This is a genomic window from Streptomyces odonnellii, from assembly GCF_000981895.1.
Classification (GTDB): domain Bacteria; phylum Actinomycetota; class Actinomycetes; order Streptomycetales; family Streptomycetaceae; genus Streptomyces; species Streptomyces odonnellii.
In genome coordinates, this window is sequence record NZ_LATD01000308.1 from 1 (window position 1) to 57,671 (window position 57,671).

Annotated in this window: 48 protein-coding genes, 3 pseudogenes and 1 riboswitch (1 of these 52 running past the window's edge); of the genes and pseudogenes, 33 read left to right on the forward strand and 18 right to left on the reverse strand. The window is 70.2% G+C overall.

Going from position 1 to position 57,671, the window contains the following annotated elements; genetic code table 11:
* Positions 1-227 precede the first annotated feature (227 nt).
* The 5 genes and pseudogenes from WH07_RS26460 (at position 228) to WH07_RS26470 (ending at position 4,679) form a co-directional block, all read left to right on the forward strand.
* Positions 228-1,484, forward strand: a complete 1,257-nt coding sequence (locus WH07_RS26460) for an alginate lyase family protein (protein ID WP_046505076.1) — start codon at positions 228-230, stop codon at positions 1,482-1,484.
* Between the two features lie 125 nt (positions 1,485-1,609).
* Positions 1,610-1,726: pseudogene (locus tag WH07_RS42235) on the forward strand (hypothetical protein); the annotation flags it as partial.
* Between the two features lie 977 nt (positions 1,727-2,703).
* Complete coding sequence (locus WH07_RS39960; protein WP_157877435.1) at positions 2,704-3,120, forward strand: immunity protein Imm33 domain-containing protein; 417 nt, start codon at positions 2,704-2,706, stop codon at positions 3,118-3,120.
* A 65-nt stretch (positions 3,121-3,185) separates the two neighbouring features.
* Positions 3,186-3,638 carry a hypothetical protein gene (locus WH07_RS36395; protein WP_052744565.1) on the forward strand — a complete coding sequence of 151 codons (453 nt, stop codon included), beginning with the start codon at positions 3,186-3,188 and terminating at the stop codon, positions 3,636-3,638.
* A 165-nt stretch (positions 3,639-3,803) separates the two neighbouring features.
* The gene (locus WH07_RS26470; RefSeq protein ID WP_046505078.1) at positions 3,804-4,679 is read left to right on the forward strand and encodes an LLM class flavin-dependent oxidoreductase; all 876 of its coding nucleotides are present in this window, start codon (positions 3,804-3,806) and stop codon (positions 4,677-4,679) included.
* A 23-nt stretch (positions 4,680-4,702) separates the two neighbouring features.
* Here WH07_RS26470 and WH07_RS26475 read toward each other — a convergent pair whose 3' ends face one another.
* From WH07_RS26475 to WH07_RS26505, 7 genes and pseudogenes are all read right to left on the reverse strand, one after another.
* A complete protein-coding gene (locus WH07_RS26475) occupies positions 4,703-5,695 on the reverse strand; it encodes a serine/threonine dehydratase (RefSeq protein WP_046505081.1) in 993 nt (330 codons plus the stop codon).
* 211 nt (positions 5,696-5,906) lie between these two features.
* Complete coding sequence (locus WH07_RS26480; protein WP_046505084.1) at positions 5,907-7,913, reverse strand: M4 family metallopeptidase; 2,007 nt, start codon at positions 7,911-7,913, stop codon at positions 5,907-5,909.
* 410 nt (positions 7,914-8,323) lie between these two features.
* On the reverse strand, positions 8,324-9,352 hold the full coding sequence (locus WH07_RS26485; protein WP_046505205.1) for a bile acid:sodium symporter family protein: 1,029 nt from the start codon (positions 9,350-9,352) through the stop codon (positions 8,324-8,326).
* A 10-nt stretch (positions 9,353-9,362) separates the two neighbouring features.
* Positions 9,363-9,917 carry a hypothetical protein gene (locus WH07_RS39055; RefSeq protein ID WP_157877436.1) on the reverse strand — a complete coding sequence of 185 codons (555 nt, stop codon included), beginning with the start codon at positions 9,915-9,917 and terminating at the stop codon, positions 9,363-9,365.
* Between the two features lie 14 nt (positions 9,918-9,931).
* A complete protein-coding gene (locus WH07_RS26495; protein WP_046505087.1) occupies positions 9,932-10,795 on the reverse strand; it encodes an isocitrate lyase/PEP mutase family protein in 864 nt (287 codons plus the stop codon).
* A 187-nt stretch (positions 10,796-10,982) separates the two neighbouring features.
* Positions 10,983-12,891: pseudogene (locus WH07_RS26500) on the reverse strand (ABC transporter ATP-binding protein).
* A complete protein-coding gene (locus WH07_RS26505) occupies positions 12,888-14,747 on the reverse strand; it encodes an ABC transporter ATP-binding protein (RefSeq protein WP_046505090.1) in 1,860 nt (619 codons plus the stop codon). The pseudogene WH07_RS26500 and the gene WH07_RS26505 overlap by 4 nt, the downstream one beginning before the upstream one ends.
* A 161-nt stretch (positions 14,748-14,908) precedes the next feature.
* Here WH07_RS26505 and WH07_RS26510 point away from each other — a divergent pair.
* The 4 genes and pseudogenes from WH07_RS26510 to WH07_RS26525 all read left to right on the forward strand — a co-directional run.
* Positions 14,909-15,808: pseudogene (locus WH07_RS26510) on the forward strand (ABC transporter ATP-binding protein); the annotation flags it as partial.
* Positions 15,809-16,007: 199 nt separating this feature from the next.
* A complete protein-coding gene (locus tag WH07_RS26515) occupies positions 16,008-16,754 on the forward strand; it encodes an ABC transporter permease (protein ID WP_046505094.1) in 747 nt (248 codons plus the stop codon).
* A gap of 52 nt (positions 16,755-16,806) precedes the next feature.
* On the forward strand, positions 16,807-18,114 hold the full coding sequence (locus WH07_RS26520; RefSeq protein WP_408645942.1) for a sensor histidine kinase: 1,308 nt from the start codon (positions 16,807-16,809) through the stop codon (positions 18,112-18,114).
* Positions 18,107-18,751 (forward strand): response regulator, encoded by a 645-nt coding sequence (locus WH07_RS26525; RefSeq protein WP_046505096.1) that lies wholly within the window; start codon positions 18,107-18,109, stop codon positions 18,749-18,751. The genes WH07_RS26520 and WH07_RS26525 overlap by 8 nt, the downstream gene beginning before the upstream one ends.
* A gap of 23 nt (positions 18,752-18,774) precedes the next feature.
* On the opposite strand, the gene glgX is transcribed toward WH07_RS26525, so the two are convergent.
* Positions 18,775-21,486: a glycogen debranching protein GlgX gene (gene glgX / locus WH07_RS26530; RefSeq protein ID WP_408645943.1), complete on the reverse strand. Its 2,712-nt coding sequence runs from the start codon at positions 21,484-21,486 to the stop codon at positions 18,775-18,777.
* Between the two features lie 321 nt (positions 21,487-21,807).
* On the opposite strand from glgX, the gene WH07_RS26535 reads away from it, so the two are divergent.
* From WH07_RS26535 to WH07_RS26580, 10 genes are all read left to right on the forward strand, one after another.
* Entirely contained in the window at positions 21,808-23,040 is a 1,233-nt protein-coding gene (locus WH07_RS26535) for a L,D-transpeptidase (RefSeq protein ID WP_046505099.1), read from the forward strand.
* A 374-nt stretch (positions 23,041-23,414) separates the two neighbouring features.
* Complete coding sequence (locus WH07_RS26540; protein WP_408645940.1) at positions 23,415-24,653, forward strand: L,D-transpeptidase; 1,239 nt, start codon at positions 23,415-23,417, stop codon at positions 24,651-24,653.
* Between the two features lie 99 nt (positions 24,654-24,752).
* Positions 24,753-25,523, forward strand: coding sequence for an enoyl-CoA hydratase/isomerase family protein (locus tag WH07_RS26545; protein WP_046505101.1), 771 nt, complete (start codon positions 24,753-24,755; stop codon positions 25,521-25,523).
* A 324-nt stretch (positions 25,524-25,847) separates the two neighbouring features.
* Positions 25,848-26,372: an ATP-binding protein gene (locus WH07_RS26550; RefSeq protein WP_198533898.1), complete on the forward strand. Its 525-nt coding sequence runs from the start codon at positions 25,848-25,850 to the stop codon at positions 26,370-26,372.
* A 198-nt stretch (positions 26,373-26,570) separates the two neighbouring features.
* Positions 26,571-27,386, forward strand: a complete 816-nt coding sequence (locus WH07_RS26555) for a polysaccharide deacetylase family protein (RefSeq protein ID WP_046505106.1) — start codon at positions 26,571-26,573, stop codon at positions 27,384-27,386.
* Entirely contained in the window at positions 27,386-28,570 is a 1,185-nt protein-coding gene (locus WH07_RS26560; RefSeq protein WP_046505109.1) for a YncE family protein, read from the forward strand. Before WH07_RS26555 ends, WH07_RS26560 begins: the two co-directional genes overlap by 1 nt.
* A 230-nt stretch (positions 28,571-28,800) precedes the next feature.
* Positions 28,801-29,505 (forward strand): ADP-ribosyltransferase, encoded by a 705-nt coding sequence (locus WH07_RS26565; protein WP_046505111.1) that lies wholly within the window; start codon positions 28,801-28,803, stop codon positions 29,503-29,505.
* Positions 29,506-29,562: 57 nt separating this feature from the next.
* Entirely contained in the window at positions 29,563-29,778 is a 216-nt protein-coding gene (locus tag WH07_RS26570) for an EF-hand domain-containing protein (protein WP_046505115.1), read from the forward strand.
* A 133-nt stretch (positions 29,779-29,911) separates the two neighbouring features.
* Entirely contained in the window at positions 29,912-30,946 is a 1,035-nt protein-coding gene (locus WH07_RS26575; RefSeq protein ID WP_408645941.1) for a CopD family protein, read from the forward strand.
* A gap of 148 nt (positions 30,947-31,094) precedes the next feature.
* Positions 31,095-31,328 carry a DUF6296 family protein gene (locus tag WH07_RS26580; RefSeq protein WP_046505122.1) on the forward strand — a complete coding sequence of 78 codons (234 nt, stop codon included), beginning with the start codon at positions 31,095-31,097 and terminating at the stop codon, positions 31,326-31,328.
* Between the two features lie 114 nt (positions 31,329-31,442).
* Here the strand turns inward: WH07_RS26580 and WH07_RS26585 are convergent, their stop codons facing one another.
* Both WH07_RS26585 and WH07_RS39965 read right to left on the reverse strand, forming a co-directional pair.
* Positions 31,443-33,011 (reverse strand): amidase family protein, encoded by a 1,569-nt coding sequence (locus WH07_RS26585; protein WP_232789068.1) that lies wholly within the window; start codon positions 33,009-33,011, stop codon positions 31,443-31,445.
* 376 nt (positions 33,012-33,387) lie between these two features.
* A complete protein-coding gene (locus tag WH07_RS39965) occupies positions 33,388-33,579 on the reverse strand; it encodes a hypothetical protein (protein ID WP_157877437.1) in 192 nt (63 codons plus the stop codon).
* Positions 33,580-33,764: 185 nt separating this feature from the next.
* Between WH07_RS39965 and WH07_RS26595 the strand changes: the two genes are divergently transcribed.
* Positions 33,765-34,628 (forward strand): helix-turn-helix domain-containing protein, encoded by an 864-nt coding sequence (locus tag WH07_RS26595; protein ID WP_046505129.1) that lies wholly within the window; start codon positions 33,765-33,767, stop codon positions 34,626-34,628.
* Between the two features lie 49 nt (positions 34,629-34,677).
* On the opposite strand, the gene WH07_RS26600 is transcribed toward WH07_RS26595, so the two are convergent.
* From WH07_RS26600 to gcvT, 4 genes are all read right to left on the reverse strand, one after another.
* Entirely contained in the window at positions 34,678-36,060 is a 1,383-nt protein-coding gene (locus WH07_RS26600; protein ID WP_046505131.1) for an L-serine ammonia-lyase, read from the reverse strand.
* Positions 36,061-36,369: 309 nt separating this feature from the next.
* Positions 36,370-37,641, reverse strand: coding sequence for a serine hydroxymethyltransferase (gene glyA / locus WH07_RS26605; RefSeq protein WP_046505135.1), 1,272 nt, complete (start codon positions 37,639-37,641; stop codon positions 36,370-36,372).
* Positions 37,642-37,674: 33 nt separating this feature from the next.
* Positions 37,675-38,052 carry a glycine cleavage system protein GcvH gene (gcvH, locus tag WH07_RS26610; protein WP_046505137.1) on the reverse strand — a complete coding sequence of 126 codons (378 nt, stop codon included), beginning with the start codon at positions 38,050-38,052 and terminating at the stop codon, positions 37,675-37,677.
* Positions 38,053-38,216: 164 nt separating this feature from the next.
* Positions 38,217-39,356 (reverse strand): glycine cleavage system aminomethyltransferase GcvT, encoded by a 1,140-nt coding sequence (gcvT, locus tag WH07_RS26615; protein ID WP_046505140.1) that lies wholly within the window; start codon positions 39,354-39,356, stop codon positions 38,217-38,219.
* Between the two features lie 147 nt (positions 39,357-39,503).
* A riboswitch (glycine riboswitch) is annotated at positions 39,504-39,601 on the reverse strand.
* A 187-nt stretch (positions 39,602-39,788) separates the two neighbouring features.
* Here gcvT and WH07_RS26620 point away from each other — a divergent pair.
* The 10 genes from WH07_RS26620 to WH07_RS26665 all read left to right on the forward strand — a co-directional run bounded on the left by WH07_RS26620 (position 39,789) and on the right by WH07_RS26665 (position 51,309).
* Positions 39,789-40,478, forward strand: a complete 690-nt coding sequence (locus tag WH07_RS26620; protein ID WP_046505142.1) for an AAA family ATPase — start codon at positions 39,789-39,791, stop codon at positions 40,476-40,478.
* Positions 40,479-40,555: 77 nt separating this feature from the next.
* Positions 40,556-41,290 (forward strand): enhanced serine sensitivity protein SseB, encoded by a 735-nt coding sequence (locus WH07_RS26625; RefSeq protein WP_046505144.1) that lies wholly within the window; start codon positions 40,556-40,558, stop codon positions 41,288-41,290.
* Between the two features lie 233 nt (positions 41,291-41,523).
* Positions 41,524-42,315 (forward strand): enhanced serine sensitivity protein SseB C-terminal domain-containing protein, encoded by a 792-nt coding sequence (locus WH07_RS26630; RefSeq protein WP_046505146.1) that lies wholly within the window; start codon positions 41,524-41,526, stop codon positions 42,313-42,315.
* A gap of 444 nt (positions 42,316-42,759) precedes the next feature.
* Positions 42,760-43,758, forward strand: coding sequence for an ABC transporter permease (locus tag WH07_RS26635; RefSeq protein ID WP_046505149.1), 999 nt, complete (start codon positions 42,760-42,762; stop codon positions 43,756-43,758).
* 45 nt (positions 43,759-43,803) lie between these two features.
* A complete protein-coding gene (locus WH07_RS26640) occupies positions 43,804-45,567 on the forward strand; it encodes an ABC transporter substrate-binding protein (protein WP_046505152.1) in 1,764 nt (587 codons plus the stop codon).
* Between the two features lie 143 nt (positions 45,568-45,710).
* Positions 45,711-46,721 carry an ABC transporter permease gene (locus WH07_RS26645; protein WP_046505154.1) on the forward strand — a complete coding sequence of 337 codons (1,011 nt, stop codon included), beginning with the start codon at positions 45,711-45,713 and terminating at the stop codon, positions 46,719-46,721.
* The gene (locus WH07_RS26650; RefSeq protein ID WP_046505156.1) at positions 46,718-47,815 is read left to right on the forward strand and encodes an ABC transporter ATP-binding protein; all 1,098 of its coding nucleotides are present in this window, start codon (positions 46,718-46,720) and stop codon (positions 47,813-47,815) included. The genes WH07_RS26645 and WH07_RS26650 overlap by 4 nt, the downstream gene beginning before the upstream one ends.
* A complete protein-coding gene (locus WH07_RS26655) occupies positions 47,812-48,927 on the forward strand; it encodes an ABC transporter ATP-binding protein (RefSeq protein WP_046505159.1) in 1,116 nt (371 codons plus the stop codon). Before WH07_RS26650 ends, WH07_RS26655 begins: the two co-directional genes overlap by 4 nt.
* Positions 48,928-49,059: 132 nt before the next feature.
* Positions 49,060-49,902 (forward strand): thioesterase family protein, encoded by an 843-nt coding sequence (locus WH07_RS26660; protein ID WP_046505162.1) that lies wholly within the window; start codon positions 49,060-49,062, stop codon positions 49,900-49,902.
* 243 nt (positions 49,903-50,145) lie between these two features.
* Positions 50,146-51,309: a cysteine desulfurase family protein gene (locus tag WH07_RS26665; protein ID WP_046505227.1), complete on the forward strand. Its 1,164-nt coding sequence runs from the start codon at positions 50,146-50,148 to the stop codon at positions 51,307-51,309.
* Positions 51,310-51,593: 284 nt separating this feature from the next.
* On the opposite strand, the gene WH07_RS26670 is transcribed toward WH07_RS26665, so the two are convergent.
* Positions 51,594-52,307 (reverse strand): N-acetylmuramoyl-L-alanine amidase, encoded by a 714-nt coding sequence (locus WH07_RS26670; protein ID WP_046505164.1) that lies wholly within the window; start codon positions 52,305-52,307, stop codon positions 51,594-51,596.
* 61 nt (positions 52,308-52,368) lie between these two features.
* Between WH07_RS26670 and mnmA the strand changes: the two genes are divergently transcribed.
* Complete coding sequence (gene mnmA / locus WH07_RS26675) at positions 52,369-53,511, forward strand: tRNA 2-thiouridine(34) synthase MnmA (RefSeq protein ID WP_079023577.1); 1,143 nt, start codon at positions 52,369-52,371, stop codon at positions 53,509-53,511.
* Positions 53,512-53,610: 99 nt separating this feature from the next.
* On the opposite strand, the gene WH07_RS26680 is transcribed toward mnmA, so the two are convergent.
* From WH07_RS26680 to WH07_RS26690, 3 genes are all read right to left on the reverse strand, one after another.
* The gene (locus tag WH07_RS26680) at positions 53,611-55,203 is read right to left on the reverse strand and encodes a peptidoglycan recognition protein family protein (protein ID WP_046505171.1); all 1,593 of its coding nucleotides are present in this window, start codon (positions 55,201-55,203) and stop codon (positions 53,611-53,613) included.
* A 221-nt stretch (positions 55,204-55,424) separates the two neighbouring features.
* Positions 55,425-56,201, reverse strand: coding sequence for an alpha/beta fold hydrolase (locus WH07_RS26685; protein ID WP_046505229.1), 777 nt, complete (start codon positions 56,199-56,201; stop codon positions 55,425-55,427).
* A 98-nt stretch (positions 56,202-56,299) separates the two neighbouring features.
* Entirely contained in the window at positions 56,300-56,635 is a 336-nt protein-coding gene (locus tag WH07_RS26690; protein WP_046505174.1) for a DUF427 domain-containing protein, read from the reverse strand.
* A gap of 105 nt (positions 56,636-56,740) precedes the next feature.
* On the opposite strand from WH07_RS26690, the gene WH07_RS26695 reads away from it, so the two are divergent.
* Together WH07_RS26695 and WH07_RS26700 are read left to right on the forward strand one after the other, a co-directional pair.
* Complete coding sequence (locus WH07_RS26695) at positions 56,741-57,280, forward strand: LOG family protein (protein ID WP_046505177.1); 540 nt, start codon at positions 56,741-56,743, stop codon at positions 57,278-57,280.
* 29 nt (positions 57,281-57,309) lie between these two features.
* Positions 57,310-57,671, forward strand: the 5' portion of a protein-coding gene (locus WH07_RS26700; RefSeq protein WP_046505179.1) for an SDR family oxidoreductase. The gene runs 328 nt beyond the window's last position; 362 of the gene's 690 nt are visible here — the first part of the coding sequence; its start codon is at positions 57,310-57,312; the stop codon falls past the right edge of the window.

Sequence of the window (57,671 nt, forward strand, 5' to 3'; positions counted from 1 at the left end):
GGGGTGCCCGGCGTGGGGAGCGGGGGGCCCGGCGAGGCGGTGTCGGCTCCTCGTGCCTTTGCCGGCGGACCTCTGTCGCCGGGTATCCATGGCCATTGGTCCAGACCTTGACGTGTCCATGGGATGGTTCTACCTTCCTGACTCAATGACCGGTTCACAGCTCCACTCAACGTTCATATGAGTGAATCGAGTTGAGGGCCGCCCCCTTGACCGGAAGGCACCCCCACATGCGCCCCGGATCCATCCCCGGACTGCCCAGAATCCTCGGGCTCTCCGCCGCACTCGCCGGTGTCCTGGCCACGGCCTTCATGGCGCCCGCCTCCGCCTCCGCGGAGAAGGCGCCGAAGCCGGCCGCCGCTCCCGCTGCCGCCGCCGCGCCCGCCGTCGCCGCCGCTCCGGCGAGCTTCACCCACCCCGGTGTGAACCTCAGCACCGCCCAGCTCAACTTCGTACGGAGCAAGGTGCAGGCCGGGGCGCAGCCCTGGAAGGCCGCGTACGACCAGATGCTGGCGAGCAAGTACGCCTCGCTCTCCCGTACGCCCAAGCCCCGCGCGGTCGTCGAGTGCGGCTCGTACTCGAACCCCAACAACGGCTGCACGGACGAGCGCGAGGACGCCATCGCCGCGTACACCACCGCGCTGGCCTGGTACATCAACCGCGACGACCGCTACGCGCAGAAGTCCATCCAGCTCATGGACGCGTGGTCCAACTCCATCCAGGACCACACCAACAGCAACGCGCCGCTCCAGACCGGCTGGGCGGGCTCCTCCTGGCCCAAGGCCGCGGAGATCATCAAGCATGTCTACGGCAACTGGCCCAACTCCGGGCGTTTCAGCACCATGCTGCGCAACGTCTATCTGCCCGAGATCATCAACGGCTCCAACTCCAACGGCAACTGGGAGCTGACGATGATGGAGGCGGCGGTCAGCATCTCCGTCTTCCTCGACGACAAGGCGAGCTGGGACAAGGCGATCGGCAAGTATCTGGTCCGGGTGCCCGCGTACATCTATCTGGCGTCCGACGGCGATCTGCCCAGGACCGTACCGAGCCAGAACCTGAACACCCGTGACAAGATCGTCAGTTACTGGCAGGGCCAGGGCACCTTTATGACCGGCCTCACCCAGGAGACCTGCCGCGACTTCGTCCACACCGGCTACGGCATCTCGTCCGTCTCACATGTCTACGAGACCGCCCGGATCCAGGGTCAGGACCTCTTCCCCCAGGTCGGCGAACGGCTGCGGCAGGCGCTGGGCTTCCAGTCCAAGTACGAGGTGCAGGCCGAGCCCGTACCGTCGAACCTCTGCGGCGGCAGTGTGCAGCGCGGTCTCGGCCCGATCACCGAGGTCGGCTTCAACGCCCTCAACACCCGTCTGGGCTACGCGATGACGAACACGCAGCGCCTCACCGAACAGCAGCGCCCGTCGGGCACGAACAACCTGTTCGTGGCCTGGGAGACACTGACGAACGCGAGCAACCCGAACTAGCGGGGTCACACGGCGTCCTCACTGGGGGACGCCGAAGTCAACAGCCGGACACGGGCCGGCGGCCCGGCGGCACACCGCCTCTCCGGTCCGTCGGCCCGTTGGTTTTCCTTTGCGCTGTAGTCCAGATAGCCGCGGTTACCCACTACACCAAGCGTCAGCGCACCCACGACCTCACGATCGAGGGCGTCCATACGTACTATGTGCTGGCGGGCGAGACGCCGGTACTCGTTCACAATTGCAATACACCTCGGGGCTTTCCCGACCGAGAGCTTCCGAGGGACCCCCGGACTGGTGAGCCAGCTCCTGATCCGGCTGGCGCCGGTTATCCGCACACGCAACTTTGGGTGAAGGGAAGCAGGCGCAATCCCCCGTACGCTCAGGCCCGAGAGTTCGATGCAGACGGAAAACCCGTCCGGGATGTCGACTTTACTGATCACGGGAGGCCGCAGAACCATGACAATCCGCATCAGCATCCCTGGAATGAAAACGCGACCGGCGGCACCCGAAGCCGCAGTGGCGCGGAACCATTGGATTGGGGTGACCGATGAGTGAACTTCTGGAATTCCGGATGCATGACGCTGAAGGCGGAATAGTCGGTCTCGACAGGCTGCTTTCCCTGGTCCCGGACAACAACTGGGTATGGTCTGTGCTCGAATTCGACGGGATTGTGCAGGGGGTGACCGGCCTGGAATATGCGGAATTCCGCCAGAAGATAGCTTCCTCGCCGCAGGGTATGTCATGTCGTGGGCTCAGGTTCGGGAATTCGCGACCGGTGTCCGCCAGTGCTTCGATCTGCTGCTCGTAGCAGCAGGAGAGCATCGCCTGCTTGATCCGGAACGATTCGCTGCGGGCGATTTCGCAGGATTCCCCTTGGTTCTAACTGCGAGCGACAGCACTTGGTGGACGGTGGAGATCGACGCCGGCACCGAAGGGGCATCTGTTCTCGCGGCAAGACTCCGAGCGCGCTATAGAGTCGAGACGGGATAGAAGGCGGCGAGCATCAGTAGTCGCTGAGGCAAACTTGAAGCCCCGCCAGATGTGTCCTGGCGGGCTTCTGCGTGGGGTGACGGCAGTAGTTGACGGCAACGTCAGCGGACGAGCCCGGTGCAAGGCGGCGGTTCATCGCCGTGACGCGGGCGAGGTCGGTTGACGCCGTTCAACCTCAGTGCAGTGAATGTTCCGGAGCGCAAGGTGGCAGATTTTCACATCTCGCGAGGCGATGGACGAGGGCATGGGGATTCGAAGATTGATCGGATTGGGGCAGCGTCCGGACGACGCTGGGTGCGCCATGATTGATAGGCAGCGAAAGCTGTGCATGCGAGTCAAGGCGTCATACTTGAGCGTCGAAGGTCTGGAAAAAATTGGTGTTTCCAAAGGGGTGCTAGAAAATCCCCAATGGCCCATCCATGGAGTCAGAGTAAAACCCGAACGAGGAACTTGCGGGTGGTATATCTGGACTGGTAACCACGACGCGGGCGACCCCGACTTTTTTGCGCCGGTGCACACCAAGCATCTATTTGAGTCACGTCCGGATCTGTGTGACTATCTCGGAATGTCACCCGGGTGGCGCTTCTTGATCGCGCCGAACCATGAGGACATCTGGTTTGATCAAGATGCACTGAAGCCCGAGCATTAGACGTCGTTTTTTATGGCGTGGTCAGTCGTTGAACGGTGCATGGCGGATTTGGTGGAGCGGGCCGGATGAGGCAGGTGGAATCGGCGGAGGACATCGCGCACCAGCTCGTCGAGGAGATGGGTGGCTTTGACCCGTCACTGTCGGGGCTGATTCGGCTGGTGAGGCGATTTTCGGCGATCGAGTTTGAAGTGCCGGAACTCCCGAACGCGGACGGGTATCTCTTCCAGTACGGCAAGGCCAACTGGTTCCCTGAGCCCACCTTCGCGCTCGGTATTGTCCGACAGCTTGAAGTCGTTGACGCAGCTGGCGAACATGAGTCTTATATTCAGGTGCAATTTGAATTCAGGTACCCCTTGGATGGCGACCTTGATTCTATGGGCAGTCATTCGGCATGGTGGTTTCCTGGCGGTGAGGTCTCGTTCGACAGTTGGTTGGATTCCGTGGATCGAGCTGAAAATTCGAATCGTCTCGCAGTGAAAAGTCCCCGTGATTTCTCGATCTGGCAAGAGATGGTTTAGCTGGATCGTTGCGTCTCTCGAAAGCAGGAGGCCCCACCGCACCGTTGTCGCGTCGACTCGTCGGTGGCGGGCCCGTCGAGGCACTGAGCCTGTCGATGGCGGCGTGTCCGGCGGCGGGGTCAGTGATCGGTTGCCGGGGGCCGTGCTGTGGAGCAGGATGCTGGGATGCGCTTCTCGGTCAACATTCCGAACTTCGGTGACTTCGCCGATCCCAGAACCGTGGCGAAGGTGGCCGTGGCGGCGGAACGGGCAGGGTGGGACGGGCTGTTCGTCTGGGATCATGTGCTGCATCGCAGGCACTCGGGCAGGCCGTTCGGGGATCCCTGGATGCTGCTGACCGCCGCCGCGCTGGCGACCTCTCGGATCAGGCTGGGCACGCTGGTCACCCCGGTCGCGCGGCGGCGCCCGCAGCAGCTCGCTCGGCAGGTGGCGACCCTGGACGCCGTGAGCGGCGGCCGGGTTGTCTTCGGCGCGGGGCTGGGCGGGCCCGTCGAGGACGAGTACGCGAGTTTCGGCGCCACTACGGACCCGAAGGTGCTGGCCGAGCGGCTGGACGAGGGTCTGGACCTGCTGCGGCGTTACTGGTCGGGCGAGCCGGTGAACCATGACGGACAGCACTACCGGGTACGGGACGTGACATTGCTGCCCGCCACGGTGCAACGACCCCGGCCACCCGTCTGGGTCGCCGGCTTCTGGCCGAACCGGCCGCCCATGCACCGGGCCGCCCGCTGGGACGGCGCGGTCCCCCTGTTCACCGACGCCAGACATGGCCACGTGCCGCCCGTCGGTCAGGTCCGCGATCTGGTCGCGTACCTGCGAGAGCAGCGCGAGCAGTACGAGGACCGGTCCGGCACTCCCTTCGAGATCGTCCTCGGCGGTGCCACCCCGGGCGGCGACGCCGCCAGGACCCGCGATCTCGTCGCCCCGCTGGCCGAGGCGGGAGCCACCTGGTGGGACGAGCGGCAGATCCAGGGCAGTGAGGCACTCGACCGGCTCACACCCGTGCTCCGCCGGATCGAACAGGGCCCGCCGGTCCTGTAGCGCCTCGTCCGATGCGCCACGGGTCAGTGGAGTTCGGCCCCCAGAGTGCCGGTGTCCGTGTTGGCGCCGCAGAGGATGACGCAGACCCGCTCGCCCGGCGACGGGCGGTAGGCGCTCGAGGTGAGGGCCGCCAGGGCGGTGGCGGCGCCGTGTTCCACCGGGATGCGGTGGGTGTCCCAGAGGGTGTGGCGGGCGCGGGAGATCTCCGGGTCGGGGACCAGGACCGAGCGGACATCGGCCTGTTGGGCGGCGGCGAGGGCGAGCGGGGTGGCCCGGGAGGCGCCCAGGGAGTCCGAGGCGATCGAATCGACCAGGACCTCGACGACCGTACCGGCCTCGATCGCGGCGTTCAGGGCGCGGCAGTTCTCCGGTTCCGCCGCCACGGCCCGTACACCATGGTGCCCGGCCGCCGTGGCGACGCCCGCGAACAGGCCTCCGCCGCCGACCGCGACCACCACCGTGTCGAGGCCGGGGAGCTGCCGGTGGATCTCCTCCAGCAGGGTGCCCGCCCCGGCGGCGATCAGCGGGTGGTCGTACGCGTGCGAGGCGAGCGCTCCGCTCCGAGCGGCGTACTCCTCGCAGGCGGCGAGGGCCTCGGCGTACCGGGTGCCGACGAGCCGTACCTCCGCGCCGTACGACCTGAGCCTGGCGATCTTCACCGGTGGGGCGTTCTCGGGCAGGAACACCGTGGCGGGTATCCCCTGGGCACGGGCGGCCCAGGCGCAGGCGAGGCCCGCGTTGCCGCCCGAGGCGATGGTCACACCGGTGTCGGGGAGGGTGCCGGCGGCGCGGTGGGCCTGGAGGAAGTTCTGGGCGCCCCGGGCCTTGAAACTCCCGGTGTGCTGGAGGAACTCCAGCGCCAGCCAGACCTCCGCGGAGCCGACTGCCGGACCGCCGGCCGGACCGCCTGTCGGACCGGTGGCGCCGGGATCGGCCGGCGCGAGGACCACCGGGCGTACGCGGCCCGCGATACGGTCCCCGGCCTGCTTGACGTCGTCGTACGTGAGCCGGTTCACGCGTCCTCCTCCGCTGTGCCGTGTGACATTCCCGCAGCCTATCGCCGCATTCCGCCCGCCGGACTTGCCGTACCCGGCCGCACCTGCCGTACCCGCCGGTTCGTTCCGTGGACCCGCCGCACAGCAGAACCGCCCGGGGTGTCGGAACACCCCGGGCGGTTCCCGGATCAGCCACGCTCAGGCGGCGGTCTCACCGCCCGGCCCCGGAAGCTCAGAAGGTGAGCTTCCAGCTGTTGATACGGCCGACGTCCGCCGACGCGACATCCTGGACCTGGAGGCGCCAGGAGCCGTTGGCCACCTCGGACGAGGCGTTCACGTAGTACGTCTCCACGACGTTGTCGGCCGAGTCGCTGCCGACCGCGTCCTTGAGGCGGTACGAAGTGCCGTCCGGGGCGAGCAGGTTGATGACCAGGTCACCGCGCCAGGTGTGCGTGATGTTCACGTCGACCTGGAGGGACGTCGGGGCGTTGCCCGTGACACCGGTGACGTTGAGCGCGGAGGTCACCGCGGCGCCGTTGTCCGGGATGGCCACCTGCGTGGTGCTCTCGAACGACTGGCCGGTGCCGCCGCCACCGGGGCGCGGGCCGACCGCGATGCCGGCCCAGGCGTTCTGGACGGCCGTGTACTCGGCGCTGGTGGCGCCGTACAGCTCGGCCGTGGCCGCGAGGGTGCCGGTGCGGGCGGCCGCGTAGTTGGTCGAGGTGGTGAACTTGGTGGCGAGCGCCCGGAACCAGATCTTCTCGGCCTTGGCGATGCCGATGCCGGTCACCGGCAGACCGTCCGAGGTCGGGGAGTTGTACGAGACACCGTTGACGACCTTGGCGCCGCTGCCCTCGGAGAGCAGGTAGAAGAAGTGGTTCGCCGGGCCCGAGGAGTAGTGGACGTCGATGCCGCCGATGCCGGAGTACCAGTAGTCCTTGGACGCGCCGTCCTTGCTCGGCCGGTCCATGTACCGCAGCGGGGTGCCGTTGCCGTTGATGTCGATCTTCTCGCCGACCAGGTAGTCACCCGGGTCCTGCGGGCTGTTGGCGTAGAACTCGACCGCCGCGGCGAAGATGTCGGAGGTGGCCTCGTTCAGACCGCCGGACTCACCGCTGTAGATCAGGCCCGCCGTGGCGGCGGTGACGCCGTGCGACATCTCGTGCGCGGCGACGTCGATCGACGTCAGCGGCTTGAGGTCGCCCGCACCGTCGCCGTACGTCATGCAGAAGCAGCTGTCCTGCCAGAAGGCGTTGATGTACGCGTTGCCGTAGTGCACCCGGGAGGACGCGCCGACACCGTCACCGCGGATACCGGTGCGGCCGTGCACGTTCTTGAAGTAGTCCCAGGTCTCCGCCGCACCGTAGTGGGCGTCCGCGGCCGCGGTCTCCGTGTTGGAGGGCGAACCGTTGCCCCAGACGTCGTCCGGGCCGGTGTAGAGAGCGCCGGTGTCCGCGTTGGACGTCTTGTGGTTGCCGCGGCCGGTGTCGGTCAGGCTGTACGTCGACCCCGACTGAAGCGTGCCCAGGGTGACCTGGCCGCTGTACTGCGTGTTGCCCACACCGTTCTTGACGGCCTGCCACTCGTACAGCTTCTTGCCGTTGGCGGCGTCGGTCACGACGTGCAGCTCGTTCGGAGTGCCGTCGTGCTGGAGCCCGCCGACGACCGTCTCGTACGCGAGGACCGGTGCGCCCTGCGCCATCCAGACCACCTTGCGCGGCGCGCGGTCGGCCTCGGCCTTCTTCGAGCCCTCCGCCGCGGCGGCGCTCAGCGCCTGCTTCTCGGCGACGGCCGGCGCGATGTCCGCCGTGGTGGCGACGTTCTTGAGAGCGGCAGGGGAGGCCTTGGTGACGGACTCGGTCGCGCCCGCCTTCTCGGCCACGATCAGGTCGCCACCGAGGACCGGGAGGCCCTGGTAGGTGCGCTCGTAGCGGGTGTGCGTGGTGCCGTCCACGTCCTGGACGACATCACGGACGACGAGCTTCTCCTGCGCGCCGAGGCGGAGCTCCTTGGCGGTGTCCGCCTTGGACGCGTCGGCCGCCTTGATCAGCGCGGTGCGCTGAGCGGGGGAGAGAGCGCGCTGCTGCGCGCCGGGGTCGGCCTTGCCGGCCACCGGTGCGGCGGGTGCGCTTTCGGGCTGGGCGGTGGCGGTGCCGGCCTGCAGGCCTACGGACAGCAGGGCCGCTGCGGCTATCAGAGCGCCGGTCGCGGTGGCGCGGCGGCTGGGCGTGGATCTCACGCGAACTCCTTCTGCGAGGGGGGTACCGGGCCGCTCGTTGAGCAGCCCGGACAGAGCAAGCGGAGCAATGTGGTGCGGAGAACGGGGGAAGAGTGACAGCCGTGACCGCTTACTGTCAGGAGCGCGTCAACAAGTTGGCCGGAAACGGTTCGCTGCCCGACAGACCCTGTTCGTTAAGCGGACGTTTCGTCGATCATCGTGGCGATGCCGCCGATGGTTCGCACTGTGCCAACAGCGGTCCGCCGGGGCCCGATTCGAGGTCTGCGGCGGTGCTGTGCGCGAGATTGCCAATTGTGAACGCGATGTTGAGCGGGCCATGACGGCCCGCTGACGGGACCACTTCGCAACGTGGCCGAATTTTTGCCGCGTGTTTCCGCGCGGAGCAAAGAGCCGAAGCGGTCCGAAAGGGGTCAGTGCGCTGTCTCACGTACCGGAACGGGCGGCGGCGCGGCGGCGCCCGCTGTCACCGGCTCGCGCGACCACCGGCCCGCGATCACCGCGCACACCATCAACTGGAGCTGGTGGAACAGCATCAGCGGCAGGATCACCAGCCCCGCCGAGGACCCGAACAGCACGGCCGCCATCGGCAGCCCGGTCGCGAGGCTCTTGTTGGAGCCGCAGAAGACGATGGTGATCCGGTCCTCCCGGCCGAACCCCAGCCGCCGCGCGGCGAACGAGGTCGTCGCCAGGGCCACCGCCAGCAGGCCGGCGGCCAGCACCAGCAGGGCGAGCAACCGGACCGGTGTCATCTGCCGCCAGATGCCCTCCGCCATGCCCTTGCTGAACGCCGTGTAGACCACGAGCAGGATGGAGAACCGGTCCAGCAGACCGATGCGCTTCTTGTGCCGCCCGATGAAGCCGCCGATCCAGCGGCGCAGCAACTGGCCCGCGAGGAACGGCAGGAGCAGTTCGGTGACGATCGTGAGCAGCCCATGGAGCGAGAAGCTCACGCCCGAGCCGATCAGCCAGGCCGCGAGCAGCGGGGTGGCGAGCATCCCGGCCAGGCTGGAGTACGTACCGGCGCAGATGGCCGCCGGGACATTGCCCCGGGCGGTGGAGGTCAGCGCGATCGACGACTGGACCGTCGAGGGGACGACGCAGAGGAAGAGCAGCCCCGCGTAGACCTGCTCGCTGAGCAGGTACGGTACGAGGCTGCCGACGGCGAGACCGAGCAGCGGGAAGAGCACGAACGTGCTCGCCCCCACCACCAGGTGCAGCTTCCACTGCCGCAGCCCGTCCAGCGCCTCCCGGGTGGAGAGCCGCGCCCCGTACAGGAAGAAGAGCAGGCCGATGGCGACATCGGCGCCGCCGCCGACGGCCGTCGCCGCCCGGCCCGTGGCGGGCAGCAGGGCCGCCAGTACGACCGTGCCGAGGAGGGCGACCACATAGAGGTCGACCGCCCTCCTCAAACGGCCTGGCCAGGACTTCAGCCAGGTCATGGACGCCACGTCACTCACCGCTTTCGCCTTGCCACGGAGGATGGCCGATCTCGCCGATCCAGTGGCCCGAGGAGGCGGGCCGCGGCTCGGGCGCGGGTTCCCGCGCGGGCTCCTGGGCCGGATTCCGCGCGGACTCCGGTGCCGGTGCTGATTCGCGCGCCGGCGCCGGGTCGGGTTTCGGCGGGGCTCCGGCGCCCGAGCCGTCCCCCGTGTGTACGTCGATGGCGCCGCCGCCCCCGTCGTGGTCGCTGCCCGCCGTTCCCCGGCTGAGGAGCAGCGTGTTGAGTGTCCGGTCGACCTCCAGCCACGAGTCCGCGAAGGAGTTGTCGATCACGATGAGGCCGACGCTCCGGTTGCCCTGGGGCGGTTCCGGCGAATCGTCCTCGTCGTCGTCCTGGGCTGCCACGGGTGCGGGCGGAGTCCCGGCGGACGCCGCGCCGCCGGCGCTCAGCACGCCCGCCGCCGCGGCCACGGCGACCCCCGCCGTGGCCGCCCCTCTCGCGAGGGGTCCCGCATTGCGCTGCCGGTGCCGGCCGGACCCGGGCCGGAAGAGTTTTACGGTCATCGGACGATGCGCGGTCAGATCGAAAGCGGCTGACGGATCCGGTGATGCCTGCTGATGTTCTGCTCCAGCAGTTCCGTGGAGCCCCTGACCCCGATGGATCCGTTCTCCGCGGTGTCCGGGAGCCGCCCGTCGGCCAGTTTCAGATCGATCAGCGCTCCGTCGATCGCGCCATGCGCGGCGAAAAGGCACGGCGTGCTGTAGATGGCGACATCGACGCCGAGTTCCGTGAGTTCCGAGAGGGAGAGCCGCGGCGATTTCCCGCCTGCGATCTGGTTGAAGAGAAGCGGTTTGTCGCCGACGACCGAGCGGATCTTACGAATCCACTCCACACTCCGCACCCCGTCGACGAGAACGACATCCGCGCCGCTCTCCGCGAGCGCCTCGGCCCGGCGGATGATCTCCCCCTCCTCCGTGGCGTCCGTACGCGCCACCACGAGCAGATCCTCCCTGCTGCGCAGCACCAGATCGAGCTTCTCCAGATACTCTTCCAGGGGCAGGATCAGCTTGCCGTCCGCGTGCCCGCACCTGCGGGGACGCTTCTGGTCCTCCAGGATCACCCCGGACGCCCCGCCGCGCTCCAGCCGCTGCACGACATGGCAGGCGACCTCCGGATCCACATAGCCGTCGTCGATGTCCACGAGCAGATGGTGCTGCGGGAAGGCCAGCCGGAGCCGCTCCACGAAGGCCACCATGTCGGGCCAGGCGATGAAACCGATGTCGGGCAGCCCGTAATGCGAGGCGGCGAAACCGAAGCCGGAGACGAAGAATCCGTTGTAGTGCTGGGCCGCGATCGATGCCGAGTACATGTCATAGATACCGATGAGAGGCGTGGTGCGCTCCGACGCGACAGCTTCTCGCAGGGTGTTGCCGTAGCTCATGGTTCTCCCTCAATTCAGAACCCGCCCGGTCACGGGTTCAGGCCCTGTCGTGACGGGCAAACATTTACAGAAAACCAAGACTCAGTAAAACGACACACCGGGACACACCCCGAAGAGGCAAAATCTAGCCAGTGGGTAATATATGGGTAATGTCTGCGAAACGTTTATGCCCCGCTGAATTCCCTTGTCAGGCAAGGCTTTCGCGCCAGGCGCGGTGCAGGCCCGCGAAGCGGCCGGTGCCCGCGATGAGATCGGCGGGGGCGCCGTCCTCGACGACGCGGCCGTGCTCCATCACCAGCACCCGGTCCGCGATCTCGACCGTCGACAGCCGGTGGGCGATCACCACCGCCGTACGCCCGTGCAGGACGGTGTCCATGGCGCGCTGCACCGCCCGCTCGCCCGGGATGTCCAGCGAGCTGGTCGCCTCGTCGAGGATCAGGACCGCCGGGTCGGCGAGCAACGCGCGGGCGAAGGCGACCAGTTGGCGCTGGCCGGCGGAGATCCGGCCGCCGCGTTTCCGTACGTCCGTGTCATAGCCGTCCGGCAGGCCGCTGATGAACTCATGGGCGCCGATGGCCCGCGCGGCCTCCACTATCTCCTCGCGGGTGGCCTCCGGACGGCCGATGGCGATGTTCTCGGCGACCGTTCCGGAGAACAGGAAGGCCTCCTGGGTCACCATCACCACCCCGCGCCGCAGCTCGGGGGTGTCCAGCTCGCGCAGATCGACGCCGTCGAGAAGGACCCGGCCGTCCGTCGGGTCGTAGAACCGGGCCAGCAGCTTGGCGAGCGTGGACTTGCCGGCGCCGGTCGAGCCCACGACCGCGACCGTCTGCCCGGCCGGGATCGTCAGATCGAAGCGGGGCAGTACCTCGCCGCCCGTACGGTACGCGAAGCTCACCCCGTCGAAGACGACCTCGCGGCCCGGGAAGCCGCCGGTCGTGGCGGGCAGCGGCCGGGGGTGCTCCGCCTCGGGCACCGAGGGCGTCTGGGCCAGCAGTCCCGCGATCTTCTCCAGCGAAGCGGCCGCGGACTGGTACGAGTTGAGGAACATCCCGAGCCGGTCGATCGGGTCGTACAGCCGCCGCAGATACAGCACGGCCGCGGCCAGCACACCGAGCGCCAGGGTGCCGCCCGCCACCCGGTAGGCGCCCCAGAGCACGATCCCGGCGACGGTGGTGTTGGCGACGAGCCGCGAGCCGACCACATAGCGGGCCATCTCCAGCAGGGCGTCGCCGTTGCTGCGCTCATGGCGGTGGTTGAGCACCCGGAACTCGGCGTCGTTGGCCCGCTCGCGGCGGAACGCCTGCACCGGCCTGATGCCGTTCATCGTCTCCGCGAACTTCACGATGACGGCGGCTATCGCGGTGGAGCGCCGGCCGAAGACCTCGGCCGCGCGGCGCTGGTAGAGCCGTACGAGCAGATAGAGCGGTACGAACGAGAGCACGGCCAGCGCGCCGAGCCCCAGATCCAGCCAGAGCAGCATCGCGCTGATGTAGACGAAGGCCAGGACCACGCCTATGAGTTCCTGGAGGCCCTCGCTGAGCAGCTCCCGCAGGGACTCCACATCGGTGGTCGACCGGGATATCAGCCGTCCCGAGGTGTAGCGCTCGTGGAAGTCCACGCTCAGTGCCTGGGCATGGCGGAAGATCCGGCCGCGCAGATCGAGCAGGACGTCCTGGTTGATACGGGCGGAGGCGCGGATGAAGGCGTACTGGAAGCCGCCGGAGCCGGCCGCGCAGAGCGCGTACCCGGCGCCTATCGCGATCAGCGGACCGTGGTCGCCCGTACGGAAGGCGGGCACGCCGCGGTCGATGGCGTACGCGACGAGCAGCGGGCCCGCCTGGGCGGCGGCCTGCTGGAGCAGCAGGAGCAGCGCCGCCACCGCGACCCTGGTGCGCCGGGCGCGCAGCAGTGACCGCAGCAGAGTGCCGGTGGCGCCGGGCGGCGCGGGCAGCGCGTCCTGGCCGAAGGGGACCGGCGGGGGCGGGCGCCTTCTGGAGCGTGACGGTCTCCGTACCCGTACCCGTACCCGTACCCGTGGCCGGTTCGTCGTCGGGGGCCGGGCCCGTACCCATGGTGCTGGTCGATGTGGTCATCGGACGCTCTCCTCAACGACGTCGGCCCCGGCCTCGGTGTCCTCCGCGGTGCCGGGCTCCCTGTCCCGCTCCGCCCCGGACATCAGCCACGCGTACTCCTCGCTGCCCCGCAGCAGTTCCTGATGGGTCCCCACGGCCGTGATCCGCCCGCACGAGATCAGCGCCACCCGGTCGGCGAGCATCACCGTCGACGGGCGGTGCGCCACGACCAGCGCGGTGGTGTCCTTGAGCACCTGCCGCAGCGCCCCCTCCACCAGCGCCTCCGTATGGACGTCCAGCGCGGAGAGCGGATCGTCGAGCACCAGGAAGCGCGGCCGGCCGACCACCGCCCTGGCCAGCGCGAGCCGCTGCCGCTGGCCGCCCGAGAGACTGAGCCCCTGCTCGCCCACTTCCGTACGGGCCCCCTGGGGCAGAGCACCGACAAAGCCCGCCTGGGCCACGTCCAGCGCCCGCGACAGCGCCTCCTCGTCGGCCCCCTCCGCGCCCATCAGCACGTTCTCCGCGACGCTCGCCGAGAACAGCGTGGGCTCCTCGAAGGCCACCGACACCAGCTCCCGCAGCCGCGGGCGGGGTATCAGCGCGATGTCCTCGCCGTCCAGCGTGATCCGCCCGGAGGTGACCTCGTGCAGCCGCGGTACCAGCGCGGTGAGCGTGGTCTTGCCGGACCCGGTGGCCCCGACCAGGGCCATGGTCTCGCCGGGTCTGATGTGCAGATCGATCCGGTCCAGTACGGCCGGGGAGTCCGGCTCGGCGTCCGGATAGCGGAACGAGACCCCCTCGAAGCGCAGCCCGTCCCCGGACTCCGGGAGACCGGGTGGCTCCTCCCCGGCTTGCCGGGCCGTTGGCCGGTCCGACGGCTCCGCCTCCTCCTGTACGTCCATCACCTCGAAGAAGCGCTCGGTCGCCGTCGCCGACTCCTGGCTCATCGCCAGCAGGAACCCCATCGACTCCACCGGCCACCGCAGCGCCAGCGCCGTCGACAGGAACGCCACCAGCGTGCCCGCCGAGAGCGCGCCGTCCGCGACCTGGACCGTGCCCAGCACCAGCGCCGCGCCGATCGCCAGCTCCGGAATGGTCATGACCAGCGCCCAGATGCCGGCCAGCAGCCGCGCCTTGCCCAGCTCCGTGGCCCGCAGCCGCTGAGCCAGGGCCCGGAAGGCGAGCGCCTGGCTGCGATGGCGTCCGAAGCCCTTGATGATCCGGATGCCGAGCACGCCCTCCTCCACGACCGTCGTCAGATCGCCGACCTGGTCCTGTGCCTGCCGTGCCACCAGGGAGTACTTCGACTCGAACAGCGAGCAGAGGATGACCAGCGGTACCACCGGCGCCAGCAGCACCACCCCCAGCGACCAGTCCTGGAGCAGCAGGATCACAAAACCCGCCAGGATCGTCGTCGTGTTGACGAGCAGAAAGGTCAGCGGGAAGGCGAGGAACATCCGCAGCAGCATCAGGTCGGTCGTCGCCCGCGAGAGCAACTGGCCGGACGGCCACCGGTCGTGGAAGGCGACCGGGAGCCGCTGGAGATGGCGGAAGAGATCGGCGCGCATCGCCGCCTCCACCGACGACAGCGGCCGGGCCACCAGCCAGCGCCGGAAACCGAACAGCACCGCCTCGACGATCCCGAGCAGCAGCAGCGCCAGCGCGCCCAGCCAGACGCCCCCAGGGTCCCCGTCGGTGACCGGTCCGTCCACCATCCACTTGAGGACGAGCGGGAACACCAGACTCAGGCACGACGCGACTATCGCGACAAAAGCCGCACTGAACAGCCGCGCGCGCACCGGTCGTACATAGGGCCACAGCCGCAGCAGCGCGCGTACGGAGGACCGGTCCTTGGTGGTTGCATCTGTCTCGGACATCACGAGCGAGCCTACGGTTGACCACTGACATCGCTCATGTGTTTTTCCGCCAGTCGAGTGTGCGCTCCGTCTGTCGTATGTCCATATCAACCGAATGGCTGATGGGCGTTCGAGCGTGATGGCCGATACCCGGAGCCCGCCCCGGAGGCGACTCTCGGGGCATGGCGATTATCGAAGTGAGCGGACTGCGCAAGGAGTACGGGGGCCGGGCCGTCGTGGACGGCGTGTCCTTCGCCGTGGCCGAGGGGGAGATCTTCGGAATCCTCGGCCCCAACGGCGCGGGCAAGACGACGACCGTCGAATGTGTCGAGGGTCTCAGGATCCCCGACGCCGGTACGGTCCGGGTGGCCGGGCTCGATCCGGTCGCCGACCACGAGCGGGTGACGCGCGTCCTCGGCGTGCAGCTCCAGGAGAGCGAACTCCAGGCGAAGCTGACCGTGCGGGAGGCGCTGGAGCTGTACGCGGCGTTCCATCCGAGGCCCGCCGACTGGCGCCCGCTCGCCGAGCGCCTCGGGCTCACCCCCAAGCTGACCACCCGGTTCGCGAAGCTGTCCGGCGGTCAGAAGCAGCGGCTGTCCATCGCGCTCGCCCTGATCGGCGCCCCGCGCGTGGTCGTACTCGACGAACTGACCACCGGCCTCGACCCGCGGGCCCGCCGGGACACCTGGAGCCTGATCGAGGAGATCCGGGACTCCGGGGTGACCGTGCTGCTCGTCACCCACTTCATGGAGGAGGCCCAGCGGCTCTGCGACCGTATCGCCGTGATCGACAAGGGCCGGGTCGTGGCGCTGGACTCGCCGGGCGGGCTGATCGCCCGGTCGACCGCCTCCACCGTCATCTCCTTCACCCCCTCGCACCCGCTCGACGACCGTGAACTGGCCGCACTGCCGGGGGCCGCCTCCATCGAGACCCTCGCGGACCGGATCGTGATCAACGGTACGGACGAGACCGTCAACGCGGTGATCTCGCTGCTCGCGCGGCACCGGGTCACGGCCCGCCAGCTCCGGGTCACGGAGGCCTCGCTGGACGACGCGTTCCTCGACCTCACAACGGAATCCGCAGCGGGAGCCGCGACGGGAGACACGGGCGGAGCCACAGCGGAAGCCGCCTCCGGAGCCGATCCCGGATCAGCCGCCGGCTCCGCCCCGGACACCGGAGCCGCCGTCGGCTCCGCCCCGGACACCGGCTCCGCCGCCTCCACCGGATCCGCCCCCGTCGCCTCGTACACCCCCGCCGACCGCCCCGAAGAGAGGCACTGACATGTTGTCCTCCGCGTCCACCGCCGTTCTCAGGACCGAGGCGCGCCTGATGGCCCGCGAACCCGGGATCCTTTTCTGGGTCGTGCTGTTCCCCTCGCTCCTCCTCACGATCCTCGGGCTGATCCCCGCCTTCCGCGAGACCGACGCGGGGCTCGGCGGACGCCGGGTCATCGACCTCTATGTGCCGGTCTCCGTGCTGCTCGCGCTGATCATGGCCGGGATCCAGGCCATGCCTCCCGTGCTGACCGGCTATCGCGAGCGGGGCATTCTGCGCCGGATGTCGACCACTCCGGTACGGCCCGCCTCCCTGCTCACCGCCCAGCTCGCGCTGCACGGCCTGACCGCGCTCTGCTCGGCCGTGCTGGTGATCGTCGTGGGGCGGCTGGCCTTCGGCGTACGGCTGCCGGAGCAGCTCGCGGGGTACACGCTCGCACTCGTTCTCACCGCGGCGAGCGCGCTGGCGCTGGGGGCCACGGTCTGCGCGCTGTCGCGTACGCAGAAGATCGCCGGGGCCATCGGCTCGGCCGTGTTCTTCCCCGCGATGTTCACGGCGGGTGTCTGGGTGCCCGTGCAGGTGATGCCTGACAACCTGCGGACCATTGTGGAGTTCACGCCCTTCGGCGCCGCCTCGGAGGCGCTCGACCAGGCGATGCGCGGCGGCTGGCCGGGCTGGGCGGACCTCGGGGTGACCGCGCTCTGGGCTGTTCTTCTCACCGCGGGCGCGGCACGCTGGTTCCGCTGGCAGTGAGCGGCGCGGGCCGCGGGAGCGGGAGAGGGGGCGGGGGAGAGCGATGCGCGAAGTGACGGGCGGCGCCGCGACGACCGGCGCGGGACCGGGCGACGCCGCTGACCGGCCGGTCTCCGTACCGGTCTCCATCGAGGAGCGCTGGGAGCAGTTCTACCGCTGGGGCCCCTATGCCCTGCTCGGGCTCTCCACCCTGATCGGCAGCACCGTCGCCGACGATCTCCCCATGAGCCGCACGGAGATGTACGTGTCGGCGGTGCTCGTTCCGACGGCTGTCGTCCTCCAGCTCTGGTGGGGACGGATACGGCGGGGCGTGCCCGAGCACTCCCTGCCCGGACAGCTCTACTACGGCCTGCGCACCGCCCTCGCGTTCACCCTCACCTGGCTCAACCCCTTCTTCGCCGTTTACGCGCTCCTCGGCTACTTCGACGCCGTCCCCCTCCTGCCCCGGCGGCTGGTCCGCCCCGGACTGCTGATCACCGCCGTGACCATGGCGGGCTCCAACGCGGGCGGACTGCCGCCCGCCAGCCCCATCCAATGGATCCTCTTCGCCGGGCTCTTCGGCCTGCACGCCTGCCTCACCCTCGTCTTCGCCCATCTCGGCACCCGGGAGGCCGAGGCGGCCAAGGAGAAGGCCGCGACCATCGCCGAACTGGAACTGGCCAACGCCCGGCTGGAGCAGGCCCTCGCCGAGAACGCGGGCCTCCACGCCCAGCTCCTCGTCCAGGCCAGGGAGGCCGGTGTCGCCGACGAGCGCCGCAGGCTCGCCGCCGAGATCCACGACACCATCGCGCAGGGCCTGGCCGGGATCATCGCCCAGCTCCAGGTCGTCCACGTGACCGCCGACCCCGCGGTCGCCCGCGACCACCTGGAGCGCGCCGCCGCGCTCGCCCGGCACAGCCTCGGCGAGGCGCGCCGGTCCGTACAGAACCTCAGCCCGGCCGAGCTGGAGAACGACACGCTCCCCGAGGCGCTCAGAAAGACCGTCGCCACCTGGGCGGAACGGTCCGGCGTCCGGGCGCGGTTCACCGTCACCGGTACGGAGGAGCCCCTGCACGACGAGGTCGCGGCGACCCTGCTCCGTATCGCGCAGGAGGCCCTCGCCAACACCGCCCGGCACGCGAAGGCCGCCCGCGCGGGCGTCACCCTCTCGTACATGGGCGACGAGATCAGCCTCGACGTACGGGACGACGGGCGCGGCTTCGACCCGCTCTCCGTGGCACCGCGCTCCGGTACGGGCGGCTTCGGCCTGGACGGTATGCGCGCCCGCGCCGAACGGATCGCCGGGACCGTCACCGTCGAGTCCGAGGAAGGGCAGGGCACGGCCGTCTCGGCTCGCGTACCTTTGGTCCGCCATGGCTGAGCAGCGGACCATCACCCTGATCGTCGTCGACGACCATCCCGTCGTACGGGACGGTCTGCGCGGCATGTTCGAGTCCGCGCCCGGCTTCGAGGTCCTCGGCGAGGCGGCCGACGGTGTCGAGGGCGTCGCGCTCGCGGTCCGGCTCGACCCCGATGTGGTGCTGATGGACCTGCGGATGCCGGGCGGCGGTGGGGTCGACGCGATCGCCGAACTCACGCGCCGGGGCGCCCGCGCCAAGGTTCTCGTCCTCACCACGTACGACACGGACTCCGACACCCTCCCCGCGATCGAGGCGGGCGCCACCGGCTATCTGCTCAAGGACGCGCCCCGCGAGGAACTGTTCACGGCGGTACGGGCCGCCGCCGACGGACGTACGGTCCTCTCGCCGGCCGTCGCGTCCCGGCTGGTCTCACGGGTAAGGACGCCAGCCGCCGCGGGCCGGGAGCCGGTGTCGGCGCGCGAGCGCGAGGTGCTCGAACTGGTCGCCCGGGGCACCCCGAACAAGGAGATCGCCGCTGAGCTGTTCATCAGCGAGGCGACCGTGAAGACGCATCTCACGCACCTCTACGCCAAGTTGGGCGTCAAGGACCGCGCGGCGGCGGTCGCGGTGGCGTACGAGCGGGGCATCCTGGGCTGACCTGGGCGGTCGCGCCCACCGCCTCAGGTCCGCACTCTGAACAGCAGGACCGAGCGCGCCGGGACCGTCACCGTCGCCCCCGCCCGGTAGACCGTCCCCGGCGCCCGTGTCTGGTCCTCGCGCGCGGTGTCGACGAGCAGTTCGTACGCCCGTGCCCAGGGCGGTCCGGGCAGGGTGAAGCCGGCCGGCGCGCCCGCCGCGTGCAGGACCGTCAGAAAGCTGTCGTCCGTGATCTTCTCGCCGCGCTCGTTCCGCCCCGGGATGTCCCTGCCGGAGAGGAAGAGCCCGAGCGTCGCGGTCGGCGCGTACCAGTCCTCCTCGGTCATCTCCCTGCCGCGCCGGGTGAACCACGCCAAGTCCCGCAGGCCGTCCGGCGCTTGGGGCAGACCGGAGAAGAAGGCGCGGCGGCGCAGGACGGGATGGGCGCGGCGCAGGGCGAGGAGCCGGGTGGTCAGCTCGTACAGACCGCGCGCTCCGTACGGGTCGTCAGGCCGGCCGCCGGGCCGGGCGCCGGGCGACCCGTCGCCGGACGGGTCCAGCAGTGACCAGTCGACCCAGCTCACCTCGCTGTCCTGGCAGTACGCGTTGTTGTTGCCGCCCTGCGTACGGCCCATCTCGTCGCCCGCGACCAGCATCGGCACGCCGGTCGACACCAGCAGCGTGGTCAGCAGATTGCGGAGCTGACGGCGGCGCAGGGCGTTGACCGCGGGGTCGTCGGTCTCTCCCTCGGCCCCGCAGTTCCAGGACCGGTTGTGGTCCGTGCCGTCCCGGTTGGACTCGCCGTTGGCCTCGTTGTGCTTGCGCTCGTACGACACCAGGTCGCGCAGGGTGAAACCGTCGTGCGCGGTGAGGTAGTTGACGGAGGCGTACGGTCGCCGGCCGCCCCACGCGTACAGGTCGCTCGACCCGGAGAGCCGGTAGCCGAGATCCCGTACATCGGGCAGGGCGCCGCGCCAGAAGTCCCGTACGGCGTCGCGGTACCGGTCGTTCCACTCCGTCCACAGCGGGGGGAACGCCCCCACCTGATAGCCGCCGTTGCCCACGTCCCACGGCTCGGCGATCAGCTTCACCCGGCGCAGTACGGGGTCCTGGGCGATCACCGCGAGAAACGGCGACAGCATGTCGACATCGTGCATCGAGCGCGCCAGGGCCGCCGCGAGGTCGAAACGGAATCCGTCGACGCCCATCTCCGTGACCCAGTAGCGCAGCGAGTCGGTGATCAGCCGCAGCACCTGGGGCTGGACCACATGGAGGGTGTTGCCGCAGCCCGTGTAGTCGGTGTAGCGGCGGGCGTCGGACGGGAGCCGGTAGTAACCGCGGTTGTCGATCCCGCGCAGGGACAGGGTGGGCCCCAGCTCCCCGGCCTCGGCGGTGTGGTTGTACACCACATCGAGGATGACCTCGATCCCCGCCGCGTGCAGGGCCCGTACCATCCGCTTGAACTCGCCGACCTGCTCGCCGCGGGTGCCGTCCGAGGCGTAGTCGGCGTGCGGGGCGAAATAGCCGATGGAGTTGTAGCCCCAGTAGTTGTGCAGCCCGCGCCGCAGCAGATGCTCCTCGTGCGCGAACTGGTGTACGGGGAGCAGCTCGACGGCCGTCACGCCCAGCCGCCGCAGATGCGCGATCGCGGCGGGGTGCGCGAGCCCGGCGTAGGTGCCGCGCAGCTCCTCGGGAACGCCGGGGTGGAGCTTGGTGAAGCCCCGCACATGGAGTTCGTAGATCACCGAGTCGGCCCAGGGCGTCTTGGGCCGTCGGTCCTCGGCCCACTCGTCGTCGGGCGCGTCCTCGTGGACGACGACGCCCTTGGGGACGTACGGCGCGGAGTCGCGGTCGTCACGCACGGTGTCGGCGACATTCCGCTGGGGCCAGTCGCGCACATGGCCGTACACCTCGGGGGGCAGCCGGCGGTAGTCGTTCCCGCCGGAGGTGTCGACGGCGCGGGCGTACGGGTCGAGCAGCAGCTTCGACGGATTCCACCGGGCGCCGGTCCACGGGTCCCACCGCCCGTGCACCCGGAACCCGTACCGCTGTCCGGGCCGCACCCCCGGCACGAACCCGTGCCAGATCTCATGAGTCAGCTCGCCGAGCGGCAGCCGTGTCTCGGCGCCGTCGTCGTCGAAGAGACAGACCTCGACGGCATCGGCCCCGCCGGCCCACAGCGCGAAGTTGGTCCCGGAGACCCCGTCGGGCCCGGTACGGAAGCGAGCGCCGAGCGGCGTGGGCGCGCCGGGCCAGACGGGGGGCACGGGCTCTGTGGGGTCCCGGCGCCGCCCGTTGACCCCGTACAGCGGGGAAACGCCGGGGCGCCGGGCCCGGGCGGGCTGAGCGGCCCGGTCCGCGCGGTCGTCGGGGGCCGTCCGGCCCGGCTGCCCGTGCGGGGCCGGTCCGTTCGCCGGAACCGCCTTGGCCGGTTGGTCCAGTCGGCCCTCCCGCACGGGTGGACTCTCCTCAGCCGCCCGGGTGGTGCGCTGCTTCCTCGGCCGACGGGCCCGGCCCTGGCCGGGCGCACTCTCCACACCGGGCAGGCTCTCCTGAGCCGCGGTCCCGGCCTCGCGGCTCGTCCCGGCTTCCTGGCCTGTCCCGGCCTCCTGGCTCGTCCCTGCCTCCCCGCCAGTCCGGCGCTCCCGGGCCTGCCTGGCCGCCCGGCCCGACTTGGCCGCCCGGCCCGGCTCGTCCGGCGCGCCCGTGCGAGGGGCGGTCCCCGGCGTGCCCGTACCGAGGGCGGTCCCCGGCATGCCCGCGCCCGGGGCGGTCTCCGACGTGCCCGTGCCCGGCTCGTCCGGCGTCCGCACACCTGGGCCGGTTCCCGGCGAGGCCGTGCCCGGGACGGGTCCCGGCGTCGCGGCGACCGCCTTCCGCGCGCGCTTCGCCGCTTCCTGCTCCGGCTTCCGGTCGGCTGCCTTTGCCACCTGTTCGGCCTCCCGCGGCTCACGGGCCCGCGGGCGGCGCGCGGCGTCCCGGCCGCTGCTGTCCTCGCGTGGTCCTCGCAACTGTTGTGCCCGCCAGAGGGCCCGCACTCACGTTTCCCCCCGAGGGGGGTCGTCGTTGGTCGGATCGTGAGACATGTACTGAAACGGGCGAAGCGGGCAGGGGTTGGCGTGGCCGTCACCCTGGCATGGACAGGATTGCTGGCCGGGCTGACCGTCGGCCTCGCGGGGTGCGCCGAACGGGAAAGGGCCACCGACAGCAAACCACGGGCCCCCCGGGCCATCATCCGGATCAGCCCCAAGGACGGTGAGAAGGGCGTCGGCGCGGCGGACCGGGTCGAAGTACGGGTGTCCGCCGGCCGCCTCGAACGGGTCAGGGTCGTCCGCATCGAGGACGCCCGTCCCGCCGAGCTGCCGGGTCGCCTCTCCCCGGACGGCCGTACCTGGACGCCCGTGAGGGGCGCGCGGATCGCGCTCGCCGCCAAGTACAGCATCGACGTGGTGGCCGTGGACCGCCTGGGCCGCCGCTCGGCCCGGCACAGCACGTTCACGACGGACGTCCCCACCCACCGCTTCACCGGCTACTTCTCACCGGAGGACGGCGCCACCGTGGGCGCCGGGATGATCGTGTCCTTCGACTTCAACCGGCGGATCCGCGACCGCGCCGCCGTCGAGCGCGCCATCAGGGTCACGTCGGAACCGCCGGTCGAGGTGGTCGGCCACTGGTTCGGCGGCCGGCGCCTCGACTTCAGGCCGGAGACGTACTGGAAGCCCGGTACCGAAGTCACCATCTCCATCGCCCTGCGGGACGTCCAGGCGGCGCCCGGCGTCTTCGGCATCCAGCGCAAGACCGTGGGCTTCACGGTCGGCCGGTCCCAGGTCTCACGCGTCGACGCCCGCAAGCACACCATGGAGGTACGGCGGAACGGCGAGCTGCTCTCGACCCTGCCGATCACCGCGGGCGCGCCCGGCACCACGACGTACAACGGCAAGATGGTCGCGACCGAGCTGTACGACGTCACGCGCATGAACGGCGAGACGGTCGGGTTCGGCGGCGAGTACGACATCGAGGACGTGCCGCACGCGGTACGGCTGACCACCTCCGGGACGTTTCTGCACGGCAACTACTGGGCGTCGGAAGAGACGTTCGGCTCGGAGAACGTGAGCCACGGCTGTATCGGGCTGGAGGACGACAGGGGCGGCTCGGCCGACAGCCCGGCGGGCTGGTTCTTCTACCGGACCCTGATCGGCGATGTGGTGGAAGTGGTCAACTCCCCGGACCGCACGGTCGCTCCGGACAACGGGCTCGGCGGCTGGAATCTGACGTGGAAGCGGTGGAAGGCGGGCTCGGCCCTCCACTGACCCCGGGCCCCAGCCGCAACACCCCTACCCGTACAGCCCGGATGACCTGCGCCGTCCCGGACTTGTTGGGACGGAACGGTGACATTCGCGTGCTCACCGCGTCGCGTGCGGTGTGATTATCTATCGTGCGCGTGCACTTCAGCGCGCGGGGGTGCGGGCCGTGGCGGGGCTGGGCCGTGTCTGCCACATCCCGCCTGGCTCGCGACGTCTGGCACGCACGCTCGCTGCGTTGTCGGAGTCGCCCGAGTACGTCCAGTACACGGGCGATCCTCCGCCTTGCGATCGCACGCACCATACGCCGCGAGCCCCGCCCTGCGGGCGGACGACGCCATCTGTCAGACACGGCCCAGGCCGTGCGAGGGGAGACGACCAGAGTGAACGAGCTGCCGATACCGGGCAAGCGGCGGGGACACGGGGGAACGGGGCCACTGGCCCTGATGCTGGGCGGGCTCCTCCTCGTGGTCACCGCGTGCGGCGGCGGGGGCGGGGCCTCCGGCAAGGACGGGGACAAGAACGGCGGCAAGGGCGCCGCGAAGGTGGAGAACACGGCCTCCGTCGCGGTCGTGACCATCGCGCCGAAGGACAGTGCCAAGGGCGTCGCGACCACCGGCGCCCTCAAGGTCTCCGCGGCCAAGGGCAAGCTGACCACCGTCACCGTCCAGGACGATAAGGGCAACCCGGTCGAGGGCAAGCTGTCCGCGGACGCCGCCGCCTGGGAGCCGCTCCAGCATCTCGCCGGGGCCACCAAGTACAAGGTGCACGCGATCGCCAAGGACGCCGACGGCCGCGAGTCCGCCAAGGACACCACGTTCACCACGCTGGTCCCGAAGAACACCTTCATCGGCCAGTACACGCCCGAGGACGGTTCGACGGTCGGCGTCGGGATGCCGGTCTCGATCAACTTCACCCGGGGCATCACCGCGCCCGAGGCCGTCGAGAACGCCATCACGGTGACGGCCGACCCGCCCGTACCGGTCGAGGGCCACTGGTTCGGCAACGACCGGCTCGACTTCCGGCCCGAGAAGTACTGGGCCGCGGGCACGAAGGTGACGGTCAAGCTCAACCTGGACGGTGTCGAGGGCCGTCCGGGCGTGTACGGCAAGCAGGCCAAGACCGTGTCGTTCACCATCGGCCGCAGCCAGGTCTCCACCGTCGACGCGCGGGCCAAGACCATGAAGGTCGTACGGGACGGCAAGCAGATCAGGAAGATCCCGATCACCGCGGGCGCCCCGTCGACCACCACGTACAACGGGCAGATGGTCATCAGCGAGAAGTACGAGGTGACCCGGATGAACGGCGCGACGGTCGGCTTCGGCGGCGAGTACGACATCAAGGACGTGCCGCACGCGATGCGCCTGTCCACCTCGGGCACCTTCGTCCACGGCAACTACTGGGCGTCCCGCAGCACCTTCGGCTCGGCCAATGTGAGCCATGGCTGCGTCGGACTGCGGGACATCCGGGGCGGTGGCAACAACGGCACCCCGTCGGCGTGGTTCTACAAGAACTCGCTCATCGGCGACGTGGTCGTCGTCAAGAACTCCAAGGACAAGCAGATCGCCCCGGACAACGGCCTCAACGGCTGGAACATGCCCTGGGACGAGTGGACCAAGTAGCCCGCGGAAGAACGACGGACGGACCGCGGACCCGCGCACAATCACAGTGCGCCGGGTCCGCTGTCGTTAGGGCGGTTAGCGGCGGTTAACCTGCCTCGTATGGCATTCGTGAACCTGGAAGTTTCCGGCGGCGTCGGTACCATCCGGCTCGACCGCCCTCCTCTGAACGCGCTGAACACCTCCATTCAGGACCGGCTGCGCGAGCTGGCCGAGGAGGCGGCCCGGCGCGAGGACGTCCGCGCGGTGATCCTCTACGGCGGCGAGAAGGTCTTCGCGGCCGGCGCCGACATCAAGGAGATGCGCGACATGGACCATACGGCGATGGTCGTACGCTCCCGTGCGCTCCAGGAGTCGTTCACCGCGGTGGCCCGCATTCCCAAGCCAGTTGTCGCCGCGGTCACCGGATACGCGCTGGGCGGCGGCTGCGAGCTGGCTCTCTGCGCCGATTTCCGGATCGCCGCGGACAACGCCAAGCTGGGCCAGCCCGAGATCCTGCTCGGGCTGATCCCCGGCGCGGGCGGCACCCAGCGGCTGGCCCGGCTCGTCGGCCCCTCCCGCGCCAAGGACCTGATCTTCACGGGCCGTCAGGTGGGGGCCGAGGAGGCGCTGTCGATCGGGCTGGTCGACCGGGTCGTCCCGGCGGCCGAGGTGTACGAGCAGGCGCTGGCCTGGGCCGGGAAGCTCGCCCAGGGGCCCGCGCTCGCGCTGCGTGCCGCCAAGGAGTCGGTGGACACCGGTCTGGAGACGGATCTGGAGACGGGCCTCGCCGTCGAACGGACCTGGTTCGCGGGCCTGTTCGCGACGGAGGACCGCGAGCGCGGCATGCGGTCCTTTGTGGAGGAGGGCCCCGGCAAGGCCAAGTTCCTCTGAAGGAAGCCCGGTTGGCGGGCCGGCCGGACGAGACGATGTGACGGCCCGTGCGATGACCCGATGTGACGGCCCGCCTGGACACGGAGAGCCACCGCGTCAACCCGGCGCACGGGCCCGCACGGCTTAGCGGGGCCTTAAGAAAACCTTAAGCGTCATCGCGTGATCACTCTTGGCGATCATTGAATCGCGAGGCGTCATCGCAGGTCAGCACCTCTGTGCAAGGCCAAGTTCTGTCAATGGCATATGCCCTTCGCGCCCCCTGGAATGATTCATTCCGGGGGGTCTATTCCCCCGGAACGGCCCCGGAGCGGGCTCTGGGCGGCCATGATGGGGGACATGGCGGGCCTGGAGGGTGTGGAACAACCGCGGCAGCGCGGTCATGCGGTCGCTGCGCGGGGGATACCGTCCGTCGATGACGAACAGGCGCTCAAGGCGCTGGAGTTGTTCGGCAATCCGACGGAGGCGGAAGTCCGCCTGCCCTCCCGCCCCGAGTCCGCCTCGGCCGCCCGCAGGATCACCCACAGTGTGGTGCTGCGTCAGTGGGCCCTCTCGCCGCAGACCGCCGAGTACGCCGTCCTGCTCGTCTCGGAACTCGTCGGCAACGCCGTACGGCACACCGGCGCGCGGGTCTTCGGGTTGCGGATGCTGCGCCGCCGCGGCTGGATCAGGATCGAGGTACGGGACCCCTCGCGCGGGCTGCCCTGTCTGATGCCGGTGCACGAGATGGACACCAGCGGGCGCGGGCTCTTCCTGGTGGACCGGCTCTCCGACCGCTGGGGAGTGGACCTGCTGCCGCGCGGCAAGAACACCTGGTTCGAGATGCGAGTGGCGGACCGCCAGACCCCCTGAGCGGCTCCGGGCGGCCCCGCCGCACTCCGCCGCGCCGTCTCCCCGGCCGCCGGCCACGGGCGCCCCCCGCCGTCCACTGCCGCCGCGCCACGGGCTCCGCCGCGCCGTCCCCGGTCGCGGTGCCACGGGCTCCGCCGGGCAAGCGACCTTGCCGGGTCAATCGTCACCTTTCACCCCGGGCGCGCCTTAAATGGGGGAGTGATCCCCATCGACCGTCGCAGAGCACTGTGCGCGGCAGCCGGCGCGGCCGTCACGGGTGCCCTGGCCACCGGCTGTACGGACCGTACGGACCGCGTCTCCGGCGCGCCCGGCTCCGTACCGCCCGGCTCCCGGCCGCCCTCCTCCGTACCGCCGCACGGGCGCGGTACCGGGCCGGCCGCCCGTACCGCGCCCGCGCCCCGGCGGTTTCCCGGGCAGCCCGCCGAGATCGCGCACGGCCCCAGGGACCGCGCCCGGGTCGCCCTCACCTTCCACGGCCAGGGCGACCCCGCCACCGCCACCGCCGTACTGGCCGAGGCGGAGCGCGCCGGGGCCCGGATCACCGTTCTCGCCGTGGGCGGCTGGGTCGACGAGCACCCGGCTCTCGTACGGCGTGTCCTCGACGGCGGCCACGACCTCGGCAATCACACCCTCCACCACACCGACATCTCGGCGATGGACGAGACCGAGGCGTACGCGGAGATCACCGGCTGTGCCGAGCGGCTGCGCCGGCACACCGGCTCCATCGGCACCTGGTTCCGCCCCTCCCGCACCCAGCACGCCACCCCGCTCGTCCGGCGGCTGGCCCTGCGGGCGGGCTACCCGCACGTCCTCTCGTACGACGTCGACTCCCTCGACTTCACCTCGCCCGGCGCCCCGGCCGTCGTCCGCACCGTCACCGGGCAGATCCGCAACGGCTCCGTGGTGAGCCTGCACTTCGGCTACGCGGACACGGTCGCCGCACTGCCCGCCCTCCTCGACGCACTGGAACGCCGCGGCCTGCGCGCGGTGACGACCACGGAGCTGCTGACCTGATGCTTCCTCCTCCCCTCACCCGGACCACCGCCCTGCTCGGCGCCGCGGGCCTCGCCCTGCTCGCGAGCTGCGCGAACCCCGACGACCGAAGGGGCGGGGCGGGCGCCTCCAAGGCCACCGCCCGGCCGGCCGTGGCCCGGCCTAGCGCGCCCGAGGGACTGCCCGGCATGCCGCCGGTGCAGGACCCCAAGGACATCTACGCCGCGGACCGGCCCAACATGCTCTCGCCGGTAGTGAAACGCTTCCCCTCGCGGGTGTACGTCCCCAACACCAACTCCGACACCGTCTCGGTCATCGACCCGGCGACCTACGAGGTCATCGAGACCATCGAGGTCGGCAGACAGCCCCAGCACGTCGTCCCCTCCTGGGACCTGAAGACCCTCTGGGTCAACAACAACCGCGGCCACACACTCACCCCGATCGATCCCGCCACCGGCAAGGTGGGCGAGCCCGTCGACGTACACGACCCGTACAACCTCTACTTCACGCCCAACGGCAAGTACGCGGTCGTCATGGCCTCGCTCGACCGCCAGCTCGTCTTCCGGGACCCGCACACCATGAAGGTCAAGAAGACCGAGCCGGTGACCTGCGCGGGCGTCAACCACGCGGACTTCTCGGCGGACGGCCGCTACTTCATCGTCTCCTGCGAGTTCTCCGGCGAACTGCTGAAGGTCGACACCGAGAAGATGACGGTGACGGCCCAGCAGAAACTGCCCTTCCAGGGCGCGATGCCGCAGGACGTGAAGATCTCACCGGACGGCAAGACCTTCTACATCGCCGACATGATGGCGCACGGGGTGTGGGTGCTGGACGGCGAGAAGTTCACCACTCCGAAGCTGCTGCCCACCGGCAAGGGCGCCCACGGGCTGTATGTCAGCCGCGACTCCCGGGTGATGTACATCTCCAACCGCGGTGAGGGCTCCGTCTCGATCTTCGACTTCCCGAAGAACCGGCTGACCAAGAAGTGGCACCTGCCGGACGGCGGCAGCCCGGACATGGGCGGGGTCTCGGCGGACGGCAAGGTGCTGTGGCTGTCCGGGCGGTACGACTCGGAGGTGTACGCGATCGACACCGTCACCGGCAAGCAGCTCGCCCGGATCCCGGTCGACGGCGGACCGCACGGGCTGGCGGTCTATCCGCAGCCGGGGCGCTACTCACTGGGGCACACGGGCGTCTTCCGCTGACGGACGGGGCCCGGTCCGTGGGGAAACGGCCCGTGGGGATACGGGCCCCGGGTGGGCCCGTGCGGATACGGCCCCGGGTGCGGGCGGGACCGAGAGGGGCGTCGGGGCCCGGCCGGGGAGGTCGGGCCCTTTGTCAACTCGCCTTCCGTCCGGCGCTGTTCGGGCCCGACACGCCCCCATTCGGGTGATGGTCCACGGCCCGCCGCCGTCCAGCGGAGAGGGTGCTCCCCATGATCACCTCTCGCACGCGGCAGCGGGTCGCGGCCGTCGCCCTGTCCGCCGTCGCCCTTCTCGTTCCGGTCGCCACCACCGAGGCCGCGCCCACCGCTTCAGGGCCCGCCGTGTCGGCGTCCGCCACCGGTGGCCCGACCCTCGTCGGACCGACGGTCACCGGCCCGGCCCACACCGCGCACGCTCCGGCGGCGCCGGCCAGCTCGGTCGCCGCCGAACGCTGTCCCGTCATGGCGGACCCGCTGTACGCCGCGGCGGACCGCAGGGTCGATCTGGACCGGATCACCCCGGCACCGTCCTGGCGTACCAACTGCAAGCAGCTCTACCGCGCCGACAGCCGTCCGCCGGAGATCGTCTTCGAGCAGGGCTTCCACCCCAAGGCGACCCTGGACGGCCAGTACGACATCGAGAAGTACGTGCTGGTCAACCAGCCCTCGCCGTATGTCTCCACCTCGTACGACCACGACCTGTACAAGCAGTGGTACAAGAGCGGCTTCAACTACTACATCGACGCCCCCGGCGGTGTCGACGTCAACAGGACCATCGGCTCCACCCACAAATGGGCCGACCAGGAAGAGGTCGCCTTCCCCGGCGGGATCTCGCGTGAGCTGATCGTCGGCGTCTGCCCGGTCGACAAGCAGAAGAAGACCGAGATCATGACGGAGTGTGTGGACAACCCGCACTACAAGCCCTGGCGCGGCTAGTTCTACGCGAGCAGCTAATCTGACCGCGTCAGAACGGCACCACGAAGGGGCGGGACAGTGGCAGAGATCGACGACGCGCGCAAGGCGTTCGAGCGGTTCGACGCGAACGGCGACGGACTGATCACGGCGGCCGAGTACAAGAGCGTGATGGCGCAGCTCGGCGACTTCCATGTGACCGAGACCGTCGCACAGGCCGTCATCAACGCCCATGACGCCAACGGCGACGGGCTGCTGACCTTCGACGAGTTCCTGGCCTCCCGCAACAACGGCTGACCGGACACGACCGGCCGGAGCGACCGGCCGCGACGACTGGTCCTGGCGGCCGGCGGGTCCCCGCCGGCCCGCCGGTCCCTCGTGCGCGCCGGTCGCGTTGCCGTATCCCGCGCCCGGAAGAGACGATCAGAAGGTGATACCTCCTGGTCCGTCCGCCGATGACACCACCGGCTCTCCGGGGCGCGGCACGGCCGTGACCGGGGGCCTGATCGCCGTGGCGGCCCTGGCCGCCGTACTCGCCGTCCTCGGCGCGCTGCTCGGCGCGGACACGGCCGGGCGCGGCACCGGTGAGCTGCGAATACCCGGCTCGGGCCGGACGACCGCGCTGCGGTTCGCCGTCTTCGCCGCCCTCGCGCTGCACCTCGGCGAACTGGCGGGCGCCCGGCTCGCCCGTACCGGACCGGTGCCCCTCACCGGACCGGTGCCCCTCACCGGACCGGCGCCTCGTACCGGACCCGCGCCCCTCACCGGACCGGCGCCCCGGAGCTGGGCGGTGCCCGCCGCGCTCACCGGAGCCGCCGCCTCGGCGGCGCAGATCCTCGTCCTGGCGGCCGTCAGCGGGCTGGACATCACCACCGTGTACGGCACCACGGACGGCCGGCTGCTGCTCGTGATGGCCAACGGTTTCCTGCTGGCCGCGGGCTGTGCCGCCCTGGGCCACCCGGGCTGGGCCCTTCTTCCGCTGGCCGCGGTCGTCGCGGCGGAGGCGCTGCGGGCACACCCCGAGCCGTACACCCCGGTGCTCGGTGTGACGCTGGCTGTCGTCCATCTCACCGCCGCCTCCCTGTGGACCGGCACCCTGCTGTACGTCATGCGCACGCTGCGGTTGCGGCGCGGCGATCCGGCCGGGGCCAGGGCGGTGCTGGTGCGGTACGCGCGCCTCGCCGTCTGGCCCTTCGTGGCGCTGGCCGCCACCGGTACGGTCTCCACCCTGCGCAGGCTTCCCGTCGACGTGGTCCTGACCACGGCGTACGGCCGTGTCCTGATCGCCAAACTTGTTCTGGTCGTGGTGGTGAGCGCGCTGGCCCTGACCGCCCGGCGCCGGCTGCGCCACGAGCGGGATCCCACCGCTCCCGCCCGTGCGGAGCTGGCCCTGCTGGCGGTGGTCGTCCTGCTCTCGGCGATCCTCACGGTCGTACCGGACCCGCACTGGCTCAGCGCACAGTGACCGGAGTGGTGAGCGGACGGCGCGGTGACCCGCGCGGTGAATCGTGTCCCGAACCGGTGTCCGTTTCGTGAGGCGCGGGGTCCCGGTCTGGGTAACCATGGGAGGACGCAGGCGCAGCCCCCTGCGAGAGCCTTGTCGGGAGGCCCCGATGGATGACTATCCGGAGAGTTATGAGCTGGTGTTCCAGGCGTCGGCCGTGGAGGACGACGTGGTGATCGTCCGGCGTACGGCCGGCACGGGAGCGGGCGGATTCCCCGTCTACGAGGACGAGACGGGCATCGTCCGCGCGGAGATCAGCGACCGGGGAGAGGTGCGCATGCTGGCGAGCGGCGGACACCAGGAGCTGGGAGCACCCCTGCTCGTACGGTCACTGAGTTCCTGAGGTTCCTGAGTTCCTGAGCTCTGAGTTCTGGGCTCCGAGTCCTTCCGTGCGTCGGTCATGCCTGCCGTGCACGACGGGCATGACCGACGCACGCCGGGCGGTCGAGCGGGTGCGTCAGGGCGCGCAGGTCTCCGTGAAGCGGGTGAGCGCGGTGCAGCGGTACGGCGCCGGGTTGATCACCGACGGCGGCCGGCGCAGCTTGGTGGCCTGCTCGTAGTCGTACGCGTAGCCGACGAGGGCGGGCTCGCTCCATGCCGTGCCGAGGAACGAGATGCTGAACGGGCGCCGGTTGGCGGCCTGGTAGCCGGCCGGGACGCTGACCGAGGGATAGCCGGCCTTCGCGCCGATGCCCGCGCTGCCGCTGTTGGCGAACAGCAGTGCCGTCAGGCCGTTGTCCTTCATGACCGCGTCGATACGGTCCTTGCTGTCGGCCAGGTCCTGGGCGCGGCTCGCCTTGTAGGCGGCGGTGTCGGCGCTGTCCGCGCCGAGATCCTTGGCCTGCGAGTTGAGCGCGTTGACCTGTCCGAACTTCAACGCCTCAGTGGGGTGCGCGGTGTTGTACGCGATGATGTCGGCGAGGCTCTTCATCGGGGCGTTCCGGGGCAGCCTGGCCAGATAGGCGTTCAGGTCGCGCTTGAACTCGTACGACAGGACCGTCGAGCTGTGGCCCGAGGTGTCCAGGGTGACATCGACGAGCGTCGCGCCCTGGTCCTTGAGGGCGGTGACGGCCGCGTCCCAGAGTGCGCGGTTGTCGGTCCCGGCGGCCGGGACCTGGCTGGCGACGACCCCGATACGGGCTCCGCGCAGCGCGGTCGTGGACAGGTCGTCGGTGAAGTCGTGCCCGACGAGCGGGTTGGCGGCGGTGGCGGGGTCCTCGCGGTCCTTCCCGTTCAGTGCCGTGAGCGTGACCGCCGCGTCGGCGACGGTACGGGTGAGCGGACCGGCGGTGTCCTGGCTGGCGGCGATCGGCACGATGCCCGTGCGGCTGGCCAGACCGACGGTCGGCTTGATGCCCACCACGGAGTTGGAGTACGCGGGGCTGAGGATGGACCCGGAGGTCTCGGTGCCCACGGTCACGGCGCCGAGGCCGGCCGACGCGGCGACACCCGAACCGGCGCTGGAGCCGCTGGGGGACTGGCTCCCGTCGTACGCGTTGAGCACCTGCCCGCCGAGCGAGCTGTAGCCGCCGGGCATCCCGGAGGTGAGGTAGTTGGCGAACTCGGTGAGATTGGCCTTGCCGAGGATGACCGCGCCCGCCTCGCGGAAGCGCGCGACGATCGGCGCGTCCTTGGCGGGGTACGAGCGGGCGAGCGCCACCGACCCCGCGGTGGTCGGCATGCCCGCGACATCGATGTTGTCCTTGACGACGACCGGTATACCGAGCAGCGGACTGTGCGGACCCTTGGCGCGCCGCATCCGGTCGGCGGCGGCCGCCTCCTTCATGGCGTTCGGATTGACGGAACGTATCGCATTCAGCGAAGGGCCCTGGGAGTTGAGGGCCCGGATGCGGTCCAGATAGGCCTCGGTGAGTTTCGTACTCGATGTCTTCCCCGAGTCGAGGAGACCGTCGAGCTGGGCCACGGTCGCGCTCTCGAGGTCGATGGACAGCGGCTTTCCGGAGGAATGACCGGACGCGCCGGCTCTGGACGAGGTCACCGAGGCCGTACCGGCGACCGTCAGCACGGCGAGGGCGAGGACTGCGGCACGGCGGCGGCTGAACCGTTCGCGGGCCGGGGAGTTGATGTCGATCGTATGCTCCTGGCGAAGGGAAACGGACCTTGGGCCAGAGCATCGAAACGGCACTCCTTGTCAGGCGCATATCCCCCTGATTTCGGCCAAGTTGCCATCCCCGCACGCGAACCCACGAACGCCCCGGACACGACGCCGGGGCACGGGCGGCGCTGTCGCCGCTGTCGCACTCGATGGACGCCCCGGACGAGCCGCCGGCCCGCCGGCCGTGACAACGGCCCCGGCCGGGCCGGGGAATTCGCAGGTCCGGCGGCCGGTCGCGGTCACCCCCTGTCCGCGACCGGCCCCGGATATGTGAGTCAGCCGCGGGTCAGCCGCACTCGACCTCGACCGTCGTCCAGTGGCCCTCGTAGTAGAAGTCGACGAAGCACTTCTTGGCGATGGAGGTGCTCGCCGCCGACGCCGTCGTCGCACCGACGCCCGCGGTCAAGCCGATCACTGCGGCGAGTACGCCGATCGCGGAGGCCACTCGGTACTTGCGGGTGCGTGCCCTGGGAGTCACGGTGCCGTGTCCTTTCGACGGGGTACCGCCGGAGTGCCCGGCGGCGTGCTGGGCGCCCCCGGTCGCGGGGCGCAGCACGAGGATGGGCCGTGCGGCGCCGCGGAGACAGGTCACGGCTTGCCCTGTCACGGGCGGGCGGACAAGCGTATTGGCGGGCCCACCTGACGGCGTGCAGGATGCAGGTCATGAACACCTCAGACGCGTTACGCGACTTCCTGATCTCCCGCCGGGCCCGGCTGCGCCCCTGTGACGTGGGACTGCCCGACCACGGGACGCGGCGGGTGCGCGGACTGCGCCGCGAGGAGATCGCCGCGCTCGCGGCGGTCAGCGTCGAGCACTACAAACGGCTGGAGCGCGGCCAGGCGTCCCGTGTGTCGGACGCCGTGCTGGACGCCGTGGCCGACGCGCTGCGGCTGAGTGCGGGCGAGCGCCGCTATCTGCGCAGCCTGGCCAGACCGGCCACCGTGCCCGAGGGCGGCCGGTCCGACGGTGTACGGCCCAGCGTGCAGCACCTCTTGGACGCGATGCCCGCCACGCCCGCCTATCTGGTGGGCCGCGGCGGCGTGGTGCTGGCGTGGAACCGGCTGGCGTCCGTCGTGTTCGCCGACTTCGCAGGCATCCCCGTCGCCCGCCGCACGGTCGGCCGGCTCGTCTTCACCGATCCGCACGCCCGGTGGCTGTACGTCGACTGGGAGGCCAAGGCCCGCGAGGCCGTGGCGTATCTGCGCACCGAGACCGGCAAGCGCCCCCAGGACCCGCACCTCGCGCGGGAGATCGCCGACCTGACGCGCGACAGCGCGGAATTCCGGCGGCTCTGGGCCGAACAGCATGTCCTGGAGACCACGCACTCGACCGTCGTACTGCGCGGCCACCCGCCCCATGAGCGGCTGGAGTTCTCCTGGGAGGCGCTCCAGATGACCGGCGACCCGGACGAGGTGGTGCTCGTCTACACCGCGCCCCCGGGCTCACCGTCCGCCATCGCGCTGCGGGACATGACCGCCGCTCCCCGGCCCGGCTCCCCGGCACACAGGCCCCAGGGCGTGTTCTAGGAGCCCCGTCCGGCTCACGACGCCGACGAACGCGACCGAGTGCGCTTCCTCAGCACTCGATGATGTTCACCGCGAGACCCCCGCGCGCGGTCTCCTTGTACTTGACCGACATGTCCGCGCCCGTCTCCTTCATGGTCTTGATGACCTTGTCCAGGGAGACCTTGTGGGTGCCGTCGCCGCGCAGGGCCATCTTGGCGGCGGTGACCGCCTTGACCGCGGCCATGCCGTTGCGTTCGATGCAGGGGATCTGGACCAGGCCGCCGACCGGGTCGCAGGTGAGGCCGAGGTTGTGTTCCATGCCGATCTCGGCGGCGTTCTCGACCTGTTCGGCGCTGCCGCCGAGGACCTCGGCGAGGGCGCCCGCGGCCATGGAGCAGGCGGAGCCGACCTCGCCCTGGCAGCCGACCTCGGCGCCGGAGATGGAGGCGTTCTCCTTGAAGAGCATGCCGATGGCGCCGGCGGCCAGCAGGAAGCGGACCACGTTGTCGTCCTTCTCCTGTGCGGTGGCGCCGCCCGCCGCGAAGTTCATGTAGTAGTGCAGGACCGCCGGGATGATGCCCGCCGCGCCATTGGTGGGCGCGGTGACGACCCGGCCGCCCGCGGCGTTCTCCTCGTTCACGGCCATCGCGTAGAGGGTGATCCACTCCATGGCGTGCGCCTGCGGATCGCCCTCGGCACGGAGCTGGCGCGCGGAGTGCGCGGCGCGGCGGCGGACCTTCAGACCGCCGGGCAGCAGCCCCTCGCGGGCCATCCCGCGTGAGACGCACGCCTGCATCACCCGCCAGATCTCCAGCAGTCCGGCCCGGATCTCGTCCTCGGTGCGCCAGGCCTTCTCGTTCTCCAGCATCAGCGCGGAGATCGACAGACCGGTCTCACGGGAGAGCCGCAGCAGTTCGTCCCCGGTGCGGAACGGATGGCGGAGGACGGTGTCGTCGAGCTTGATCCGGTCCTCGCCGACCGCGTCCTCGTCCACCACGAAGCCGCCGCCCACCGAGTAGTAGGTCTTCTCCAGCAGCAGGCCGCCGTCGGCGTCGTAAGCGAAGAGGGTCATGCCGTTGGCGTGGTACGGCAGGGTCTCGCGGCGGTGCAGGACCAGATCCGTACCGGCGTCGAAGGCGATCTCGTGCATACCGAGCACACTCAGCCTGCCGCTGCTGCGGATACGTTCCGCCTCTTCGTCGGCGTGCTCCACGTCGACCGTGCGGGGCGAGTTGCCCTCCAGGCCGAGCAGGACGGCCTTGGGGGTGCCGTGACCGTGGCCGGTCGCGCCGAGCGAACCGTACAACTCGGCACGGACCGAGACCGTGTGGGCCAGCAGGCCCTCGTTCTTGAGGCGGCGGGCGAACATCCGGGCCGCGCGCATCGGGCCGACCGTATGGGAGCTGGACGGGCCGATGCCGATCGAGAACAGGTCGAAGACCGAGATGGCCACGGTGGTGACTCCTTGCTGGCTGGTGGACGCCGCTGTCCGCCGGGGTGGGGCGGAGCCGACGGGTACGTGCCGACGGGGGACCGGCGGGTACGGACGCGTACGGACGGGCACATACGGTCGTGTCCCCGCGGTCCATACGGTCCGGGGCACCGCGCGGCACGGTTCAGTGTGCGCGGTGCCCCGTGAACCCGGGCCGTACGGGTGACGTCGGATCCGGGTACAGCGGTGTAGCGGTAAGGCGGTGCGGCCGTACGGCGGTGAAGCGATGCGGCAGTCGTGCGAGCCGGGGCCGGTGGGGCTTACGAGCGGTTACTTCAGGCCCGGGTACAGCGGGTGCTTCACTGCCAGCGCGGAGACCCGCCCCGCCAGCTCCGCGCGGTCGAACGACGGCTTCAGCGCAGCCGCGATGATCTCCGCGATCTCGGTGAAGTCCTCCGCGGTGAAGCCGCGGGTGGCGAGCGCCGGGGTGCCGATCCGCAGACCCGAGGTGACCATCGGCGGGCGCGGGTCGTTCGGGACGGCATTGCGGTTGACCGTGATGCCGATCTCGTGCAGCCGGTCCTCCGCCTGCTGCCCGTCCAGCTCCGACTCACGCAGATCGACCAGGACGAGATGGACGTCCGTACCGCCGGACAGTACGGACACGCCCGCCTCGGCCACGTCCGGCTGCGCCAGCCGCTCCGCGAGGATCGCCGCGCCGTCCAGGGTGCGCTGCTGGCGCTCCTTGAACTCCTCCGTCGCCGCGACCTTGAAGGCGACCGCCTTGGCCGCGACGACATGCTCCAGCGGACCGCCCTGCTGACCGGGGAAGACCGCGGAGTTGATCTTCTTCGCCAGTTCCTTCGTACTGAGGATCACACCGCCGCGCGGACCGCCCAGGGTCTTGTGGGTGGTCGTGGTCACGACATGGGCATGCGGCACCGGGTTGGGGTGCAGCCCTGCCGCGACCAGCCCGGCGAAGTGCGCCATGTCGACCATCAGATACGCGCCGACCTCGTCCGCGATCCGGCGGAAGCCCGCGAAGTCGAGCTGACGGGGGTACGCGGACCAGCCCGCCACGATCAGCTTGGGACGGGACTCCTTGGCGAGCCGCTCGACCTCGGCCATGTCGATCCGGCCGGTCTCGTCGTCGACGTGGTAGGCGACGACGTCGTAGAGCTTGCCGGAGAAGTTGATCTTCATGCCATGGGTGAGATGCCCGCCGTGCGCGAGGTTCAGGCCCATGATCGTGTCGCCGGGGGAGAGCAGCGCGAACATCGCCGCCGCGTTCGCCTGCGCGCCGGAGTGCGGCTGTACGTTCGCGTGCTCGGCGCCGAACAGTGCCTTCACCCGGTCGATGGCGATCTGCTCGATCACATCGACATGCTCACAGCCGCCGTAGTAGCGGCGCCCGGGGTAGCCCTCGGCGTACTTGTTGGTCAGCACCGTGCCCTGCGCCTCCATGACCGCCACGGGAGCGAAGTTCTCCGAGGCGATCATTTCGAGGGTGGACTGCTGACGGTGGAGTTCGGCGTCGACTGCGGCGGCGACGTCCGGGTCGAGCTCATGGAGCGAGGAGTTCAGAAGCGACTTCGAAGACATCACAGTCCCTGGGGTCTCGGTGGCCGGAACGCGTCAGTTGCCGGAAAAGTCTTGGTACTCGTCGGCGGTGAGCAGCTCGCCCGGCTCCTCGGCGACACGTACCTTGAACAGCCAGCCGCCTTCGTACGGAGCCGAGTTCACCAGCGAGGGGTCGTCCACCACGTCCTGGTTCGTCTCGACGACCTCGCCGGTCACCGGGGCGTACAGATCGCTGACCGACTTGGTCGACTCCAGTTCGCCGCAGGCCTCGCCCGCGGTCACCGTGTCACCGACCTCCGGAAGCTGGGCGAACACCACATCGCCGAGGGCGTTCGCGGCGAACTCGGTGATCCCGACCGTCGCCACACCGTCCTCGGGGGTCGACAGCCACTCGTGCTCCTTGGTGTAACGGAGCTGCTGGGGGTTGCTCATGACCTGAATTCTCCTGTACGCGGGGGAGTGGTGCGGAACGGCTGTCTTACGGAGCGAGACGGAGCGAGATGCGAGAAGCCGGCCGGGAACCGGAACCGAACGGCACCGGGACGGCATCCCTGTGGAACGAAGGCGGAACGGGGGTGGCGCTGATGATGTCCGTATCACTTCTGGCGTTTGTAGAAGGGCAGCGCCACGACTTCGTACGGCTCCTGCGAGCCGCGGATGTCGACCGTGACACCGGGTGTGCCCGGCGCCGCGTGCGAGGCGTCGACGTACGCCATGGCGACCGGCCTGCCCAGGGTGGGGGAGGGCGCTCCCGAGGTGACCTCCCCGACGGGAGTCCCGTCGGCGACGACCCGGTAGCCGGCCCGGGGGACCCGTCGGCCGTCGGCGATCAGACCGACGAGCTTGCGGGGCGGGGTGCCCGCGGCGCGCTCGGCCGCCGCCTCCAGGGCCTCGCGGCCGACGAAGGCGCCGCCGTTCGAGGTCTTGTCGAACTTCACGACCCGGCCGAGACCCGCGTCGAAGGGGGTGAGGGCGGTGCTCAACTCGTTCCCGTACAGCGGCATCCCGGCCTCCAGCCGGAGCGTGTCGCGGCAGGAGAGCCCGCAGGGCACCAGGCCCGCGCCCTCGCCCGCCTCGGTCAGCGCCCGCCACAGGCCCTCGGCGTACCGGGGCTCGACGAACAGCTCGAAACCGTCCTCGCCGGTGTAGCCCGTACGGGCGATCAGCGCCGGGACCCCGGCCACCGTGCCCGGCAGACCGGCGTAGTACTTGAGGCCGTCGAGGTCGGCGTCGGTGAGCTTGCCGAGGATGCCGGGGGACTGCGGACCCTGGACGGCCAGCAGGGCGTACGCGTCACGGTCGTCGCGGACCTCGGCGTCGAATCCGGCGGCGCGCCCGGTCAGCGCGTCGAGGACCGTCTGCGCGTTGGAGGCGTTCGCGACGACCATGTAGGTGTCCTCGCCGAGGCGGTACACGATCAGGTCGTCCAGGATGCCGCCGTCCTCCTGGCAGATCATGGTGTAGCGGGCGCGGCCCACGGCGACGGAGCCGATGTTGCCGACGAGCGCGTAGTCGAGCAGCGCACCGGCCGCGGGTCCGGAGACGGTGATCTCGCCCATGTGGGAGAGGTCGAAGAGCCCGGCCCTGGTCCGTACGGCGGTGTGCTCGTCGCGCTCGCTGCCGTACCGCAGCGGCATGTCCCAGCCCGCGAAGTCGGTCATGGTCGCGCCGAGGGCACGGTGCACCGCGTCGAGGGCGGTCTTACGGGGGGTGCTGCTCGGGGGGGCGTGATTCATCGCGATGGCTCCCAGGGCATGACGGCGAGGACGGTCCTCCCCATCTGTCATCGGAACCTGAGAGGTTCACCACGACCACCCGTACCAGGGGTCATGACTTGCACCTTGGGTGGAGCCGCAGAGCTGCGGCCCGCTTTTCAGATCTGCCTCATCCACGCGGTACGGGGCCTGAGAGATTCAAGGGAGGAACTTGCTCCTTCGGCGCCCGGCGCACTGAGTGACCGGGACTCTCCCGCGCGGATTCAAACGGCCTGTATGCAGTTGGCGGGCACATCATCGCACGCATCCGGGCGGACCGGGGAGGCAGGACCGCATTGCGCCGTTCGGGGTGAAAGGCTTGTGGCGCATTACCATTTCTTTACACTTTGTGGGCAGGTCCTAGGCACCAGGCCGACTGAGCTGACGCCGACTGATCGACAGGGGGGGACGGCGATGATGTCGCAGGGGTCCGGAGCGTATGCGACGACCGCGGGGGTGCCGGCGCAGCAGGGGGTGTCCGACCGGGACGCGGTCGCGCGGCCGGTCGCGGTGGTACGGGATCTGCGCGGGCGCGGCGGCCGGCTGCCCGGCGCCCTGGCCTTCACCGCGGGCGATCTGGTGGTGGTCTCGGGACTGCCCGGCAGCGGCAAGTCGACCCTGATCCGGCGGGCCGCCGAGGCCGGCGGGATCGACTCGCAGGACGCCAGGGACCGTTGGGAGCGCCGGCTGCCGGCCGCGCTCCCCTATGCCGTCTACCGCCCGCTCGTCCGGATGGCGCATTACGCGGGGCTGTGGCGTGCGCTCGGCTCCGGCGAGAGCGTCGTCGTGCACGACTGCGGTACGCAGAGATGGGTACGCCGCTGGCTCGCCCGCGAGGCCCGCAGACGTGGCCGCCGGCTCCATCTCGTACTGCTGGACGTCCCGCCGGAGGTGGCGCGCGAGGGGCAGCGGGAGCGCGGCCGGGGCGTCTCGGGCTACGCGTTCGCCCGGCACCGCCGGGCCGTACGGCGTCTGCTGGCCGCCGCCGAATCGGGACGGCTGCCCCGGGGCTGTGCCACGGCGGTGCTCCTGGACCGGGCGGCGGCCGGTGCCCTCGACCGGATCGCGTTCCTGGAGAAGCCGGGGCGGGACGCCGGGCGGTGATCCGTGGACGGGCGGGGACGGGCCGCCGCCTGCGGCATTAGGGTGCTGCCGCGGATACCAGCACGGAGGAAGTGACAGTGAACACAGCATGGCCGGGCAATGAGCTGGAAGAGGTGCTCGCCGCCTCGCTCGGCAGCCAGGCAGCGGGCGGCCGACTGGTGGAGGTGCTCGGGCGCAGCGAGGTGTGGGTGCCGCTGCCCAACGGCGGCGGTCCGGACAGCCCCGCCCTCGATCTGCCCACCCTGGAGATCGAGGGCGCTCCGTACGTTCCGGTCTTCAGCTCCCAGGGGCAGTTCGTGCAGTGCGTAGGCGCCCATATGCCCTTCACGATCGCCCCCGCGCGTGAGTTCGCCCGGGGGCTGCCCCCGCAGCTCGGTATAGCGGTCAATCCCGGCGGCATGGTCGGGATGCCGTTGCCGCCGCCCGCCGTCGCCGAGCTGTGCCGGTCGGGGCGCACCCCGCTGGACGGGCCGACGACCGGCGGCCGGGTCAGGCTCTTCGAGCCGGACTGGCAGGAGGACCCGGTGGACTTCCTGGCCGCCGCGGGGAGCGAGTTCGAGACATCAGGGGTGGTGCTCTCGGCCCGTCGCGCGCTCGCCAGCGTCGAGGGGGACTCGCCGGCGCTCTTCATCGGCGTACAGCTCTCGTCCTGGGAGGCGGCCGACCGAAACGCGCCCCTGGACGCGCTCGGGCGCGCGCTGGGGCGCGTGGCGGTGGGCTGGCCGGTCAACCTCATCCTGCTGGATGTGGCCCAGGACCCGGTCGGCGACTATCTGCTCGCGAAGGTACGGCCCTTCTACCAAAGGGCGTAGCCACGGGTACGCCGGGCCGCCACGGGTACGCCCGGCCTTCGCGGGTACGACAGCGGGGGAGAGCGGCCGCCGCCCGGCGTGGACAGTGCTCCGCGCCGGTGTCAGAGCGGCCGCTTAAGCTGTTTGATGACTCAGCCTCTGTACCGGGTGCCCGGAGTGGCCCTGTGGGACGGGGCCGGGGAGCTTCGGGGGGAGCTGGCCGAATGGTGGATCGAAGAGGGGCGGGACCCAGAGTGAGCGCGTCAGGCACCGCGGCGGCCGGGCAGGTCGAGCACATGCTGCGCCAGGTGACGCCAGGGCGCTACGACGCGTACGAGGCGCTGCTCCAGGCCCTTGCCGACGACAGCGTGTGGATGCTGCTCTGGCACGGCAGCGCGGGCTCGCCCGACGCCCAGTACGGGAACATGGAGATCGAGGGCCTGGGATACGCGCCCTGTGTCACCTCCGCGCAGGAGCTGGCCGTCAGCGGCTGGACCCGTGCCCACGAACTGGTCACCGGCCGGGACATCGCCCGCGCCCTCTACCCCGACCGCTGGGGGATCTGGCTGAATCCGCATGCCCCGGGCGGCGGCGTCGGGATCCCCTGGCTCGATCTGCGGCGGATCGCCACCGGCCTCGACCGGATGCCCGCGGGCCCGCTGCGCCTGTCGGAACCGGCCATCGAGCTTCCGCAGTTCTACGCCCTGCTGACCCAGAACGCCCATCGCACCCCCGCGGTCCGCTCGCTGCGCCGCGCCTGGGTGCAGCCGGCGCTCGGCGTCCCGTATCTGACCATCGGACTCGACCTGTACGACACGAGCCCGGCGGCGGTGGACTCCGTACGGACGATGATGCGGCAGTCGATCAGCGCGGTCCCGGACGGGCTGCCGGTGTCGACGGTCGCGATGTCCGACGAGTACGACCCGGTGACGATGTGGCTGCGCGCCAACTCCCGCCCGTTCTACGCCCGTGAGGCGCACGGCGCGGCGGCCGCGGCGCCCGCGACGGGGTACGGCTATCCGCCGCCGGCTTCCCGGGCGTACTGAAGCACACACCGAGCTGTCCTGGGGGCGCCCTGCGGGGCGCCCCCAGCCATGTCCGAGGCATGCGCGCATGCGTGACGAACGCCTGCGGCGACGATGTGGATGCTCCGGTTCCACCCGTTACTCAATGAGTTGGGTGGTATGCCTGATCTGGGGCAATAGTGGACGAGTTGGTCCGCTGAGACGGCCGAGGCGTCCGGATAACGGAAACCCTCTACCCGCATCACGTTTGAGCAAACATTCCCCGGGAGGGCTGGCGGGTGATCGCGAAATGACTGAAGACTCCGTGCAGCAGGTGGTCCCGGCCTGGTGTGCGACGCGCTGACAGACAGCGGTTTCCGCCACAGGGGAGGGCTGGAAGGGCCACATGCGACATGTGATGTGAAAGTGCCGCTACAGCGGCGGTCATGGGCCGGCCACCGTCGGCCGAGAGGGGTCTCCAGCGCAATGACGGCACCTATCGAGACCACCGGGTCGGCGGCGACAGCGCAGCCGGAAGCGGTCCTGGAGGGCGCCGGGGGCAAGCAGATCGAGGGCCGCTCGCTCGGCCGGATCGCGTGGACGCGTTTCAAGCGGGACAAGGTCGCCATGGCGGGCGGCGTAGTCGTGATCCTGCTGGTTCTTGTCGCCGTACTGTCCAAGCCGATCCAGGCGGTGTTCGGGCTCGACCCCAACGCCTTCAACCAGGACCTGGTGGATCCGACCCTGCTGGCGCCCAAGGGCGGCTTCGGGGGGATGAGCTGGGATCACCCGCTGGGTGTCGAACCCCAGACCGGGCGCGACATCCTGGCCCGTATCATCGAAGGCTCCTGGGTCTCCCTGGTGGTCGCGGCCGGCTCCACACTGCTCTCGGTCGTCATCGGCGTCGTGATGGGCGTGGTGGCGGGGTTCTACGGCGGCTGGGTGGACAGTGCCATCAGCCGCATGATGGACACGTTCCTCGCGTTCCCGCTACTGCTTTTCGCGATCTCGATCTCGGCGTCGCTCCAGGGCAACGCCTTCGGCCTGTCGGGGCTGCCGCTCCGTATCGCCGTACTGATCTTCGTGATCGGGTTCTTCAGCTGGCCGTACATCGGACGGATCGTGCGTGCGCAGACGCTGAGCCTGCGTGAGCGGGAGTTCGTGGAGGCGGCCAGGTCACTGGGCGCGCGCGGACCGTTCATCCTGTTCCGCGAGCTGCTGCCGAACCTGGTCGCGCCGATCCTCGTGTACTCCACCCTGCTCATCCCCACCAACATCCTCTTCGAGGCTTCGCTGAGCTTCCTGGGTGTCGGTATCGCTCCGCCGCAGGCGTCGTGGGGCGGCATGCTGTCCACCGCGGTCGATCTCTACCAGGTCGACCCGATGTTCATGATCATCCCCGGCATGGCGATCTTCATCACCGTGCTGGCCTTCAATCTCCTGGGGGACGGGCTGCGTGACGCACTCGACCCCCGTGGCAAGTAAGAGCGGCCCTGCCGCACATCGTCAATCGAGGGGGCTTTCCTCAGGATGAACAGCAGAAAGACGGCAGCGGCCATCGCCGTGACGCTGGCCATGGCGCTCGGTGCGAGCGCCTGTGGCAGCTCCGACAAGGACAGTGACGGCAGCAAGGGGGGCGGCGGCAGCGCCAAGGCCGATGCCGGACTGTCGAGCATCGTCAACGCGTCCGACAAGAAGGGGGGAACGGTCGTCTACGAGCACTCCAGCGGCCCCGACTCCCTGGACCCGGGCAACACCTACTACGGCTGGGTGCAGAACTTCTCGCGCCTGTACGCCCGTGCCCTGGTCACCTTCAAGCCGGCCGCGGGCAAGGAAGGCCTCGAGGTCGTCCCCGACCTCGCGACCTCGCTCGGCAAGGCGAGCCCGGACGCCAAGACCTGGACGTACACGCTCCGCAAGGGCGTGAAGTTCCAGGACGGCACCGAGATCACCTCGAAGGACGTCAAGTACGCGATCGAGCGCAGCAACTTCGCGCCCGAGGCCCTGTCCAACGGCCCCACCTACTTCAAGGCCTACCTTGAGGGCGGCGACAAGTACAAGGGCCCGTACAAGGACAAGTCCCCCGAGGGTCTGAAGTCCATCGAGACCCCCGACCCGTACACGATCACCTTCAAGCTCAACAAGCCGTTCGCGGACATGGACTACCTGGCCGCCTTCTCGCAGACCGCCCCGGTCCCGCAGAAGGCCGACAAGGGTGCCGAGTACGTCCAGAACATCGTGTCCTCGGGCCCGTACAAGTTCGACTCGTACAGCGAGAGCAGCGGCGCGACGCTGTCCCGCAACCCCGAGTGGGACCAGGCGAGCGACCCGATCCGCAAGGCGCTGCCGGACAAGATCGAGCTGAAGCTGAACGTCAACGCGACGACGGTCGACGAGCACCTGCTCAGCGACACGATCACCGCGGACGCGGCCGGCACCGGCCTCCAGTCCAAGACCCAGCCGAAGGTGCTCGTCAAGGCCGATGAGAAGGCCAAGACGGACAACCCGTACGCGGGCGCGCTCCAGTACCTGGCGATGAACGTCAACGTGAAGCCGTTCGACAACATCGAGTGCCGCAAGGCCGTCCAGTACGCGGTCGACAAGGCCGGTGCGGTCAACGCCATCGGTGGCGCGGTCAAGGGCGACCCGGCCAGCACGCTGATCCCGCCGTCGGTGAGCGGTTACAAGAAGTTCGACCTGTACGCGACGCCGGGCAACAAGGGCGACGCGGCCAAGGCCAAGGCGGCGCTGACCGCGTGTGGCAAGCCGGGCGGCTTCTCGACCACGCTGACGGCCCGCGCGGACCGTCCCGACGAGGTCCTCGTCGCCACCCAGATCCAGGAGAGCCTGAAGAAGGTCGGCATCAACGCCGACGTCAAGACCTTCCCGGCCGACAAGTACTTCACGGACTTCGCCGGTGTGCCGGACTGGGTCCACAAGAACAACGCCGGTCTCATGATGATGGCCTGGGGCGCCGACTGGCCGACCGGCTTCGGCTTCCTCGACCAGATCGTCAACGGTTCCGCCATCAAGCCCTCCGGTGGCACGAACCTGATGGAGCTGAACGACCCGAAGATCAACAAGGCGCTCACGGACGGCATCGGCACCGTTGACCCCGCCGCCCGTACGGCCGCCTGGGGCAATGTGGACGAGCTGGTCATGCAGAACGCCTCGGTCGTCCCGCTGTTCTACAAGAAGAACCTGCTCTACCGGCCCGAGTCCGCGGCCAACGTCACGGTCACCGAGGCCTACCTCGGCATGTACGACTACGTGCTGATGAGCTCGACCAAGTGACACCAGGGGGTCACCGGGAAGGCCCGGTGACCCCCCCGGTAACACGTAACACCTGTACATCAAAACAGCACCCCCCGAAAGGCAGGTGAAGGTGCCGGGCCGTCCTGGCGTACCCCGTCAGGACGGCCCGGCACCAAACGGCTGTGGCTGCGTACATCATCCGACGCGTCTTCGCCGCGGTGTTGCTGCTGCTGGTGGTCAGCGCAGTCACGTTCGCGATCTTCTTCCTGGTGCCGAGGCTCGGCGGCCAGACGACCGACTCGCTGGCCGCCCAGTACATCGGCAAGAGTCCTACCCCGGACGCCATCGCGGCCGTCAAGAAGAACCTGGGGCTCGACGACCCCGTCTATCTCCAGTTCTGGCACTTCATCAAGGGCATCGTGGTCGGCGCCGAGTACAACTTCGGCCCCAACCCCTCGGTCTGCCATGTGCCCTGCTTCGGCTACTCGTTCAAGACACATGTCGAGATCTGGCCCGAGATCGTCCAGCGCATACCGGTGACCCTGTCGCTGGCCGTCGGCGCGGCGGTCATCTGGGTTCTCTCCGGTGTCGCGATCGGTGTGCTCTCCGCGCTCAAGCGGGGCTCCATCATCGACCGGCTCGCCATGGGCGTCGCCCTGGCCGGTGTCTCGCTGCCCATGTTTTTCACGGGACTGGTCTCGCTGGCCCTGTTCAGCTTCCACTGGACGATCTGGGAAGGCCTCGAATTCGTACCGTTCACCGAGAATCCGGGCCAATGGGCATGGAATCTGATCCTTCCCTGGTGCACGCTGGCCTTCCTCTACTCCGCGCTCTACGCACGGCTCACCCGAGCCGGAATGCTGGAGACGATGGGTGAGGACTACATCAGAACCGCCCGGGCCAAGGGGCTCCGCGAGAGCAAGGTGGTCGTCAAGCACGGCCTGCGCGCCGCGCTGACCCCGCTCGTCACCATCTTCGGCATGGACTTCGCGCTGCTGCTCGGCGGCGCCGTCATCACCGAGCGTGTCTACTCCTTCCAGGGCATGGGCGCCTTCGCCATCCAGGGCGTGACCCAGAGCGACCTGCCCAAGGTGATGGGGGTGACGCTCGTCGCCGCCTTCTTCATCGTTGTCTGCAACTTGCTGGTGGACCTCGTGTACGCCGCGATCGACCCCCGGGTGAGGCTCTCATGAGCGACGTACAGAAGCCGGACACCGAGAAGGCCACCACGGGTACGGGCGCGGCGGCCGGTTCCGCCGGCGCCGACGAGAAGTTCCTGTCCGTACGGGACCTGCGGATCCACTTCGACACCGACGACGGCCTGGTGAAGTCCGTCGACGGCGTCAGCTTCGATCTGAAGGCCGGCCAGACCCTCGGCATCGTCGGTGAGTCCGGCTCGGGCAAGTCCGTCACCTCGCTGGGCATCATGGGCCTGCACAACTCCGAGCGGGCCCGTATCTCCGGTGAGATCTGGCTGGACGGCGAGGAACTGATCGGCGCGGGCACCGAGCGGGTGCGCAAGCTGCGCGGCCAGAAGATGGCGATGATCTTCCAGGACCCGCTGTCCGCGCTGCACCCGTACTACAGCATCGGCGCGCAGATCGTGGAGGCCTACCGCGTCCACAACGCCGTCGACAAGAAGACCGCGAAGAAGCGGGCCGTCGAGATGCTCGACCGGGTCGGGATCCCCGAGCCGGCCAGGCGGTACGACGACTATCCGCACCAGTTCTCCGGCGGTATGCGCCAGCGCGCGATGATCGCGATGGCCCTGGTCAACAACCCTCAGTTGCTGATCGCCGACGAGCCGACGACCGCCCTGGACGTGACCGTCCAGGCGCAGATCCTCGACCTGATCCGGGATCTCCAGAAGGAGTTCCACTCGGCGGTCGTCATCATCACCCACGACCTCGGCGTCGTTGCCGAGATCGCGGACGAGCTGCTGGTGATGTACGCGGGGCGGTGTATCGAGCGCGGCTCCGCCGAGAAGGTCTTCTACCGGCCGCAGCACCCGTACACCTGGGGGCTGCTGGGCTCGATGCCGCGGATCGACCGCGAGCAGACCGACCGGCTGGTGCCGGTCAAGGGGACCCCGCCCAGCCTGATCAACGTCCCGTCCGGCTGCGCCTTCCATCCGCGCTGCCCGTACGCCGACGTCCCCAAGGACAACATCACCCGCACCGAGCGTCCCGAGCTGCGGCAGATCACCGACGGGCACTTCTCCGCCTGCCATATGACGCCGGCGGAGCGGGAACGGATCTGGACCGAAGAGATTGCGCCGAAGCTGTGACTGATCTGAGCAAAGAGATTCCCGAGCAGGGGGCGGGTCAGGGACCGGACGGTGCGGACGGGCCGGCGCCCGAGCCGCTCCTCAAGGTCACCGGCCTGGTCAAGCACTTCCCCATCACCAAGGGCGTACTCAAGCGCAAGGTGGGCGCGGTCCAGGCGGTCGACGGACTGACCTTCGACGTACGTCCCGGGGAGACCCTGGGCGTGGTCGGCGAGTCCGGCTGCGGCAAGTCCACGATGGGCCGGCTGATCACCAGGCTGCTCGAACCGACCGGCGGAAAGGTCGAGTTCGAGGGGCGGGACATCACGCACCTCTCGACCGGGGCCATGCGTCCGATGCGCCGCGATGTGCAGATGATCTTCCAGGACCCGTACGGTTCGCTGAACCCGCGCCACACCATCGGCGGGATCGTGGGCACCCCCTTCAAGCTCCAGGGCATCCAGCCCGAGGGCGGCGTGAAGAAGGAGGTCCAGCGGCTGCTGGAGCTGGTGGGTCTGAGCCCCGAGCACTACAACCGCTATCCGCACGAGTTCTCCGGCGGCCAGCGCCAGCGCATCGGGATCGCCCGGGCGCTCGCGCTCAACCCGAAGCTGGTCGTGGCGGACGAGCCGGTCTCGGCGCTGGACGTGTCGATCCAGGCGCAGGTGGTGAACCTGCTGGACGACCTCCAGAAGGAGCTGGGCCTGACCTATGTGATCATCGCGCACGACCTCTCGGTCATCCGCCATGTGTCGGACCGGATCGCGGTGATGTACCTCGGCAAGATCGTCGAGCTGGCGGACCGTACCTCGCTGTACGAGTCGCCCAAGCACCCGTACACCAAGGCGCTGCTGTCCGCGGTGCCGGTGCCGGACCCGAGCAGGCGCGGCGGGAAGAGCGACCGGATCCTGCTCAAGGGCGATGTGCCCTCGCCGATCAAGCCGCCGAGCGGCTGCCGCTTCCACACCCGGTGCTGGAAGGCGACGGAGGTGTGCAGGACGACCGAGCCGCCGCTGATCCAGCTCGCACCGGGGCACCAGGCGGCCTGCCACCACCCGGAGAACGTTCCCGACCAGAGCGCGCAGACGGCCGCGGTGACGGGCGGCGCCTCGGAGGCCGGGACCACGAAGTAGACACAGCACGGCATCGCTTGTCGGCGTCGCTTGTCTCCTGGCCGGCCCCTGGACCTTCGGGTCCAGGGGCCGGCTTTGTCATGACTTTTGTAAGCTACCGCTTAGTAAAATCCTCTTGTAGTGTTGCGTTCCATGGCACAGGCATCCATCGCGTCCATCGGGGACAGCGAGTTCGACCGCGACACCGCCGTCACCGCGCGTGCGGAGGGCGTCTACGAGACCCGGCTGTCGCCGGGCTGGACGATCATGAACGTCCTCAACGGCGGCTATCTGCTGGCGGTGCTCGGGCGCGCCCTCGGTGACGCCCTGCCGCACTCCGACCCGTTCGCCGTCTCGGCGCACTACCTCACGCCGTCGGCCCCGGGGCCCGCCGTGATCCGTACGGAGGCGGTACGGACCGGCCGTACGCTCTCCACCGGACAGGCGTCCCTCTACCAGACCGCGGAGGACGGCACCGAGGTCGAGCGGATCAGGGTCGTCGCGTCGTACGGCGATCTGGACGCGCTGTCCGACGACATACGGACGGCCGCGAAGCCGCCCGAGATGCCTCCGCTGGAGCGCTGTATCAGCACCGCCGACGGGCCCACGCCGCCCGGGGACTTCTCGATGATCGACCGGCTGGCGCTGCGGCTCGACCCGGCCACGGTGGGCTGGGCGGTCGGCGCGCCGTCCGGGCGGGGCGAGATGCGTGCCTGGTTCGCGTTCGGGGACGGGCGGGACGCCGATCCGCTGTCGCTGCTGCTGGCGGTGGACGCGTTGCCGCCCACGGCGTTCGAGCTGGGGCTCAAGGGGTGGACCCCGACGGTCGAGCTGACCGCCCATGTCCGCTGCCGGCCGGCGCCGGGGCCGCTGCGGGTCGCGCTCACGACCCGTAATCTCGCCGGGGGTTTCCTGGAGGAGGACGCGGAGATCTGGGACAGCGCGGACCGGTTGGTGACCCAGTCGCGCCAACTCGCCCGGGTTCCACGCGAGTAGTGCCGCGCGGGTGACGGTCCGGCGGTGTTCTCACGCGCCGCTGTGTTCTGTCCTCAGGCGCCGGACGTCCGCTGTGTTCCGTCCTCAACCGCCGGACGTGCGCTGTGCTCTGTCCTGTGTTCTGTCCTCAAGCGCCGGACGGGCCGGCTGCCGTCCGGCACTCCGGGGTGCCCGGGGTCGGCCACGGCCTGGCCTGGACCGGACGCGTGTATGGCTCCCCCGACTCGTAGAATCGTGCCCACCATGGTTTACCTCGACCACGCCGCGACCACTCCGATGCTGCCGGAGGCGATCGAGGCGATGACCGCCCAGTTCGCCCTCGCCGGCAACGCCTCCTCACTCCACGCCGCCGGGCGCCGGGCCCGCCGTACCGTCGAGGAGGCCCGCGAGACCCTCGCGGAGGCCCTCGGCGCACGGCCCAGCGAGGTGGTCTTCACCTCGGGCGGCACCGAGGCCGACAATCTCGCCGTCAAAGGCCTGTACTGGGCCCGGCGCGACGCCGATCCGGCCAGGACCCGGGTGCTCGCCAGCCCGGTCGAGCACCACGCCGTCCTCGACGCGGTCGACTGGCTCGCCGGGCACGAGGGCGCGACGGTCGAGTATCTGCCGGTCGACCCGTACGGGCGCGTCTCGCCGGAAACCCTGCGCGAGGCCATCGAGCGCGATCCCGATGATGTCGCCCTGGCCACGGTCATGTGGGCCAACAACGAGATCGGCACCATCCTGCCGGTCCCCGAACTGGCCGAGGTGGCGGCGGAGTTCGGCGTCCCGCTGCACTCCGACGCCGTCCAGGCCTTCGGTCAGACGGAGCTGGACTTCGGTGCCTCGGGCCTCGCCGCGATGACCGTCTCGGGCCACAAGATCGGCGGCCCGTACGGGATCGGCGCGCTGGTGCTGGGGCGTGAATACAGCCCCGTACCCGTTCTGCACGGCGGCGGGCAGGAGCGGCATGTGCGGTCGGGCACGCTCGACACCCCGGCGATCGCGGCCTTCGCCGTGGCCGGGCGGCTGGCCGCCGAGCGGCGCGAGCGGTTCGCCCGGGACATCGGCGCCCTGCGGGACGAACTGATCGGGGCCGTACGGGAGGCCGTCCCCGACGCGGTCCTCGGCGGCGACCCGGTCCACCGGCTGCCCGCCAACGCGCACTTCAGCTTCCCGGGCTGCGAGGGCGACTCACTGCTGCTGCTGCTCGACGCCCAGGGCATCGAGTGCTCGACCGGCTCGGCCTGTACGGCGGGTGTGGCGCAGCCCAGCCATGTCCTGCTGGCCACCGGCAGCGACCCGGATCTGGCCAGGGGCACCCTGCGCTTCTCCCTCGGCCACACCTCCACCCGGGCGGATGTGGAAGCGGTCGCGAAGGCCATCGGCCCGGCCGTCGACCGCGCCAGAAACGCGGGACTCAGCTAGGGCCTCTCGTTAGGATCTTGCTGGGCTCGCGTGCCCTGGCACCGCGCCTCGCGGCGTTGTCGTCAGTCGCCTACGCTCCGCGTGGGCTCCATCCTCCGCCTTGCGATCCACGGCACCAGACCCCGCTCCCTGATCCAGCCAGATCCAAACGAAAGACCCTAGGTCCGGCGCCGGGCGGCCATGATCCAGGGCCAGGGCCTTCGAGGCGGCCTCGGGCCCCGGCCGCGCGGCCGGGGCAGGTGCCGGGGCCGGGCTCTACGGGGCCGCACTCGCCCCAGCCGTTCTCAGGCCGCGTCCGGCTGGGGCGTACCCGCTTCCCGTACCAGCTTGATGTAGCGGTTCCAGTCCCAGTACGGCCCCGGGTCCGTGTGGTCCGTGCCCGGGACCTCCACATGCCCGATGATGTGCTTCCGGTCCACCGGGATCCCGTACCGCTCGCATATCCCTGCGGTCAGCCGCGCCGACGAGCGGTACATGGCGTCCGTGAAGGACGACTTCTCGTCCACGAAGCCCTCGTGCTCGATGCCTATGGACCGTTCGTTGTAGAGCCGGTTGCCCGCGTGGTACGCCACGTCCAGCTCGCGGATCATCTGCGCCACATGCCCGTCCTTGCGCACCACATAGTGCGAGGCGGCGCCGTGGGCCGGGTCCCGGAAGACCTTGAGCGCCACCTGATAGCTGCCCTGGACGACATGGATGACAACGCGGTCCACGGCGTAGTCGTCCGGCCGGTCCGCCCGCCGCCAGTTCGCCGGGGAGGCGGCGACCCACTGCGCCGGAGCGTAATCAAGCTCACCCTCCTTGCGCGGCTTGTTGATGCCGGGCACCCGCCACCACACCCGTGAGACCTGCTCGCGCGCCAGCAGACCGCCGCCGAGCAGCGCCGCGGCGCCGCCGATCAGCACCGTCCTGCGGTTGATCTCCCCCGCGTCCGCGGCGCCGCGATGGCGTCCGCAGGCCTGCCCGCCGCCGGTCGTCCCGGGTGTGTAGTCGCCCATGTGATCGTCAACGCAAACCGGAGCGACTCCGGTTCCCGCCGGGCCGTACTCTGGTGTGGTTATGACTCACAATCCCGAGCGGAATGCTCAGCGTCCCCTCCGTGTGCTCGCCGCCATGTCGGGCGGCGTGGACTCCGCCGTTGCCGCCGCCCGGGCCGCCGACGCGGGCCACGATGTCACCGGTGTGCATCTGGCGCTCTCCGCGAACCCGCAGTCCTTCCGTACGGGTGCGCGCGGCTGCTGCACCATCGAGGACTCCCGCGACGCGCGCAGGGCGGCCGATGTGATCGGCATCCCGTTCTATGTCTGGGATCTCGCCGAGCGCTTCCGCGAGGACGTCGTCGAGGACTTCGTCGCGGAGTACGAGGCGGGCCGCACCCCGAACCCGTGTCTGCGCTGCAACGAGAAGATCAAGTTCGCCGCGCTGCTCGACAAGGCGCTCGCCCTCGGTTTCGACGCCGTGTGCACGGGCCACTACGCGACGGTCGTCACCGGTCCGGGCGGTGCCCGTGAACTGCACCGGGCCAGCGACATGGCCAAGGACCAGTCGTATGTGCTCGGTGTCCTGGACGAGCGGCAGCTCGCGCACGCCATGTTCCCGCTCGGTGACACCCTCACCACCAAGGACGAGATCCGCGCGGAGGCCGAGCGCCGCGGTCTGGCCGTCGCGAAGAAGCCCGACAGCCATGACATCTGCTTCATCGCGGACGGCGACACCCAGGGCTTCCTCGCGAAGCGGCTGGGCAGGGCCGAGGGCGACATCGTGGACGAGTCCGGTACGAAGGTGGGCAGCCACGACGGCGCGTACGGCTTCACCATCGGCCAGCGTAAGGGTCTGCGCATCGGCCGCCCGGCCGCCGACGGCAAGCCGCGCTACGTCCTGGACATCTCGCCGGTCGACAACACCGTGACGGTCGGCCCGGCCGCCGCGCTGGACGTCGTGGCGCTGACAGCGGTCAAGCCCCGCTGGTGCGGCACCGCGCCCACCGGCCCCGCCGGCTACACCGCCCAGCTCCGCGCCCACGGCGGCGAGACACCGGTGACGGCGGAGCTGACGACGGACGGGACACTGACGGTGAGCTTCGAGGAGCCGGTACGGGGCGTGGCGCCGGGGCAGGCGATCGTGCTGTACGACGGCACGCGCGTGGTCGGCTCGGCGACGATCGCGACCACCCAGCGGCGTAAGGCGGCTCTGGCCGGTTGACGGAACGGGCCGTCCTCCTTGAAGAAGGGCTCTGAGGCCTCTACAAGGAGGACGCCCCGTCAAGTCAACAGCGGTCCTGCTCCTGTTCCGCCGCGGGCGTCAGCGGCCGGCCTGGAGCGCGGTCCAGGTGCCCGCCCCGACAATGCCGTCCGCGGTCAGGCCCCGGGTGCTCTGGTAGTCCCGTACCGCCTGGGCCGTACCGGACCCGAACTGCCCGTCGATGGAGACCGTCCGCGCCAGCGCGGCCGTCAGCGCGCGCTGGAGACGCTGCACCGCGGCGCCCGAGCTGCCCTCGCGTACGACGGTCTGGGCCCCGGCCGACAGCAGCGCCGTCCAAGTGCGGGAGCCGATCACCCCGTCGGCGGTCAGCCCCCGGGCGGACTGGAAGGCCGAGACCGCGCCGGCGGTGCGCGAGCCGAAGACGCCGTCGGCGGTGCCCGCGTTGTACCCCTGCTGGTTCAGCAGGGTCTGAGCCGCTGTCACCTGGGCTCCGGTGGAACCACTCCTGAGGGTGGAGTACGAGGCGAAGTCGAGCTGTACGCCCCCGCCGCCCGAACTGCCGCCCACGAGCTGCATGTAGTAGTTCCAGTTCCAGTTCGGTCCCGGATCGGTGTGGTCGTTGCCCGGCACCTCGGCGTGGCCGACGATGTGGCCCCGGTCCTTGGGTATGCCGTACCGCTCGCACAGATACTTCGTCAGCGCGGCCGAGGACCGGTACATCGCGTCGGTGAACCAGCTCGGGTCGGCTATGAAGCCCTCGTGCTCTATCCCCAGGCTGGAGGAGTTGGCCGAGCGGGCGTGGTAGGCGGTGTCGCTGTCGCGGACCATCTGGGTGATCGCGCCGTCCGAGGAGCGCACCACATAGTGGGCGCTGACCTTCGAGGACGGGTTCTGGAACCAGCTTATGGTCCCGGCGTACGAGCCCTGGGTGACATGGACGACCACCGTGCTGATCGACGCGGACCGGCCCGCCGAGTAGTTGGCCGCGTTGGCCGGGACCCATGCGGCGGGCGGATAGTCGGGGCTGAGCGCGGCGCGCCCCTCGCGTGTGCCCGCCGCCGCGTAGGAGCCGCGCTCGGGTGCGACGGCGCGCGGCTTCACGGTGACCCGCTCGCCGCCCGCGACCGGCGCGCTGATGCCCTGCGAGAGGAAGGTGTAGACGGTGTCGGCGTAGAGCCGGGCGGTCGCGGGGTCGGTCGCCCCGCCGTACCGCGCGACCACCGGGTACCACGCGTCGACGCCGCGGCGCTCCGTGGCGTCCAGCCCCAGGCCGTCGGCGTACGAGCGCAGGACGGCGGCGCCGCCGCGGATGTTGGCGGCGGTGTCCTCGCGCAGCTCGGCGCGCGGCTCGCCGGTCAGCTCGGCGGCCCGCTCCAGGGTGCGGCTGCCGGGATTGCTGACGAGATGCATGACCCCGTAGCCGTTCGCCTGGCTGGGCTCGCCGTCGTGCCCGTCCAGATGGGTCTCGCCGTACCCGACCGCCACCAGCAGGTCCCGTGGTACGCCGAATTCCGCCGCGGCCTGCCCGAAGGCCCGGCTCATGGTGCCGTGGCCCACGGTGCCGTGCTTCGTCGGGGTGACGGGAGCGGGCGCTGCGCCGGCGGGCTGGACCGTGGCGACGAGCACCGTGGTGATCAGGGCGCCGAGCGTGGACAGCGCCGTCCGTCTCCATGGCGTCGATCGTCGGTACATGCTTCCTCCTGGTCGGTCGGTTCGACGGTCTCCGCCTGAGCGGAGGCGGGTCTACGCCCGTTGAACGACCAGACCTATCGGTGAGTCATGCCCATGTCAAGCTTGCCAAGTGCCGCTCCCCGAAACAGGGTTGAGCGATTGTCGCAGGACGGTGCGAGGCGGCCCATACCGCGCGGCGAGGCGGTCCGTGCGCGGCGGCGTGGCGGCGCGGCGGACAGCGCCTACGCCGTGAAGAACTCCTCCAGCACAGGCGCCAGCACATGCGGGGCCACATCGTGGGTCTGGCCCGTCAGGGTGCGGTGGCGGCCCCGGGGGAGGGCCCGGGCCACCGACCTGGCCGCGTTCCGCAGCAGCACCGGGCTGCACCCGCCGTCCACGACCATGGCGCGGGTCCTGACGCCCTTCAGCCGCTCGGCCGGCACCCCGCCGGGCCCCAGCACCGCGCTGTCGTACGCGAGTGTGTGCGCCAGAGCCGTCAGATCCGCCCACATCGGGGACCGCCGCATCCCGGCGACCGACTCGGGCGGCACGCCCACCACCGACAGGAACAGTTCGACGGCGTCCTCCCGCGACTCACGCTCCAGCAGTTTGCCGAGGCGCTCCGCATACGCCGTGTATGCCGCCAGATCCGCCGGATCGATGGCGTACGGCGGCTCGTACAGCGCGAGTTGGGTCACCGCCACACCGGCGGCGGCGGCCTCCAGGACGAGCGCGGCACCCGAGGAGACGCCGTACACGGAGGCGCTGCCGCCGGCCTCCGCGATCAGGGCCGCCAGATCCTCGATCTCCCGCTCCACCGCGTACGGAGCGGTGTCACCGCTGGCGCCGCGCCCGCGCCGGTCGTAGACGAGCACCTCGAAGACCGGCGCGAGCAGCTTCGCCAGCGGTGCTTGCGACTCCGCCGTGCTGAGCGCGCCACCGACCAGAATCACCGGCGGTCCCTCGCCCAGGCGGCGATAGGCGACAGGGGTGCCGTCCCCCGATATGGCAGTACACATCATGTCCATGTTGGGGGAGACGAGCGGGCGCCGCACAACTCATCGTTCAACCGGGGAGATTTTTTTCGGCCCGTCTTTCCGCAGGCCAGGGCTTTCTCTCAGGCCGCGACGACTTCGGTTTCGTAGAAGCAGAAGTGGTCCTTGATCGGGGCGACTTCGTCCTTGGGCGTGGGGTAGGCCCAGACCAGATCCGCGGCGCCGGGCAGCGACCAGTAGGCCGCGTCGCCCTTGAACGGGCAGTGGGTGGTGGTCTCGGACGGCGTCAGCAGATCCGTACGCACATCCTCCGGCGGGAGGTAGTAGCGGACGGGGCAGCCGGTCTCCCGCAGCACCAGCGGACGGCGGCTCTCGGCGAGCACCTGTCCGTCCCGTACGACGCGGACATGCTCGGCGCCCTGCTCGACGGTGATGGTGTGTCCCGTGGTCATGGTCATCGGTCCCTTCGGTGGTTCGCGGCTCACTGGCTCGTGCACTCTCCTCAGCAACGGACCGGCGCCCGGTCTTCCCGGCGGTCCCGCACCGCCACCTATGGTGGCCGCATGAATATCTGTGTCTTCCTCTCCGCCGCCGATCTCGACGAGCGCTACACCCGCCCCGCCCGTGAATTCGCCGAGCTGATCGGCAAGGGCGGCCACACCCTGGTGTGGGGCGGTTCCGACAGCGGACTGATGAAGGTCGTCGCCGACGGGGTGCAGGAGTCCGGCGGCCGGCTGGTCGGCGTCTCGGTGGATTTCCTCGGCGAATTCGTCCGGCCCGGTGCCGACGAGATGGTGATCGCCAAGGATCTGTCCGAGCGGAAGGCACTGCTCCTCGCCAAGTCCGACGCCGTTGTGATCATGGTCGGGGGTACGGGCACGCTGGACGAGGCCACGGAGATCCTGGAGCTGAAGAAGCACGCCCTGCACACCAAGCCCGTGGTACTCCTCAACACGGCGGGCTTCTACGACGGGCTGAAGCAGCAGTTCCTCCGGATGGAAGAGGAGGGCTTCCTGCCCGTCCCCCTCACCGACCTGGTCTTCTTCGCCGAGGACGGGGTCGGGGCGCTCGCCCATCTGGAGGAGAGCGCGGGCGTGCGCTGACCGCTCCGCCGTGATGCGACCATGACGGCATGGCTACCCATCTCATCACCGGTGCGGGCTCGGGCATCGGCGCCGCCGTCGCGCGCCGGCTGCACGGGCGCGGCGACGATCTGCTGCTGCTCGCCCGCGACGCCGGCCGCGCCAAGGAACTCGGCGCCGATTTCCCCGGCGCCCGTACGCTCGTCGGCGACCTCGCCGCGCCCGACCGGCTCTCCTGGGCACTGGCCCAGCAGTCGCTGCCCGACAGGCTCGACTCGCTCCTGCACATCGCGGGCATCGTCGACCTCGGCACGATCGCCGAGCTGACCCCCAAGGTCTGGCAGAGCCAGCTCCAGGTGAATCTGGTCGCGCCCGCCGAGCTGACCCGGCTGCTGCTGCCCCAGTTGCGGAT

Bases quoted from the DNA above. Each gene is read 5' to 3' on its own strand.
- WH07_RS26460 (WP_046505076.1), top strand. From the start codon at position 228: ATGCGCCCCGGATCCATCCCCGGACTGCCCAGAATCCTCGGGCTCTCC.
- WH07_RS39960 (WP_157877435.1), top strand. From the start codon at position 2,704: ATGGACGAGGGCATGGGGATTCGAAGATTGATCGGATTGGGGCAGCGT.
- WH07_RS36395 (WP_052744565.1), top strand. From the start codon at position 3,186: ATGAGGCAGGTGGAATCGGCGGAGGACATCGCGCACCAGCTCGTCGAG.
- WH07_RS26470 (WP_046505078.1), top strand. From the start codon at position 3,804: ATGCGCTTCTCGGTCAACATTCCGAACTTCGGTGACTTCGCCGATCCC.
- WH07_RS26485 (WP_046505205.1), bottom strand. From the start codon at position 9,352: ATGACCTGGCTGAAGTCCTGGCCAGGCCGTTTGAGGAGGGCGGTCGAC.
- WH07_RS39055 (WP_157877436.1), bottom strand. From the start codon at position 9,917: ATGACCGTAAAACTCTTCCGGCCCGGGTCCGGCCGGCACCGGCAGCGC.
- WH07_RS26495 (WP_046505087.1), bottom strand. From the start codon at position 10,795: ATGAGCTACGGCAACACCCTGCGAGAAGCTGTCGCGTCGGAGCGCACC.
- WH07_RS26505 (WP_046505090.1), bottom strand. From the start codon at position 14,747: ATGTCCGAGACAGATGCAACCACCAAGGACCGGTCCTCCGTACGCGCG.
- WH07_RS26515 (WP_046505094.1), top strand. From the start codon at position 16,008: ATGTTGTCCTCCGCGTCCACCGCCGTTCTCAGGACCGAGGCGCGCCTG.
- WH07_RS26525 (WP_046505096.1), top strand. From the start codon at position 18,107: ATGGCTGAGCAGCGGACCATCACCCTGATCGTCGTCGACGACCATCCC.
- glgX (WP_408645943.1), bottom strand. From the start codon at position 21,486: ATGCCGGGGACCGCCCTCGGTACGGGCACGCCGGGGACCGCCCCTCGC.
- WH07_RS26545 (WP_046505101.1), top strand. From the start codon at position 24,753: ATGGCATTCGTGAACCTGGAAGTTTCCGGCGGCGTCGGTACCATCCGG.
- WH07_RS26550 (WP_198533898.1), top strand. From the start codon at position 25,848: ATGATGGGGGACATGGCGGGCCTGGAGGGTGTGGAACAACCGCGGCAG.
- WH07_RS26560 (WP_046505109.1), top strand. From the start codon at position 27,386: ATGCTTCCTCCTCCCCTCACCCGGACCACCGCCCTGCTCGGCGCCGCG.
- WH07_RS26565 (WP_046505111.1), top strand. From the start codon at position 28,801: ATGATCACCTCTCGCACGCGGCAGCGGGTCGCGGCCGTCGCCCTGTCC.
- WH07_RS26580 (WP_046505122.1), top strand. From the start codon at position 31,095: ATGGATGACTATCCGGAGAGTTATGAGCTGGTGTTCCAGGCGTCGGCC.
- WH07_RS26595 (WP_046505129.1), top strand. From the start codon at position 33,765: ATGAACACCTCAGACGCGTTACGCGACTTCCTGATCTCCCGCCGGGCC.
- glyA (WP_046505135.1), bottom strand. From the start codon at position 37,641: ATGTCTTCGAAGTCGCTTCTGAACTCCTCGCTCCATGAGCTCGACCCG.
- gcvH (WP_046505137.1), bottom strand. From the start codon at position 38,052: ATGAGCAACCCCCAGCAGCTCCGTTACACCAAGGAGCACGAGTGGCTG.
- gcvT (WP_046505140.1), bottom strand. From the start codon at position 39,356: ATGAATCACGCCCCCCCGAGCAGCACCCCCCGTAAGACCGCCCTCGAC.
- WH07_RS26620 (WP_046505142.1), top strand. From the start codon at position 39,789: ATGATGTCGCAGGGGTCCGGAGCGTATGCGACGACCGCGGGGGTGCCG.
- WH07_RS26635 (WP_046505149.1), top strand. From the start codon at position 42,760: ATGACGGCACCTATCGAGACCACCGGGTCGGCGGCGACAGCGCAGCCG.
- WH07_RS26640 (WP_046505152.1), top strand. From the start codon at position 43,804: ATGAACAGCAGAAAGACGGCAGCGGCCATCGCCGTGACGCTGGCCATG.
- WH07_RS26650 (WP_046505156.1), top strand. From the start codon at position 46,718: ATGAGCGACGTACAGAAGCCGGACACCGAGAAGGCCACCACGGGTACG.
- WH07_RS26660 (WP_046505162.1), top strand. From the start codon at position 49,060: ATGGCACAGGCATCCATCGCGTCCATCGGGGACAGCGAGTTCGACCGC.
- WH07_RS26665 (WP_046505227.1), top strand. From the start codon at position 50,146: ATGGTTTACCTCGACCACGCCGCGACCACTCCGATGCTGCCGGAGGCG.
- WH07_RS26670 (WP_046505164.1), bottom strand. From the start codon at position 52,307: ATGGGCGACTACACACCCGGGACGACCGGCGGCGGGCAGGCCTGCGGA.
- mnmA (WP_079023577.1), top strand. From the start codon at position 52,369: ATGACTCACAATCCCGAGCGGAATGCTCAGCGTCCCCTCCGTGTGCTC.
- WH07_RS26680 (WP_046505171.1), bottom strand. From the start codon at position 55,203: ATGTACCGACGATCGACGCCATGGAGACGGACGGCGCTGTCCACGCTC.
- WH07_RS26685 (WP_046505229.1), bottom strand. From the start codon at position 56,201: ATGTGTACTGCCATATCGGGGGACGGCACCCCTGTCGCCTATCGCCGC.
- WH07_RS26690 (WP_046505174.1), bottom strand. From the start codon at position 56,635: ATGACCATGACCACGGGACACACCATCACCGTCGAGCAGGGCGCCGAG.
- WH07_RS26695 (WP_046505177.1), top strand. From the start codon at position 56,741: ATGAATATCTGTGTCTTCCTCTCCGCCGCCGATCTCGACGAGCGCTAC.